This is a genomic window from Patescibacteria group bacterium (genome assembly GCA_038065255.1).
Lineage (GTDB): Bacteria > Patescibacteriota > Patescibacteriia > JACQRZ01 > JACQRZ01 > JBBTRI01.
Map to the genome: position 1 here is coordinate 12,926 of JBBTRI010000004.1, position 57,671 is coordinate 70,596.

A 57,671-nucleotide genomic window follows, 5' to 3' on the forward strand; every position below is an offset into this window, starting at 1 on the left:
CGGGCACTAGCAGTGCTTATTCAAAACAAAAAAACAGCGCAGTACTGTGTTCTTATGCTTTTCGCACTGCCATACCCTTTTCTTAGTATATCAACCCCATGGGGTTTTGCCTATGGTATCACGGCCCTCATTGTACTGTCCAGTAGTATGCTATGGGGAGGGGGGTTGCACGCGCGCTACTTCCTGTCAGCCCTTGTTTTGGCTACTCTGGCAATCCATCCGCTTGCAGGCATACCGGCAGCACTCTATGTAATGTTCACTTTTGCCCTGCCCAGTATTGAACGGCAGCACCTAGGGATAAAAACGGTATCTTTTGCATTGTTAACCATTCTTAGCATACTTGCTGTTCCGGCTGCATTCGTTGTAAACTCGCTCATTTCCTCCCAACTTTCCATATCGTTTACATGGCCACAGATATCACTGCCAACCATTCTGGCATTCCAATCCAGATTTTCTCTTTTTTTGGATCCAGTCTATTTCTACGCACATAATGTGTTCTTCATACTATTTGGTATAAGCGTCGTAGGATTTTTTATCCTTCGCTCGCAAGGAGATCATCACAGACGACTCACATATGTTGGCATGATACTGTTTTTTATTACGCTCGCACATGCATTCATACTTACCAATACCATTAATTTTACTACTCTTATTTCCTATGAACGGGGTGATTATGGTATGCGCCTCGTTTCGCTGGCATTTGTGTTTCTTCTGCCGCATATGGTTGCTGCGATCAGCAGTCTTGCGTCGCGAGCTTTTGCCGCTCCGTGTCCTCCCCTTGTCAGAATGGCATGGATATCGGGGTCGGTACTTGTCCTTCTTGCAAGCCTCTACCTCTCGTATCCGCGAAATGATGCATTTCAAGCATTTCATGGATACAATATTTCTTCTGCTGATATCTCTGCAGTGCAGTGGATCCATAGCAATGCAGGCGCTCAACGCTTTGCTGTGCTTGCCAATCAGGTAGTTTCTTCTGCGGCACTACGAGATTTTGGGTTTAGCGGTTCAACATTTTATTATCCTCTGCCAACTTCTTCACCCCTCTATGAATACTACACACGCATGATGCGTAATCCATCCCAAAACATTATCGAAGATGTTAAAACATTTCTCCCTGTCTCGCGTGTCTATGTCGTTGTCACGTCATACGAGCCTCGGGCCCCACTCATCATTAACCAATTGAGGAAATCTGCTTCGGGCTGGATGTCATTTGAACAAGATGCTGTTACGGTGTTTGTATTTGAATGACATGTTTCACATACGAAGCGCAATCACGGCCGTTCATGCTCCGCGCCGCTGCATGCCTCATCTGATCGTAGTGTTTACTGATGATAGCACGATCCATTGCATGAAAAAGTGATGATGTATCGGCGGGTGTAAACACAAAACCATTTACCCCATCTTCAATATGTTCTGCTGCTCCCCCAATATCTGCTGCAATCACAGGTATTCCACAAGAAAAACTTTCACCGATAATCGTGGGGGAATTCTCATAACAGAGCGAGGGCACAATCGAGTAATGCATATTTTGCAGATTGCTCAACACTTTTTCATGAGACAACCTGCCAAGAAATGCTATTCTAGAATCATTTTTACAGAGACGCTTGATTTCTTCTTCATCAGGCCCTAATCCTGCTATCCAGAGTCGTATATGTTGCTCTGGGAGCTTGTGAAATGCCCGGCACAAAAAAAGTATGCCTTTTGCCTCATTCAACGTTCCGGCTGCAAAAAAATGAATTGCTGATTGGAGATTTTTTTGACACAGAATGTCATGAGTTGCCGAGCCAACACTACGCATGGGATTAGCAAGCACAGTACGTTGTGAATGGGGGAAAAAACCGCGTCGTTCATAAAATGTTTTTAAAAAAAGGGATGGACTTATAACAACGTGGGGGGAGCCAAAGAGTAATCGCGAACACCATGCATGAAAAAGATTTTGCAGTTTGTGCTCTTCGTTTTCTTTTTTCCAAAACAGTAATCCTGTCGGCACGACAAGCTGAACATCATGAAGAGTATGAATATGTTTTATACCTGCATGCCGAATAGCAAGCGGTATGAGGTATCCCATGCCTTTGAGATTATGCGTCATAACGCAATCAGGTTTGTTTTTTTGTAAGTAGTGCAGTATAGAACCATAGGTATGGATATTAAACATATCCATAAGATGCCATAATGCGCGCATCCAATAGGGCTTTGCGTTGACATCAAGGAATGAAAAAAGGTTCAATGGATACAAGCGTTCAACGCAGATGCCATCCTCAAACGATGAGTTGAACATGAGTGATCGCAATCCTTTCCAGTCACAGATTGTTAGAACACGAACAGTATGCTTTTTTTTGAGTTCATCAACAATATCTTCAACAACTACTTCAGCTCCTCCGCGCACGAGAGGGCGAAACAGGCTTGTAATTACAACGTAGTTCATATTTTTTGAAGTTCTGATACGAATTTCTTACCAACAGCATCTGTTGAATAATTCTGAAGTGCACGTTCGCGCGCAGAACTGCTCATGCGCATACGCAGCGCCTCATCCGAAAGTAATGTATAAAGAGCCTCACCTAATTCAATCGGGTTTGAAGGAGAAAAGTGCAAGCCATCAATGCCATGTCTCACAACACTGCGTACACCTGGCAAATCTGACGTAATAACCGGTTTTCCACAGGCCTGTGCTTCAATAATGGCAATACCAAATGCTTCGGATGAATCAATCGATGGCAAAACAAATACATCTGCGATAGCATAATAGAGCGGCAGCTCATCCGACACAACTGAACCGGCAAAGTGAATATTGCCTTCGCAATCAAGAAGTTTGCTTTGACGTTCGTATTCTTCTTTGCAATCTCCGTCACCGACAATGACGAGATGGGTGTTATTCATTGTTGAAAAGTGTTTTGAAAAAACTTGGATAAGCAGCGAAACACCTTTGAAATAGTGGGCGCTATCAAGCCCACCGACGAACACAACAACGCGATCAGTTGCCTTGATGCTATACCGTGAAAGAATACTGCTATCCTTTTGTCGAGGATAAAAAATAGTCGTATCGACTGCACAGGGAAGTTCACTGAATAATTGCTTTCTTTTGCTAAGGTATTTTTTTAAATATGATTGCTGCGCATAATCCCATGATGTTACAAATACTCGGCGAGCAATACGAAGAGTGAGTGGTAAAAACAAAAATGTATACAGTTTGAATATACACCGAAACAGTCCCTTCCCAACCAAATCATGGTGATAGGTCACAACAATTTTTTTCCTCCATACATACCCCGCCAAGAGCACCAACCATTCATTGCCAATGCACGGATAGTGGAGATGAATGACATCAGCCTGCAACAAAGGTCTCAAAAGCCCCCTCATCACCGCTGCATTGCCATAGGATACAGAGGGGTTGAGACGCTTCACTTTTACTCCGCCATCAAATTCCACCGCTGCGACTTTCTTATCTAATGAAGGGTAGAGTGGAGTTGCAATGGTGACATCAAAACCCTCTTTCGCTGCCATACGCGCATTCTGTTGCGCCACGGTGCCGATTCCTCCCCTATAGGGGGGGTATACCGCAACAACTTCGATGAGTTTCATACAAATCTTTTGATGCATTTCCAATACCAACGCGTTATCGGGTTTGCAACATTGCGGATAATGGGACTATCAACATCTTGGAAAGCGATATCACAGGTAAAATGCCTCATGATATCCGCATCTTGTTTGACACGCAGCGGAGCGGACTTCTTACGCTCGCGCGCAATATACGCCCATATCGATGGCTTAAGGAAAAATGCATAGCTTTTGATTTTTTCCTTCACCCTGATTACGGTATTTTTTCTCGAGAGCAGTCCGATAATACTATATGCCACTATACTGCACTCCCAAAACAAAAATAAAGGAGCAAGAAGAACGAGTGTTTTGAGTTGATAGTTTTTGAGCATCATCAGCAGCCTATTACGTTCAATATAATAAAACTTTTGGATGCTCCTGGAAAATTCATAGCGATGAGCAACAACAGATAACGGACTCACTACGGTACGATAGCCTGCCTGCTGCATGCGCCAACAAATGTCGGAGTCTTCATGATACATAAAAAACTTCTCATCTAATAACCCGATCCGCCGCAGCACGTCAATGCGATAGATGACTGCTGCTCCACTGCAATATCCAACATCGCGCACTCCATCACAGAAAAACTCACTATTTTTTTTCAAATACCCCCGCGTATAACCGAATCCTAAAATATGCAGTTCATTCCCGCATGAATTGATGAGTGTGGTATCGGGATACATGAGAATCTTGGGCTGCACTGCTCCTAATGATGCATCACTATCCAGTAAGGATATAAGAGGATCGCGCCAATTGGGCAAAAACCGTAAATCTTGGTTCGCAAGCATCACATACTGTGCTCCATGTTCAATGCCATATCGCATACCGGTATTGCACGCACCGGCAAACCCACTGTTTTTGGCATTTCGCAATACTATTGCTTGGGGACATGATGTGCGTAGAAGATCCGCTGAATTATCCGGAGAACAATCGTCTACCCCAACCAATGTATAACTGCCCTGTTCTGTGCATTGCTTCAAAGATTCACAGAAATCAGGAACATCCTGTGCACCATTATACATCGGGACAACGATCCACAGCTTTTGCATACATAGTGACCTTTCAGCAATATCTAATAATCAAAGTCGATCCTGCCGGAAATCCGATCAAGCACAACTTGTTTTGTGTGATTATTTCGTGTGTTCTTGAGTGTGAGTGTCAGTTTTTTCATTTCTGTTGCCGCATCAATAAGCACAAATGATGTCGGCCGTTGAAAAAATGCTGTTGCTGTAGTTACCGTGATAATACTATCGTCTGCTGCCTTGAGTTCCTCGATTTTTTCCAATACGATCGGAGCTCCGTCCACAATAAGGGATTGGCATCGAATAACCGTGTCGGTATTAGGGGTGTATGCTTTATTACTATCGGTATCTGCAAAAAGTACAATACCTTCATTGATGGTTGTAGAGCCGTCCACGCACGATTTGCTTGCTGCTGTTTGGAATACATATACGCCATATCCTTGCGCATTAGCATACTGCTCAATACTGCCGGACTGGGCGGCAGATTGGCTTGTGCGAAGCGCATCGCTCATGCGCATGGTAGCAAGGCGCAACGCATCATCCTGGCGTCCGGATTGAAACTGCACAACCGAAACAGTGGTCAAAAGGCCAATAATCGTAAGCGCTACAAGCATTTCAACGAGCGTAAAACCCCTTCGAACATCTGTCTGTTGCGTATACGTAATCATAGTACGAGTATCATAGCAAGAGCGTACGATTAACAAAAGCCATAATCGGATCTCCAATGAGAAGCATCGTGGCCGTTGCTGCTGTAAGAAACGTACCAAAAGGTACTTCACTGCCTCGCGATTTTTTGCCAGCGGCAATGAGCGCAATACCGATAATCGAACCGGTACAATAGGCAATAAACAGCGCCACAAGCACCTGGGGCCAGCCGAGCATAAGTCCCATCATGCCTCCCAAGAGGATATCCCCTCCACCAATCCATTTTCCTGATGAAACTACATATTGTGCGCCAAAAAATGCCGTTGGAACAAGCGCTGCAACACCAAGATTTAACCATGCCGGCAGAATATAGTGTGGAGAAAAAAGTGGTGGCATAAGCAGATGAGCCGCTAACGCTAGCGCACAACCTGTCAGAACAACGCTGTCATAGATCGCAAACCAACGAAGATCGGTGACAAATATCACCAGTAATATACCCAAGAAAAATATGTTCTTAACAAACACCAAGACGGGAAAAAGCGTTCCGATTGCAAGGATCATTGATAATGATTGTGCTTGAAATTCTGAGAGTATCGCAAGGTAAGCTACTACAACCAACACTCCCATTGCAAGCTCTACAAACGGGTATTGGGGTGATAGGGGTGCCTTACAATATCTGCACGTGCCTTTCAACACCAAAAAACTTACCAGAGGAATAAGATCCTTGATAGTAAGTGCTGTGTTGCAAGTACCGCAATGCGAACGGCCCCGCTGCCATTGTTCATTCCTGTGTAAGCGAAAAATAATAACATTCAAAAAACTGCCGACACACAAGCCCAAAAGAAATACTACCAGAAGTTCAAATATAAAAAGCATTTCAGGTTATTGGACTCCTGATGGGCGCGCTATATGCTCCCCCGGTGTATACCCTGCTATAGTTGTTTCGAGATTGAATTTCATTTGGTATGCTGTGGGCTTATCATTACCTGGCAGCGTTTCCGGTTTATAGCGGTAGTACATAGGACCACCCGGCTGTGGGTTGCCCGGAACTTTACTCATATACACAGGAAATGCTCCGCATGCAGCAAGCGTAGCTTCAAAACCATACTGCGTTGCAGCACAGAGCACATTGTGGTTTGCATCTCCCAAATTCACAAACCCTTCGCCATCTTTTAAATTATCCTTAGTCTGTGGATAACCATTTGTTTGATTGAAATAAAACTCCAAGCCTGTTTGAAGCTGCTTAATATCCGCTAACCGTTTGGAATCGCGTGCGACCTGGCGCACATTTCCCACTGATAGCACGGTAATGCTTGCCAATAGACCAATGATTGAAATGGTAACAAGAAGTTCCACAAGTGTGAAACCTTTTTTGCAAAGAGTGGTATCTAGTTTCATAGTGATATTTGAAAACAAAGTTAGTTATGCACTTCTTGTATGATTATATCACAATAATGTAAAAACAAAAAACACCCCCGAATCTTGGGGGTGTTTGAAGTTCGCAATAATTATGGAGCAATACCTGTCGGAGTAGCCTTGTAGGTTGCAGCAGCACCAAGCGATGTAGTACCTTCCGTGGTAAATGTCATCGTATAGGTAAGTCTGTTTACATCTGCAGCAATGTCTTTGAGATAGAGATATTCCTTCCCGTCAGTAGGATCATGGGGTACCACATTAAGGTATACAGTTTCATCCGCAGCAGGAGTTTCCTTTATACCGGCTGATGTAATAGCCATAGGATCATTAGCATCATTTGTATTTCTACCAAGTTTAAGATCCGCACCTGATGCAGGATACATACCTCCATGCTCATTATTATACAGTTCAAGAGCATTCTGAATCTGCTTGATATCAGCAATGCGGCGTGTATCACGCGCTTTAATGCGCACAGAATTCACTGATACAATTGCGATACCAGCCAGTAAACCAATAATTGCCACAACTACCAACAATTCGACGAGTGTAAAACCTTTTTGAAGCCCTAGAGCATATTTTCTCATATTCATATTTTTATCTTCCACTAATACCCGTAGGTGTTGCTTTATAGTTTCCAAGCGCGCCGAGTGATGTAACGCCCTCTGTTGCAAAATTAATCTGATAATTCAAGCAAGGTTTTGTTGCATCACCTTCGGTACCGCACGCTAGATATTGATATTGGAATTCACCGTTATTTGTCGGGTCTTTCGGCACGACATTTAAAAACGTAGGGTCACCTGCAGCAAAACCATTTGTAGAAATCACAGTAATGCCCGCATCACCAAGTTCCTTAGTAGCTGTTGCTTGAGGATAGAGTCCTCCTTTTTCATTATTATACAGCTCAAGCGCATTCTGGATTTGCTTAACATCTGCAATGCGACGTGTATCACGCGCTTTAATACGTACCGAATTCACCGATACAATTGCAATACCCGCCAGTAAACCGATGATTGCCACAACCACCAGCAATTCGACGAGTGTAAAGCCTTTTTGAATATTTTTCATAGGCTAATGTGCTTAAAATTAATGATTAAATGAATCTTATTGTAAGTATATTAGGGAACTACAACTACCGGTTTAATTTTCATCCCACCGGAAGTTGCTTGATAGGTACCTTTTTCCATGGTACCCGTTCCAGTTTCGAGAACAAATTCTATAATATAATCCTTTGTGGGGGCAGCAGGTGTGGGATATACATAGGATTGTGTTGAAGCTGGGTCCTTTGGAACTGGGTTTAAATAAACACTATCTCCGACTCCTACAGCAGTCGTAAAACCTAGATTAGAAATAGCAACACCACTACCTTCTCCAATTTTTGCAACCTCAGCTGCGGGATAGGTTCCTGAATCACTATAATATAACTCAAGCGCATTTTGGATCTGTTTGATATCTGCAACTCTTCGAGCATCCCGTGCTTTGGAACGCACACTATTTACCGATACCGTGGCAATGCCTGCCATGAGTCCAATAATTGCAACAACAACGAGCAATTCAACGAGCGTAAAACCTTTTTTCATAATTATTCTTCTCTATATCGCTTAGTTATCCACAATGAGTACCTTTGATAGTATAGCATATCTACATTTTTGACGATAGTGTGTACATTGGCAATAGAATACCTGCAACCATAACACCCACACCCAAGCCGAGCAGTACCATAATAGCCGGTTCAATGAGTGATATAACGTTATCCAGCATTACTCCCACCTCGCGATTATAAAACTGGCTCACTTTTTCCAATACATCATCCAAGCGCCCGGTCTGCTCGCCCACGGAAAGCATGTGGGTAACCATCGGAGGAATCTCATGGCTTTTGGCGAATGCCGTAGAAATAGGATTGCCATCTTCCACTTCTTTAATGGTCTGCGTAATCAAATCCTCATATACCGCATTACCCACAATATCCCTTACCACGCGTAATCCTATAGGAATAGTAATGCCCCCCACGAGAATTGTCCCGAGACTCCGAGAAAAACGCACCAATGATACATACGTAAATAATTTGCCAAATACCGGCAGCTTAAGCATGATGAAATGAATAACATAGCGCCCGGCAGGAGTTCTGATGTATACATTGAATGCTACAATTATCCCAATAAGAATAATGATGATAAGCCACCAAAAATGGGTAAAAAACCAGCTGGTACCGATCAAGATGCGTGTTGCAATCGGAAGCTCTACGCCAGGCCCCATATCGGTAAACATCGTGAGCATTTTAGGCAGCACAAATACAAACATCACAAAACTTGCGACAATCATCATGCAGATAATGAAAATCGGATAGGACAACGCGCCAATCAACTTGCTTTGGAGTTCATATTCTTTTTCTTGTTGGTCAGCAAGGTAATTCATAATTTCATCCAAGCGCCCTGAAGTTTCACCGGATTTAATCATGTTTACAAAGTACGAATTGAACAAATTCGGATACCTGCCCAATGCTTGGGAAAGCTTCATGCCGCCTTCAACTTCATTCACCACATTGGAAAGCGCCTCTTTCAGTGCTCCGCTTGAGGATTGCTGCGAAAGGATTTTGAGAGCCTGAACCAGCGGTACTGCCGCGGAAACCAAGATGGAAAGCTGGCGCAGGAAAATAGCAAGGTCCTTTTTTGAAACACGGGAAAAAAACATTCCAATGACCTTAGTAAAGCTTGTTTCAACCACTTCTTTCAACTCCATCACAGCCAGCTCACGCTCCAGGAGCATTTCTGCAGCATGGGACTGGGATTCCGCCTCGAGCATCCCTTCAATGTCTTCGCTATTCCTGTTTTTTGCTTTATATTTGAATCGCATGGAAATAAGTATACCACACAAAATCTTATCGATAGCGCGTGGGGCGGCGGGAAATGAGGAAAAATTCTGCTAACGTCAACCCCACTACCAAAAATGCAAGATTATACCACGTCAAAAGCCTCAGTGCCTGCAGAATAAGAAAGCCGTCCACAAGCAGTGCAAATGAGAATGCCTGACGGAATGAAAGGTGTACGCGCTGAAATACGATTTCCTTTTTAAATACCCATGTCCTCACAAAAAAACCGATAATTGCAAACGTTCCAATCATGCTAAAGGTCAAGCTTACATAAAAAAGCAAAAGCCCCACCATGCCGGTGTCAAAGGGATTCACTGTAGAAATGACATAGAACCACGCACCCCAGGAAAGAAGGGTACCTGCAAGCATCATGAGGATATAATGAAAAAGTGTCATAGGATATTATTGAATGCCGCTTGGGGTGACAATATGTTCTCCTTTCGGATAGATTACATTTGTTTTTAATAGAAAGCGCACACGGTATGAAGGACAACGCGATTGGCTTTGGCATTCTGTTGAGCTATCGGCAAGGAGCGGCACATAAGCGGCCGCCAAAAAACCGAAGCGCTGCAAAAACGGATCCTGGAGATGGGGATAAGCAGCATACTGCTGGGCGTAGAGCGAGAGTGAATCCTTCATACTAGCAACTTGTGAAACAATCTGCAGGTCGTATGAACGTTCGGACTCATACGCATTCCAATAGTAAAATCCAACACTGCTGAGCGCAATGAGCATACCGGCAATAATCCATCTGAAAATCGGTTTCATAGGGCTATGTAGTAACAATAGTTATTCTATCAGCCACGGATTTATCAAATCCCTCATTCACATACTGTACAATCATTTCTTCATACATGCCGATCGAAGCAGCTGCCGAGGAATCAATACATGCAAACGTAAGAATCCTACCCCTCAGTGAAAGTGGTTTGATAACCTCAAGGATATCGGCCCCAAAAAATTCTTTAACAATTTCTTCTGATCGGCTCACTGCCTTGGCAGCCGTAACGCCTCGATGGATTCCCGCACGATGCACCGCGCGGTTGAGAAGGGTATGCAATGCTGTAAAGGCCATATAGTGTAGTATAGCACTTATTGTTATATTTTCTTATACTCGCAAATGGATTTGAAATCGCAAAAACGACAATGGAATCCCGGTGTAGCTTTGAAATCGCTTCCCTTCATTTCTTGGACGGTTTTTTCTATATTCTTAAGCGTTTTTTCCTTTTCTTTGGCAGTTCCCAAAAACGACACATGGGATCCATCTTCAACATAGTAGTACGTCAATTTAATCGGATTCATTCCCAACAACTCTTCGGCTGCCATTTGATACATAATAAGCTGCTCCTTATCATGAAAACCTAGTGCATCCTCTGCTTTGCTTTTTCCCGTTTTATAATCAATAATTTCCACGCCCCCCTCAATATCATCGATACGATCAATTTTGCCTTTAAGAATAATACTATCCTCGTCTGTGCCGAGCTTCAAAGTAAAATCCCGCTCAATCGTCCTGGGGCTGGGCAGAGTATCGCTAACCTCTCCATGAATTCGCTCGAGTATATCGGAGCCCTTTGCAAAATATTCCTCTTGTTCTTTTTGAGAACGATACCATTCATCTATCCAGCATTCCTTATACATATTCAGTAGCTCATCGAGACTAGGTACAGTGCGCTCTTCCATGATGCGATTTAAAAACTTCTCAAGCGTCGCATGAATACTTTTTCCAAAACTAAATTGATAGCGCCCGAAGGTGGGTATTTTAAGTAAAAATGAGTACTTATACTGCAATGGACAGGTTTGGAAAGCCCTAAGCTGGCTAAAGCTGACCGTGGAAGGCAGTGCTAACGCCTGCCGAGATGAAGTTGCTGTGCGCTCGGGTGGCAAAGATGGAAGGGTGGTGGAAGACAGAGGGGGTTTCTCGGCAGGGATATTCATCCCGCATTCTTCCAGAAAACGTGAAGGCTTTCTACTGCGTACACCGCCATAATCCTTTGCGCCCGTCAAAAAAACGCCTTCCTGTGCACGAGTAAGCGCAACGTACAGCAAACGTCGTTCTTCTTCAAGATGAGCATCTTCTTGAGGGATGGGTTCCTTTAGTAACTCTTGCGGGAGTTCTAGAGCATCTTCGCGTTCTTGAGTGGGGAATCGGCGGTCTACAAGATGCACAACAAATACATAAGAAAACTCAAGCCCCTTGGAGCCATGAATAGTCATAATCTTTACTACATCGGGCCCTGTGTCGATATCGCGCGCAAGCGATCCGGCATCCCCGGCTTCCTGTTCCAAACGAACAAGCTCCAAAAATTCTTGCAGTCGGGCAAGCGGATATTCGGATTGAAAGGTTTTTAATTTTGCAAATAACTGGTTGATATACCCAAGCCCTTCTCGTTTTTCTAGGGTGTCATCACGACTCAGCCATGTCAAAAACCCTGTATCTTGCACAATACGAAAGAATACTTCGACTGCAGGCTTGGATTTTGCAAGTGCAGCATGTTCGCCAATACGGCTGCATAGTGCGCGGAATGCATCGGCATCAGCCTGCGTGATCGCTTCTATTTCACTCATGTGTTCGAGCGCCTGCCAGAGAGAATATCCTTTCCGATGTGCAAAATGACTCAGAGCAACAATACCATCATGGGAAATATTCAAAAAAGGAAAATTAAAAACTCGGTATAACGCAGGACTTTCGTGGTAATTGTGAAGAAGGGTGCAATATGACAGAAGATCAATAACGGCCGGTTTTGAATACAAACCCTTTTGGCCAAAAAACTGGTATGGAATGCCATACTCACTGCACTTTGCAATAAAATTACTGGCGCTATCATTGGAACGGATAAGTATGGCAAAGTCGCTCCATTGGAGTGTTTCAGACTGCTCTTTAAGCTTGCATATTTTTTGAATTACTTGTTCTGTTTCCTCATCATGTGTCGCACAATACATGTATTCAAGCGTACCCAACCCCTCGTTATGTGCATGGAGTTGCTTTATCAATGCAGTGCCCGATTGTTGAAGTTGGCATTCAAGGCGGTTTGGGTTGTTTTTTTGAATAAATGCATAAGCGCAATCTAAAATATTTTGTCGCGAACGATAATTGCGCGTCAGAATAATTTCCGTACTCGATGGATAATCTTTTTTAAATCGCGTGATATTTGCTAATGACGTACCCCGCCAGCGGTAAATACTCTGATCATCATCCCCTACTACCGTGAGGAGCGATCGATTTGCCGCCAAGAGCTTAATGAGCTCATATTGCGCCCAGTTGGTATCTTGAAACTCATCGACTAATACAGCTTTAAATTGCATCTGATAGCGGTTGAGTAGACCCAAACGTTGGCTAAAAAGCTTGAGTGTGTAGACAATGAGATCGCCGAAATCCAACGCGCTTTCATCAAGCAAGAGTTGCTGGTATTTTGTATATGCACGGGCAAGTTCCTGTATACGTGCAGTTTCATCTTGATCATCGGATTGAAGAGATTCCGCATGCGCTACGTACTCCTGCGGGGTTATTCCTTCATCTTTGCATCGAGAAAAATGCTTCAGTAATTCGTGAATGCATTTGGTAGGATTGCCTGCAGGACGGTAATACTCGAGTCCAAGAAGGTCGAGGTTCTTCCGAACAAGCATCCAGGCAGCTGTTTGATCAAGGAGTTTGAAATCTGTGGGTATGCCGATATCCAACCCGTGCTTTCGCAAGATGCGTTCGCAGAACCCATGAAACGTACATACCCATAGATCAACATAGCCATAGGGCAACAAGCGATCGAGGCGCTCCTCCATTTCTTGCGCTGCTTTTTGGGTAAACGTAAGCGCCAGTACTTCATTGACCGTACATAGTCCGCTAAGAACAAGCCATGCAATCCGTCGAGTAATCACTGTTGTTTTGCCGGTGCCGGCTCCGGCAACAATCATCAAAGGGCTGCCCGCATGCGTTGCGGCACGGCGCTGTTCATCGTTGAGGTTTTCCAATAGTTTATCAAGTGAATTCATATTCTCTGAGAGTAGCGGCTTTGGCATTCTTTTTCAAGTTTTTACACATTCACTATGCATACATTATTTGACAGTAGAGGAATACGTGTGTAGTATATTAATGTTACCTTAAAGTGATCTTAAAATACTCCTATGTATCACCAAGAACAACAGTCAGTGTCAGTGAAAGAGTTGCGGCAGAATTTTCCCAAACTTGCAGAAAACCTTGCAAAGGGGAATTCTTTCATTCTCATTCATCGATCAAAGCCGATTGCACGCATCATGCCGTATTCAGGCATTCCGGCAAGCCAGAGCAATGCATTGCAATTTTGGTCGAAACCGTTACGGAAAAACCGCATATCAAAAAAAATGTCGAGTGTTGCATTGGTGAAAAAAGAGCGTTCATAGCATATGATTTTTTTAACCATAGACTCATCGGTATTTCTCTCATCTCTCCTTGAGCGCGATCATTACCATCAAACATCTCTTGCATTTTTTTCCCACATTCATCAACATCCATACATTACAACATTACCCATGATTGTTGTTCTTGAGATAGCAAATATTCTATCAAAATATAACAAAGATCCCCGGCCGGCAATCGAGTCCCTCATGGCACTCACCATTTTACCCCACGACCAGTCCACAATTGAAGAAGCTATCACTATATTCAAAAGACTCCACCTCAAAACATCCGATGCACTTGTGGTATGGTGCGCCTATGTATCTGAAAGCACGCTCATCTCATGGGATAAACAGCTTATCCGCCAAGCCCAGAAACTCATTGAAGCATCTACGCCATCTGATTTTTTGAAAAAGATGATTTAAAAGCAGTTTTATTCTTCCAGAATCGATGCAAACATGAGCGGCGCAACAATCGTTGCGTCTGATTCAATGACAAACTGGGGTGTTGTCTCGTCAATCTTGCCCCATGTTATTTTTTCGTTTGGCACTGCCCCGCTATAGGAACCATAGGATGTCGTACTATCGGAAATTTGGCAAAAATATCCCCAGTAGGGAGCTGCCTCTTTGAGGTCCTGGTTCATAAGCGGCACAACACATATAGGAAAGTCTCCGGCAATTCCTCCACCGATTTGAAAGAATCCTACTGACGAGCTCCGAGAAGCCATGCGATACCAGTCGATAAGAAATGCCATTGTCTCAAGCCCTGATTTTACAACATGGTATCCGCTGAGTTCTTTTTTTATGACATTCGCAACAAACATATTACCAAGGGTCGAATCCTCCCAACCTGGTACGAAAATAGGAAGATTCTTTTCGCATGCGGCGATCAACCAGGAATGTTGTTCATCAATTTGATAGTGCTCCCTCACGAGATTCTCGCGAATTACCTGATACATATACTCATAGGGAAAATACCGCTCCCCCGCTCTATCCGCTCTCTGCCAGACAGAAAGCACTGCGCGTTCAATGCGCCGCATGGCGTTTTCTTCAGGAATACAGGTGTCCGTTACGCGATTCATTGCTCGGTCTCGGAGTGCCACTTCATCAGACTTTGTGAGATATCGATACTGGGGAACGCGCTCATACTCATTGTGAGCAACAAGATTGAATATATCTTCTTCAAGATTAGCTCCCGTACAGCAAATCGCATGAACCTTATCCTTACGGATCATTTCGGCAAGTGAAATGCCAAGTTCAGCCGTGCTCATTGCGCCGGCAAGCGTCAGAAACATTTTTCCGCCATTTTTCAGATGCGATTTATAGCTTTCAGTTGCATCTTTGAGTGTTGCGGCATTGAAGTGGTGGTAGTGCCGTGAAATAAATTCTGTCATGTTCATAGAATGCAAATTATGAATGTACACCATTGTAATGCACTACGCAGACTTTCCCCACATGGCAACGTTTATATCGAGCCTATGAAGGCGGCGCTCAGTGCTGACAATACCCACAAGAGGACGCATGTACTCGCGGAGGGTTGGAAATTCAGCAATAATTGCCTCGCTTATCTCGCGATACATCCAGCGCGCACTTTCTTCTGCCGCTCGCCAGTCATCGTAATAGTCCGTATCCCGATCAAACGACTCGTTGACGAGCAGAACAACTCCATCTTTTTTGCTCACCCGCCCTTCTTCAATATTTTCAAAAATGATATGCGCGCCGGTAAGGCATGTTTTAATAAAATTAGGATCCCAGGATTTTATTTTAATGGCTGAGTTCCATGTGCGGATGTAATCAAACCTATTTCCCACAGCCAATATCCACTCATTATGGTCGAGATCTTCGGATGAAACTTTTTCCGTCCGCTTCTTCATGACAAGCATGCGGTTGAAAAGCATGCGGTCTGTGAGAAATTGAATCATCCCCTGTGGCATTTCGGGATAAAGCTTTGGGAGTCTTTCTTTGAGAAGTGCTTCGCTCTCTTGTTCGGAATGCTGAATAAGCATAGTTGCTTCTAAAGTCTCATCTTTATTTCCATGAAGAATAATAGAACGATCATCCGTATTGATTCCAACAAGAACGGTATACACCTGCCGAGTTCCCCCTTCGATAAAAAGTGTTCGTGTGACACGGTCAAATTGGTCGCGTACCGCAGTCTGGCCGGCAACGGCTTTTGAAGTGTCGTAGTCATACCCCTTGCAACAAAAATCTTTCCCTTGGGAAGAAAAGTGATAGGTAACAGGAATCAGGAGCGCCTTCCTCCTCTCGCCGGCGCTTCGTACGCGCCGCTCAAAATGCGGTTTGAATGCCGGCCAACCAATGTCGATCATACCGCCAATAGTACGCACCGGGTACACCCACGCAAACGGCGCACCGGTAGCTTCAGTAAAATCTGCTCGCCCGTCCATGCATTTGATCGCCATGACGCTGATATTATATTTGGTATCAAAATAACGCCGGTCTCCCTCTGTTTCATGATAGAGGCGTTCGGCTTCATCGCTCATTTTTGAAATGCGATTAATAGGAGTTGGCATAGACTACACGTCATTACCTGAATAGGATAAATTAAAACTTTTGTTTATGAGCGGAAAATCAGGAACCATATTCCCCTTCCCTGCATGTCCTAACACTGTCCAATTAATAAATGATGGGTCGCGCACATCCACTCGACAAATTGATCCGTCTCCATCTGTTGCAACTACGTATATGATATCACCTCGCCAGCCTTCCACAATACCAACAGCATAGGAGTTGGAAGGAAGTTTAAGGCGAGAAAGATCATTGCCAATACAGGGTCCTGAAGAAATATCACTCAATGCTTTTTGGAGGATATCGAACGAGGAATACACCTCATCTATTCTGACACGAAATCGAGCATAGACATCACCTGAATGATATGATGGAATAGGAATCGAAAAGTGATCATATGCGGCATAGGGGTGGTCTTTGCGTGCATCGTATGCAAACCCAAGTGCTTTTGCAGCAACACCAACAACCCCATGATCCTTGGCAATTGTATAATCAAGGCTGCCTGTATGCCGCAAGCGCTCAATAAGCGAGCTATTTCGAAGCGCAACAGCCATAACTTCAGAAAAATCTTTTCGCACAGACAGAAGTGTCTGCCGTACCGATTCAAGGCAACCATTGGAAATATCTTTTTGAACTCCGCCAATCGTATTCACTCCACGCAAGAATCTGCTACCTATTAGAAAATCATTAAGCTGCATCACCACCTCCCTCAAACGCGCACCATGTGATCCGCCGAAATTAAATCCCGTGTCAAGCATGATGGCACCGATATCTCCAAAGTGATTTGCAAGCCGTTCCAGCTCACAGAATATCACACGAATATATCGAGCTCGGATAGGAACAGGTATCGATCCCAATTCTTCGAAAGCTTGGCACAATGCAAGTGAATGACTAAATGAACTGTCTCCGCTCACGCGCTCAGAGAGCCGAAGCTTGTCTTTAAGGGCAAGGTGCTCAAATAACTTCTCACTGCCCTTGTGTGAGTATCCAAGCCGTGCCTCCAGATGAAGAATCTCTTCACCTGCTACGCTAAAACGAAAATGTCCCGGCTCAATAATGCCTGCATGCACCGGTCCAACGGGAATTTCGTAGATACCCTCACCCTGAACATGCCGAAAGGTAAACTCACCCCTTGCCGGAGATGGGCGCTCATTCCATGCAAAATCTTTTCTGAGTGGAAAGAGATTCTGAGGCCATTGTTCGTGAAGTATAAGTGAGCGAAGATTTGGATGCCCTATTGGTACAATTCCAAACAAGCTTGCTATTTTTCGTTCATGAATCGATGCCTGATGAATGATGGGTGTAAGTGAAGGAAATGTCTCTTGCACGCATATGGTAGGTGTTTGAAAAATATGCTCTTCGGGATTGCTAAAAAGATACATAATCTTAAAATTCCCCGTCTGTTCTCGCTCATCAAAAGCAGTGATTGTTTTTAATGGAAAACCTCTCTCGTATAATTCTTTGCATGTTGCAAGAATATCGCCTTCAGGCACATTGTATATATTGAGGTTGTCGCAAGGCCTATTATTTTGTATTGGTAAAGGTTTCGTCATAAGAGTTCTGCTGCTTTTGTTAGAAGTTCGGAAAGACCTGGCGGGAGATACACGCTCAGAATGATAAGTATGAGTGAGAGAAGAATGGAAGGTGTAAGTACATACACATTAGATTCACCCCTTAAAACAGTTGGCGGCGCCTCACTGAACGCCATTGATACGATGTGGCGCAAAAATCCCACAAATACAAGCACCAGCGAAACAAGAAGTATTACTGATGCAAAGCCATAGTGGGCTATGCCTGCAACTAAAATATGTATTTCTGTAATAAACATCCCAAAGGGCGGAACACCCGTGATAGCAAGAAGGCCACAAAACAGAAGAACGGTGCTCACAGGAAGAATTGTGATCATGCCTTTGATATTTGAAATTCTAGAAAGGCCATATTTAAGAAAAAGAGAGCCGGATATGAAAAACAACAATGACTTTGCAATTGAGTGATAGATCATATGGAGTAAAGCTGCCCATATGCCCAATCCGCCAAATCCGCATCCCAGGGCGATAATACCCATATGTTCAATACTGGAATAGGCAAATAGCCGTTTGTATTTCTTTTGTGCCAAGATAATAAACGCAGCAATGACCACTGACACCAGTCCAAAACCGATGAGCATCGTATTGGAAAACGATTGTTCGACCACCGAATCTGTAATGATTTTAAATCGAAAAATAGCGAGGAGTGCAACATTCAACAATGCACCCGAAAGAAGCGCACTAATCGGCGGGGGCGCCTTGCTGTGCGCATCCGGAAGCCACGTATGCATGGGAGCAAAACCAACCTTTGTCCCATATCCTACAAGGATAAAAATAAAGGCAATCTTTAATAGATCAGGGTTAAATTCAGATACATGCTCGGAAAGTGAGTGCCAACCTGGAAATCCAAGCATGTCTACCGATGATTCACCGGCAAAAAAAAGCAGTGTTCCGAAAAAAGCCAATAGTAGTCCAATGGAATTAATCAATAGATATTTCCATGCCGCTTCTGTTGCTGAAGCCTTGTTGTAAAAGCTAATAAGGAGCGTGGTTGAAAGCGTCGTTGTTTCGATTGCAATCCACATGAGGATGGGACTTGCTGAAAGGACACCGGCAAACATAGCAGCAACAAATAGTTGGTAGAGAAGAAAATATTGCTTTACTCTCCGAAAGCCGATAATTCCCTTCTTCACTTCCTCGCGAAGATAGCCAATTGAATAGATTGAAGAAAAAACAGATACAATAATAACGGTAAGGAGTACGATACCGGAAAGGGCATCAAGAAAGAAAAATGGTGCGAATGATAGTTCCTGTGCCGTATGAAGTTGCACAAACACTCCCACGGCGGTAATAATTTCTGCACAGGCACCAATACAATAAAGCGCATCGAACATTCGAATATTTTTTCGAACAAGTACGCCAACAAGACCAATGAGAAGCGGGATGAAAACAAGAAATGTAAGTTCCATAAATCAATCGATTAATCGCTTCATGGCACTTGTATCGAGTGAACCGAACTGCCGGAATATCAGTGAGGCAAGAATGGTTGCCATAATCACCCACACAAGAATACTTACGGTTATGCCAAGTTGTAACGCGGGATTCTGTTCGAGACCTGCAAAGAGAGCAAAAGAAATTATCCCATTCTCCAATGAAAGATATCCCAGCATCTGAGAAAAGATTCCCTTTCTGTTTATTATCAAAAAAAGTGAAATAAGGATGATTGCAAATGGCAGAAGGAGAAATTCTTGTCCGACATTATTCAATACGATAAGTTCTTTAAAAAGAGTTGAACGTGTAAGTGCCGTAAGGCAGGCAATAATAACAAGTGTCAGAGGCATCGAGCAATAACTGCCGGCTAAAAATGTGAGTTGATGTTTTCGGATAAGGAGGTAGAAAAAATATGGCGTGATGACAAGCTTGATTGCTATGGTTGCTGCCAACGCAACATAGAGCAATGGAGATGCTGCGCCAAGATAGGATGCAATGAGTAGTAATGCCAATACTGCGGTTTGGACAACATAAAGAATAACGGCCGTTTTGTTATTTTTAACCAAATGCAGCACAACAACAGTCAAAAAAATAATTGCTTCGAAAAGAAAAAGAAGTTGAGGAGATAGTGTAAACATATTCTTATAGTGTTAATCCGAGAGCAACAATACAGATGACAAAGGAAGTTGCAAGAAGACTCGGCAATCGAAATATGCGAAGCTTTGCAATACTCGATTCAATGAGAGCGATAGCCCCGCAAAGTATACATATCTTTATCGCGAAGTAGACAAGCCCTATGAATAACGCAATGGGATCGAATGTATGCGCAATGCCGTAAGGAAAAAAAATACTTGCTGCCAGTGAAAGAAAAATCATATATTTTTGGGCAGCTGCCCATTCTATGAGAGCAAGCCGCTTGCCGGAATATTCCAATATCATCGCTTCATGAATCATCGTCAACTCCAAATGCGTTGATGGATTGTCAAAAGGATACCGCCCCGTTTCAGCAAGAAGCGCAATAAAAAATCCGCTAAATGCTAGCACGACTGGCGCCAAGTTCGACAAAGAGAGCGACCCTACCCCATTTGAAATACCAAACATGTTTGTAGTGTGCGTGAGAAGTGCGAGTACAAAAAGTGAAAGGACAAGCGTCCCTTCGGCAAGTGAGGAGACCATCATTTCTCGACTTGAACCAAATCCGCCGAAAGCTCCTCCTGTATCAAGCCCAGCTAAAGCAAGAAAAAATGTACCAAATGCCATGCAGTAAACAAGCACAAGAAAATCCCCACTGCCACTCTTTGCAAAAGCTGTCGTAATGAGAGGTATATTGAAACCAACAAAAAGAAAGAGTGAACACAGGATATAGGGAGTAAAGCGAAATATCCACGAAGCATCCACACTCAAAACTTCATCTTTATGGAATAGCTTCCAGAGATCACGATAGGGCTGCAGCACAGAAGCGCCACACCTCTTTTGCAATCGTGCCTTGAGCATTCTGGTAATTCCAATACAGAGCGGGGAGAAAATCGGAATAATGATGAGTTGAATAAGTGAAGCAAAGAAAAATGACATACTGAAAATATTACAGCGCAAGTGTTGCGAGAAGAACAATAAGCGCTCCAAAGATATAGACTATATACATATTCACATTACCGCTCTGTATGGCGCGTGCACGATCCGAAATGGCGTTTATAACCCTTGTAAGACGATCATAGAATACAGCCCTATAAATATCATGGAGTTCCAATGTAATAACATTACGTTGAGGAAAATAGCGCGCATGAGAATCTGAATAATCCGTAACCACGCTTTTAGTTGGAAATAAGATAGCCCTGAAAATGGTAACCAGCGAACGACTAAACCCCGTTGCTGTTATTTCCATTCGAGATGTAAGGTCTGTGCCACAATCCCATGTCCTTCCATATCTCACGCGTTGGCGAGGAAAAAATAATTTCACACCCAAAAGAATACTGACGAACATGATACATAATCCTAATGTAATGATTGGCATTGATACGGCAGAAAATCCGTTCTGCACAACGAGAAGCCCAGCAGCCGTATCGAACACACGCTCCTGTGAAAGTTGTGGAAATTGTCGAACAATGACTTCCAGCGTACTAACAATCGTTGTTGCTCCAAGACCAAACAATAACGTAAGGAGTGCACAGAATGCCATGCTTATTCTCATGCTTATAGCCACTTCTTGGGCAGCAGATGCATGCTCGCTGCGCGGACGGGCTAAAAACATTATGCCAAATGCTTTTACAAAACATGCTGCCGCAAGACCCCCGGTTAAGGCAAGCGCACCGATAGCAGAAATAGTAACTATCTTTGGAATAAGACTTAAAGATATAACCCCCTGAAAGAGAGCTTGAAACGTAAGCCACTCACTTACAAATCCATTAAACGGTGGCAGTGCGGAAATGGCCATCGATCCGATAAGAAATAGGAAGGCTGTCTGAGGCATGCGCTTAATAAGCCCGCCGTATTCCTCTATATTACGTGTATGTGTTGCTGAAATTACTGATCCGGCACCCAAAAAGAGCAGAGCTTTAAACAATGCGTGATTTACCGTGTGGTAGAGAGCGGCAACACTCGCCAATACGGCAAGCCCATACTGATGCGAAGACACAAAAACAAGCGAACTCCCAAGACCCAATAAAATAATGCCGATATTTTCAATACTATGATAGGCAAGTAATTTCTTACTATCATGCTCTGAAAGTGCATAAAGTACTCCCAGTAGCGAAGAAATGATTCCAAGGACGAGCACCACCAAACCCCACCACTGCGGGATGTCGGGAAAAAAATCAAGGCATATGCGAAAAAGCATATATATGCCTGTTTTGATCATAACGCCTGACATCAGCGCAGACACATGGGATGGAGCCGCAGGATGTGCAGCAGGCAACCAAATATGGAGGGGAATAATGCCGCATTTTATGCCGAACCCTATAAGGGCAGCGATAAACACAGCATCACGAACTAAGAATGGAATAAGATTGGAGGATGTTCGAATGGTATCAAAATCAAACGATCCAACGGAATGATAGATGAGTAAAAAGGCCAAAATGATAAACGCCGTACCAACATGAGTCATAATAAAATATAGCGAACCTGCGCGTACATTTTCCTGCACTCTTCGTTCATACATAACAAGAACATACGATGCCAACGCCATAATCTCCCATACTATGAGAAAATAGAGCGCATGATTCGCCGTTACAACAAGAATCATGCTTACGATAAAAACGTTGTAAAAAAATGATAAAATTCCTATGGAATATTTTTGATAAAAATGCTTGACGTAACCAATCGCGTATATCGAACACAACAAAGACAGAAGAGAAATAATTCCCATGAAGAACGCGGATAATAAATCAACTTTAATTGATATGGTAAGGAGTGGGAATGGCGAGGAAATAGTGTATACGGGAATCACTCGGCTTATAATAACGTGTGCGGAAAAAAGAAGCCCCCCGATTGATCCCAGTATGGCAAAGAAAGCCCCTAAAAGATTGGCGAGTTCGTCGTATTCATACAACAAGAGTGACACACACGCACCAATTGCAAAGAGTGAGATAATAGCAAAAAAACCAGTCTGAGAGAGGATACTGTCAATCATACGTTACGAATTTTTTTGATCTGGGGAGATGTCATCAAGAATGGTATGAAGCGACTTCAATATTGTGAGTGGTGATGGCGGATCTCCCGGAATAGCATACTGTACCGGCACTACTGTATGCGCACCATCACACACTGCATATGATCCTTTAAATATTCCACCGTCAATTGCGTCATCCCCAAGCGCAACAACAATATTCGGAGTTGGCATTGCTTCATAGGTCCGCACGAGAGCTTCTCTCATATTGCTACTTACCGGCCCGGTAACAATAAGCATATCGGCATGTCGAGGCGATGCAACAAAACGAATGCCAAACCGCTCGACGTCATAATATGCATTCCCCAATGCTACCAACTCTTGTTCGCATGCGTTCGTCGAACCGGCTGTAACCACTCGAATAGCGAGCGATCTATTAAAAAGTTTTTTTATTTTTTTTTCCAATGCAAGGCCCAAATCAAGAACTTCATTCGAACCTAAACATTCTGCACGAGAAATAACAACCTGCTTCGTTGACAGCGTCTTATACAGCATATTCTACGCGGTATTTTTTCGATGTTTTCTTACGACATGCAAACGAGCAAGTTCTTTTTCCAGTTTCGCTGCGATGATTGCGTATTCAGTTGTATCAAATGCTTGTTGGGTAAGGAGCTCTGCTGCACGCCTGTGCGCTTCTTGAGCGCGTTCTTCGATGATTTCTTCCACGCGCTCGGCAGTATCGGCTAAAATAATGATTTGCGTATTCTGCACTTCGAGCATGCCGGTGGATACAACCATGGGAATTATTTCGCCATCTTTTTTAATCGTAAGTTCACCGGATTTCAATAAACCTACCAACCCGACATGCTGCGGCAGTACGGTAATCTCACCGCTCTGTGTGGGAATGGTTACCTGGTCTACCTCGCCGTCATAGATGATCCGTTCCGGCGTTATTATACGAAGTGCAGTGGGCATACTTGATGTGTTTATGCGCCTACTTCGTCAATAGTGCCCTTCATATAAAAAGTTTGTTCCTGTTTATCGTCATGCTTACCATCGAGAATCTCGCGGAACCCCCGTATTGTTTGGCTGAGCGGCACATATTTACCCGGAATACCGGTAAATACTTCGCCTACGAAAAACGGCTGAGAAAGAAAACGCTGAATCTTACGCGCACGTGCAACGGTCAGCTTATCTTCTGCGCTCAATTCATCCATACCCAGGATAGCAATAATATCTTGCAAATCTTTGTAACGCTGCAAAAGCCTCTGGACTTCGCGCGCAACAGTATAGTGTTCGGCGCCAACAATAGCAGGATCAAGCATGGTTGACGTGGAATCAAGAGGATCGACTGCAGGATACAGGCCAAGTTCAGAGAGTGCACGAGAAAGTACGACAGTTGAATCGAGATGTCCAAATGTCGTGGCGGGGGCAGGATCTGTCAAATCGTCAGCTGGCACATAGACCGCCTGCACGGAAGTGATGGAACCATTATATGTTGATGTAATGCGTTCCTGGAGCTGTCCCATTTCTTGAGCAAGTGTTGGCTGGTAACCGACAGCAGACGGGATACGACCTAATAGCGCAGATACTTCGGAGCCAGCCTGAGTGAAGCGAAAAATATTATCAACAAACAATAATACATCTTGATTTTCAGAATCACGAAAATGTTCCGCCATCGTGAGCGCCGTCAATGCAACGCGCGCGCGCGAACCCGGCGGCTCGTTCATCTGGCCGAACACAAGTGTTGTTTTATCCAATACACCACTAGATTGCATTTCGTGATACAAATCATTTCCTTCGCGTGTACGTTCGCCCACACCTGCAAAAACAGAAACACCTCCATGCTGTGCGGCAATATTTCGAATAAGTTCTGTGATTACAACCGTCTTGCCCACACCTGCACCTCCGAACAAACCGACTTTGCCGCCTTTCAGAAAGGGGCAAATAAGATCTACGACTTTGATGCCTGTTTCAAACACTTCACTCTCGGTTGATTGCGCAATAAAGGGCGGCGCCTCGCGATGGATCGGCACACGCTGCTTTGACTCCAAATCCCCCTTGCCATCGATGGGCTCACCAAGCACATTGAACATACGGCCTAATGTTTCCTTGCCAACAGGCACCGAAATAGGCGCGCCAGTATCGATTGCATCGCAATTGCGCTGTAGACCTTCCGTCGGACCCATGGCAATTGCACGCACAGTATTGTTGCCAAGATGCTGCTGAACTTCACAGACAAGTTTTCCATTGGGACCTTCGATAACAAGCGCATGGGTAAGCGCAGGCAGATGTCCTTCAAATACAACATCAACGACTGGTCCGATGATTTGCGAAATGGTTCCTTTATTCATAGGTGTGTATCATAATTCATAATCGGTAAGATAGTGTTATTCCAAAGCAGCGCGGCCAGATGAAATTTCTGCAATTTCCTGCGTAATGCCCGCTTGGCGGATTTGGTTATACGTGAGGGAAAGATCGGAAAGCAGATCAGAGGCTGATGATGTCGCATTGTGCATCGCGAGCATACGTGCGCTATGTTCGGATGCTTCGCTTTCGAGGACTGCTTGAAAAATCTGCACATCCAGAAGACGAGGTAAGACTGCCTTGATTACTTCTGTATCCGACGGCTCAAAAAGAACCGGTAAAGTTGCTGTTGTGCCTTCCCTGTGGTGTTCCTCAACCTCGAGCGGCAGGAGTGTTTTGGCAACCGAAGACTGTTTAACCGAGGAAACAAAATGCATGGCAACAAGTATGACTTTATCAAGCTCGCCGCGGATATACATATCGCTGATAACATGGGAGATTGGCGCAACATCCATAATAGAACGAGTGATATCATTTTTTGGAAAATCCGCCTTGACAGTGTACCCGGAGCGAGCAGCAAGCTCTCCCCCTTTCTTGCCTAGAGAAAAAAGTAGGGTATGTGTTGCTCCAGATTCTTTCTCGCGAGCTACGGTACGCTGGACCTGTGCAAGAAGTGCATTATTGAATCCTCCGCAAAGCCCTCGATTGGTACTCACAAGAACAATGCCTAATGTTTTCACAGGACGTTTTGCAAGGAGTGGATGAAGCTGCTCATCATGATTTGGATCCAAGCGACTAAGTATATCCCATGCAGTTGTTGCATAGGGACGTGTTGCAAGAGCCGCAGTCACTGCACGCCTCATTTTGGAAGCGGAAACAAGCTCCATTGCCTTTGTCATTTTTTTTGTATTGCCGATTGATCGGATCTGCCGGCGGATTGCAAGCGTACCTTTTGCCATACTTACAGCTGTGCCGTAGCATTAAAATCTGTGATTGCTTTTTTGAGAAGGTGTTCTGTTTCTTCGTTAAGCTCGCCAGTTTCGCGGATCGACTGGAGTACGATTTTCTCGTTTGCACTTTCAATATAATTGATAAAGTGTTCTTCCCATTTTTGGATTTTATCCACTTCAATTGTATCGAGGTGTCCGTTCACGCCTGCATACAGCAGAACAACCTGCTGTTCAACGGGACGTGGTTTGTATTGTCCTTGCTTGAGTAATTCTGTAAGCCGCTTACCCCGATTGATTTGTTTTTGCGTTGTTTCATCCAGATCTGATCCGAATTGAGCGAATGCGGCAAGTTCGCGGTACTGTGCCAAGTCAAGACGGAGACGGCCGGCAACTTTTTTCATCGCTTTTGTTTGTGCAGATGAGCCGACACGAGACACCGACAAACCAACATTCAAAGCGGGGCGTATGCCCTGGTAAAAGAGATCTGTTTCCAGGTAAATTTGTCCATCGGTAATGGAAATAACGTTTGTGGGAATATATGCAGATACATCGCCTGCCTGCGTTTCAATAATAGGCAGAGCGGTCAATGAACCGCCACCATTGTCAGCATTTAGTTTTGCAGCGCGCTCCAACAAACGTGAATGGAGGTAAAAAATATCGCCAGGATATGCCTCGCGCCCCGGCGGTCGACGCAATAAAAGCGAAAGTTGGCGATACGCAACCGCATGCTTGGAAAGATCATCATAGACAATAAGTACGTCCTTACCCTGTTCCATAAAGTATTCTCCCATTGCGCATGCTGCGTAGGGAGCTATAAAACTCATGGCCGCCGGATCGGATGCACCTGCAAGTACCACTACTGTATAATCCATTGCGCCTTCTTCGGAAAGGCGTGAAACAATTTTTGCAATTTTAGATTCCTTCTGTCCTATTGCTACATAGATACAGAATACGGGAGCGCCTTTTGCATATTCACTCTTTTGGCTGATGATGGCATCGAGCGCCACGGCAGTTTTGCCTGTTTGGCGATCGCCGATAATCAGTTCTCGTTGCCCTCTGCCAATTGGTATCATTGCATCTACTGCCGTTATGCCCGTAATGAGCGGCTGCCGTACCGATTGTCGCGTGATAACACCCGGAGCGATTTTTTCAATAGGATAAAAGGTATCCGTAGCAATGGGCCCCTGCCCATCAATAGGTGCTCCAAGAGCATCAACAACACGACCCACAAGACCGGGACCTACCGGAACTTCCAGAATACGTCCCGTAGGTTTTACGCGATCGCCCTCTCTTAAACTCCTGAAATCTCCCAAAATCATTGCGCCAACAGTATCTTCTTCAAGATTCAGTACGACACCCATAACCGTTGAACCATCATGGGAAAGAAATTCAAGCATTTCCGATTGACGCGCATCTGCCAACCCGGAGATTTTTGCAATACCATCCCCTACTTCGATAACATTACCTTCTTTTTGGACCTGTAGATCGCTTTTGAAAGATTCAAGCTGCTTCTGAAGTGATTGTATGAGATATTCTGATGACATAATAACGTATTCAGTTAGGCATGGGCACTTTTTTGTAAATGGCGACGTAATGCATGGAGGCGTCCCGCATCGCTAGCATCGACGACAAGGTCTTGTGCTTTCACTCTGAATCCTCCGATGAGATCCGCATCGACAGTAAAGGAAATATTGCTCTTTTTCCCGTATGATGCATGGATCATTTCCTCGAACATCTTTTTTTCATTGGCAGTGGGTTGGCTTGCGGTTGTAATAGTTACGCGAACAGAGCCCTCGAGGCGACTTGTGACATCACGCAACGATCGTGCTACCGCACCTGCCGTTCGAAGCAATCCTTGCCTAGCTAAAAAAGATACAAATTCATGTATCATGGTATCAATCTGCTGATGTGTTTTGCCTTTTGCCAGAGCAAGGAGGCTTTCCGCATATCGCTGGGGGGCTATCTTCATACGTTTTTTTTGAGCCGATCAACGGCTTTTTTAGCAAGATCTTTTGAAATCTTTTTTTCACCGCTTGTTTGTGCTATCGATGCAGATGCCTGCACAACGAGATCAACAATATCTTTTTTTGCATCTTCGAGCATTTGTTGTTTTTCCTGTTCTATGCGCGTCTTGGCCTGAGTAACAACGCGCTTCACTTCTTCACGAGTTTGCTTCACTGTTTCTTGCCGATGCTGCTCCGCTAATGCCGATGCTTCTTCCAAAATCTTTTCTGCTTCTTTCTTTGCCTTGAGAACGATTTGCTTATAGGTCTGGTCGGTGAGTTTCAGCTTCTCTTCAGCTGCATCGGCATCTGCCAACCCTTTTTCGATCTTTGCAGTGCGCTTTTCAAGCAATGCAAGAAGGGGCTTATACAAGAGCTTGTACAGGGCAAAAAAAAGAATTGCGAAATTGACAAGTTGGGCTACAAGCAACCTCCAATCAACACCGAGTGATGTGAGGATTTCCATAGATGGTGTATGACTAAAAAGTTAAACGAACTTTATAAGGAGCGCTATAACAAGCGCATAAATGGCGATAGCTTCGGTAAACGCAATACCCAAAATCATGACCGTCTGGATCTTGCCTGACGCTTCAGGATTGCGACCGATTGCCTCAAGGGCTTTACCTACCAATAACCCGATACCAATACCAGGACCAATAGCGCCAAGACCCATGGCAAGACCCGGTCCCAATGCTTTAGCCCATTCTACTGAAGCTTTTACAAGCTCTAAATTTTCCGGCATATCTGCTCTGGATTTAATAATAAAAACACGATGCACGAAATAAATCTTCATGGCATGTCGTTATTGTAGCGCACATTTTGAAGGTGTCAACAGGTCTACTGACCTTTCCTAATCATCTTAACTGATAAAATGTATGATTTTGAGTCGGATTCGATATTCTGGAGCCTCAAAAAACCGCAATTGTATCCGTAGATACGATGAGGATTTTTTGAGGCGAAGAACGAGAAGGCGGCAAAAATCATAGGCTTTAGCGTTAAGATGATTAGGAAAGGTCAGTAAGTGCATAAAAAAACCTCGCTGTGAGTAGCGAGGGAGGTGAATACCTATCTTGAAGGATTTGTTGCTTGCTCGTTTTTGAGCTCATCTACTGAACCGGGGTTCTCCCAGGGGAAAAATACTGCCTCGTGACAATCGATATCTCTGAGCTTATCATGAGTTCCTAGCGGAGTATCCGAACCGGGATACATAGACTGAATAATCATCGCGGGAGTATCCCCATCAAAACGGGGTTGCTCTAGACTATAAATGACCGTAAGTGTTTTCGTCAGTGGAGCAGGAACTGTTGGGTCTTTTACGCGCCATGCCCGTGTCCACTTATTCGGATTAAATTCTTCTATATCAAAGGGGATATCGAATAGGTGTACGGCTGAAGCCCAGCCAACATAGGATGGGTACTCGATTTCAACACTCCACGTACCGCAGGGATCGGGCTTATTAGAAAGCACTTCTAGCGCTTCATCAACCAACTCTGAGAGGATAAAGGAGTCGGTAAGAAATTGGTTGTCATATTTCCACCGATAGAAATTTCCTGCAAGCGGCTGCCCACTCTGGCGAAAACATGTCGACCGAAGGCGGTTGCGCTGACGAACCGGCAGAATGATGCGAATGGTTGAACCCTGATGTATCAATGAACAAGTATAGATGGTTTCCATCATCTCGATTGCCATTATACACCAAAATGCCCCTTTTGTCAATAAAAAACCTCGCTAGAGAGCGAGGAGCTAGATGGAATTTGTAATCGGATACCGCTTTCTCAAGAAGTACCGCACGCTTATAGAGTGGGTGCGCATTTCTTTTCAGTTCAAGGTCCTTTCGAGTAGATGATCGTAGCTTCTGCTCTGGTATGAAATTTAATGCAGCAAAAATAGCCATACCTATAAGACCTAACAGTATGAAAGCTACAAAGATCCAACCAAACCATGGCCACGTAATCACTCCTTTACTCGTAGAAGCTGCGAGGGTAAAGAAAGAGGTTATCGCACCAAACACAGCACAACCGACAGAACCATAGAGGGGGTCAGCGTAACGCACCTCTATTTTGTCTACTTCACTAAGGAAAATATATGAAGAAGCTCTATAAAAAAATATCATCGTTCAAAAGTGAGGCTGCGGAACGAAAGTTTTGGGAAACCAACGATTCAACTCAGTATATTGATTGGCGAAAAGCAAAAAAAACAAGATTCCCAAATCTCAAACCTTCAACAGAAACTATTTCTCTCCGTCTGCCACAGGGAATGCTGGAAGAGATTAAGATTCGAGCGCAAAAACGCGATGTTCCCTACCAGTCGCTTATCAAAATCATGCTTGATAGTAAACTGCGCGAGGATAGATAGTCTAGTGGTGCGCTTCTTCGGTTGCCATTTTGATAAACACGATCGTGAGCATGGAAAACACCAATGCCTGGATAAAGCCAACAAACAACTCAAGCGCCATAAACGGCAGAGGTACAATATACGGCACGAGCGTGTACATCACGATCAAAAGCACTTCTCCGGCAAAAATATTGCCAAACAAACGAAAAGAGAATGACACCAATTTTGCCACTTCTGAAATCAGTTCCAAAATCCCAACAAAAAAACTTATGGGGCTTTTGAAATTTAAAAATTTTGAAATATATTTGGAAAACCCAATACTCATGACGCCGACCACCTGAATAGTAATAACACTGATAAGGGATAATGCGATAGTAAAGTTAAGGTCGGCCGCACTCGCACGAATAAACGGTATAATAATTCGCTTTCCTTCATGTTCTTCCCAAAGCCCCACAGATCCCATGCCGGGTAAAAGCTCCGTCCAATTTGTGAGAATGATGAATAAGAAAATAGTTGCAATGAGAGGAAAGAATCTTTTGGTCTGTTCCTTATTGCCCATGACGCCTTCAACAATCCCAAACAAAAAATCGATAACAACCTCTGCAATATTTTGAGCGCCCCTCGGCACGAGCGTAAGCTTGCGCGTTATGACATATCCCGCAACGCACAAAAAAACTATGATGATCCACGAAATCAGTATACTGTTCGTAACAGGAAACGAACCGATATGAAAAAGTGTTTCTGCGCTAATGGAGATATTCATAGTTCTTTTTTATCTGAAGGCGAATTAGATGTATCATCAAGGATTTCTTTTGTTTTGCGATACACAAGCACCGTTGAAATCACAATTGCAAAGAGAATACTTATAAGCAGAATAAGTGGTTTTGTTTTGAATGTAGAATCAAGAAATGCACCAAGAATCGCAAACCCAACAAGCGGCAATGCAATGAAGTACCCCATTTCAAGCGCTATGCCAAGCGCATGAAATTGTTTATTTTGTTCATTCTGTGCCACATTCAAGAGGTTTTTATAAAAACTAACAAGGACATTTGAAATGTCTTCATATAGTATAGTATACCACCTATAGGCATTTTTTGCAATTGATGCCATTGACAATAACTAACTATAATGCAATACTTTGTTTTATGAATTCCTCTATTCCCCAATGTATTCTAGTAGCTGAGGACGATGATATGATATGGGAACTTGGGATTAGGAAATTATTCACTGTTCTTTTTCCAATCAGCAAACTCGTGCGCGCTCGGAATGAAGCAGAAGTATACATTGCCATTGCCAATCAGAAACCCGACCTTATCACAATGGATGGCACTCTTGCTGACGGATCTCAAGGCCTAGCCATCGCGCGCGAACTTCGCACGCTCGATATTCAAGCTCCTATTGTTATGCTTTCAGCCGCAGGGATGTCGGGACAAGAAATACGTGAGGCAGGCGCACAGGCCTACTGCCTTAAAATGGATATGTCAAAAAAACTCCCGGGCATCTTTGCCCAATTGGGATTTGCAACAGAACAAAACCCCGGCCGTTCACATTGAGCGGCATTTTTTATTCCAACCTAAAAAGCCGTTTGGCATTTTCTGTCGTTTGCCGTGCCACTTCTTCAGAAGATACGCCTCGTAATGATGCGACCTTGTCTACAACGAATTCAACATACATAGGAACATTGCGCTTTCCTCGAAATGGCACAGGAGTTAAATAGGGCGCATCTGTTTCTACAAGCAATTTTTCCAAGGGAAGATTTTTGACAATCTCGTCGTACTGCGATGCAAACGTGATAATGCCGGTGAATGAAATAAGAAAACCCAGTTTCAAATACACCTCCGCCTGTTCGAGAGTGCCGGTAAAACAATGCAGCACGCCCCGCTCGCTATCCCCTTCTTTCCACTCACCAAATGAACTGCTAAGTATCTCGATAATTTCTGTGTGAGTATTGCGGCTATGGATAATAAGTGGTTTTGAAAGTGCTTTTGATAGTGCAATATGCCGTTCAAAAAGCTCCTGCTGACGAGTTTTTTCCTGCTGAATATCAATTCCTTCCGGCAATCGATACCAATCAAGTCCTGTCTCCCCTATTGCAACAACTTTGAATGAAGACGCTCCTAGCTGAAAAAATTTTTCATACTCAAAGACCTCCCTAGAGTCGTTAGGATGCTGACCCACGGCAGCCCATGTATGCGCGCCGATTGATTCCGCACATTGGATAGCGGCAGCGCTGCTTTCGTAATCGCAGCCGACAATAATCATGCCAATGTTACTTCTCTGCGCTTGAGCAATAACATCATCACGATCTACATCGTACTGTCGAAACTGAATTTGACAATGCGTATCAATAAGTCTGAGTGGCATACGATTCAGCTATTTTTTCTTTTCAGAAGGCGCTGCCTTTTCCGACTTTGAATTTTTTGAATTCTTTGCTGATTGTTCCTGTTCTTTAAGTATTTCATCCAAAAAGCCTTTAAGCTGTTGGTACTCTTTTGAATTCATGTCAATATTCAACTTGCTGGGATCGATATTTTTTAGCTGATCAAGGTTAATATTTTTCGGATCAATAATACTCGGCAATCCCTGTGGCAGCTTTGAGGCATCAGGCAATAGCGGTGTAAGCATGGTATTCACCGTATTAATTACCGGCAGAAATGGTGACTGCTTTAATTGCTCTGTAAGTTTTGTCGAAAAAGGAAAATGCAGCAGAAGAAAAACGGTTGCACTTACCAATAACACTCCTTCAAGTACGCCAATAATGCCACCCAGCAGCCTATTGGTAAACTTCATGAAGGGCGCAAATGAAAAAATACGAAACATGTAGTCCGCAATGCTTATAACAATGCCAAATGCAAATTGTGTGCCAAAGAATAAAAGGCCATATGCCGCAACTACCGAAAGTTGTTGCGCAATAATCTGCCACTGGGAGAATGATGGTTTGAGATAGACTGCAACGGCAGGGTGGTATGTTGCAGCAATCCATAGAGCAAGGAAAAATCCGGCGATCGATCCGATTTGCTTAATAAATCCGCGGACAAACCCCATGAGGAAAAAAATGGCAAGGATGATGAGGATAATAACGTCGGGGTTGAAAGACATATGCTCTCGTTATGGCAATGGTGGAAAAAGGCTTTCGCTCTTTGTAATATGTTCTATTGGGACACTGCTGATCGTGCGTGATTGTTCACATGTAAGTGATCGCTGTTGTTCTCCGATGCCAAGCTGTTCCCATATTTTTTCAGCTGTTTTGGGCATAAACGGATAGACCATTACACTGATATGGCGCAATACTTCTACAAGCGTTTGTATAACAGCAGTATAGCGGGCTTTATCGCTTTTTGAAAGCGCCCACGGCTTTTGCTGCTCGATATACTTATCGCCAAATGATATGAGATTCCATACTTCACTGAGCGCTTCGTCGGGGTGATACTCTTCCATTGCATGCGTCCATTCATTCCAACACTCTCCAATTGCATCCTTTGCCTCGCTATCTAGAGACACCGGCGAAGCAGAATTATATTCTCGCGATGCCATTGTTGCTACGCGACTCGTAAAATTACCCAAACCTTTCGCAAGATCCGCCGTGTAGCGCTCTTTAAGACGACTAAAGGAAAAATCACCATCTGAACCGAAGGGAATCTCACGCGCCAGAAAGTAGCGAAGCACATCATTGCCATAACTTTGCGCCAATGCAACAGGATCGATTGCATTGCCCATTGATTTGCCCATTTTGTGTCCATCGATAGTAAAAAACCCGTGCGCAAATACTCTTTTGGGAAGCGGCAGGCCGGCAGCCATCAACATTGCAGGCCAGAGAGCGCAATGAAACTTGATAATATCCTTGCCAACCACATGCATATCCGCAGGCCAATGTTTACCAAACAGTTCATCATTCCATCCATACCCCACACCCGTGAGGTAGTTGATAAGCGCGTCGAACCAGACATAGATGACCTGGGACTCATCAATAGGAATCGGGATTCCCCACTTCGCACTCTGTCGCGAGATACTAATGTCTTCCATGTGATGTTCGATGTAATTGCGGATTTCATTACGGCGGCTTACCGGCTGGATGAAATCAGGATGCGCATCAATATGCTCAAGAAGGCGGTCGCGATAGCTTGTCAGTTTGAAAAAATAATTCTCCTCCTTGATTTCTTGGGGCGGGCACGGATGATTGGGACAGTTGCCATTCACCAAATCACTCTCACGCACGAACGCCTCGCATCCCGTACAGTAGAGACCTGTGTATGTTCCTTTGTAGATGTCGCCTTTTTCATGGACGGCGAGAAAAAACTTTTTTACCCCTTGTTTGTGCCGTTCTTCAGTGGTGCGAATAAAATCCGTATAAAGGATATCTAAACTGTCCCACGTACTTCGCCACAACGCTGATTGCGCATCAATAAACCGCTGAATGTCTGTTTCTCCACTTTTAAGAGCTGCATCAAGGCTCCCCTGGCTATTCTCATCCGTACCGGTTAGGAAAAATGCGTCTTCACCCTTCATGCGATGGTACCGTGTAAAAATATCCGCAATGATCGTGGTATATGCATGCCCGATATGGGGTTTGTCATTGATATAATAAATCGGCGTGGTGATGGTGTAGGATTTTTGCGGCATAGTATGGATCAGACTGTATACGATAGAGGCGATTTTAGCAATATGCTACGGCGTCAATTTCATGTTTGGCGCCATAAATTGCGGCTGCATTTTTTCCATGTCTTCAGCTTCGATTTCTATCGTATCGCTCGTTGAGATTTTGAGTTTCATTGTCCGTTCGGGTTTTAAGTGATTATGGTAATAATACTTCCCGGGTTTGGTAAACGTATATTCAAAATACGATCCCGGCGCGATGCTTTTTAAGGAGTTAAATTCAGGAACTGAAGTATGCGTCGGATGTGGATCTGCCGCAATCCATAGATCGTGTGATGATGCGTTATAAAAATAGACTTTCTTTCCCACTTTGCCGTAATTCCAGAAGTCATGCGCCTCATCTTTATAACAAATCACATCAAGTGTTTGATAGCTCGATGCCCGCGACTGCTCGCATGCGCGTCCACTCGTGAGATCATCAAACCCTTTTGACGTATTCTGTTTTGAATTGAGATTTTTGGTCGATTGTATCAATGATTGAAGTGTTTTGCCTGTATTTTTTATGTCTTTTACGATGCGTTCATAGACTCCGCGAATGCTTCCCGGGGGAACACTCGGGAATTCATCAATATCATCATCAAGATTGGTGATTGTTTCTTTTATATCAGCAAGTGCGTCTTGGAGATCTTGTTTTTCCTCATCTCCATCCTGCCACTTGAGGGATGGTTCCAATTGGAGTGCCAAATCCTCATAGGTTTCCAGTGTACTCTTTAGTTGAGTGCTGGCTTTCTGGAGTTCAAATACTGGTATGCGCTTACTCAAAATCCCGAGAGCAATAAGCTCTCGCACAGCCAATTCGATTGCGGATCTCTCTTTTGCCTGTTCAATTCTATTTCCAATTGCACGAACTTTTTCCAGATCGGCTGTAAGCGGCTGAATAAGATTTTCCAGTCCTAAATAACGAGCGCTTTTCATCGCATCATCAAGTCTGCGAGTGCGCAACACTACCTCTGCCTTTCCCGCCGCAACCACTTTTTTGATGCCGTATTTTTTTGATGGTTTGGGAAGCTTAGGCATTCTCTCTGACAATGCTTTCGGTAAAGGTCCCGATTGAAGCTGGGGCACCTTTGTTCTAAAGATATCCTGTTCCTTCTTCTTTACAACAAGCACGTCGGACTCATGGTCGGGCCGCAAATGATTATGGTACTCCCAACTCCCCCTTTTCTTGAACGTATATGACCATGACTGGCCAGGAAGAATCATTCCTGAATCAAGATCAGACAAGAGATCGTGGGTTGGATGGCTACCTGACGCCACATTAAGGTTTTCTTTAGAATCATTTCTAAAAAGTATCTTCGTACCCTGCTCAATGACGGCAGATCCGGAAAAGAATCCCTCTTCGTCATAGCATTGTACTTCGGTTTTCGGTTCTGAAGACCCGTTGCAAAAACGCGCCGCATCCGCTTCTTGGATAGAAAAAAGAAAAAGGGCGCTCATAAATCCAATAAAAAAGAATAGTCTATGCATAAGAACACATGGTTAATAATAGGTACTTATAGAGTATCACAATGGGGGTGTATCACGCCAGAGAATATAAAAAAAGACGCGGAATTAGCGCGTCGAGCGGTCCATGGGGACCCACTTCATAAGCAATTCGGCAACATGCCAAATATACTTGTCATGGTTCTTTTCAGCAACTGGACATTCTGTATAAATACCGCTCCCGTCATTAAACTGTACGGCAAGTCCATAATGCTGTGGGCCATTGGGCGTCTTCAGCCACATAAGGTTTCCATGCAGAGTAATGGACCCCGTCGGTACTTGTGTGCGGTGATCATTCAGGATCTTATTAACTTGCGCACCCAGCTCTTTGGCATTGGGACCCAGAAATACAATCTCTTTCACGGGGAGATTGTTGTACTTTGTTGATTCCCCTCTATTTGAGAATAAAGATAATCCACAAAACACCACAGCCATAACAACCACTATCATAGGTAGCCAAAGAAATGGCGGTAGTCTAAAAGTAAAGGTGTATTCGCGTTCGAATAGTGTATCTAGTGTATCTTTTGAAGGAACTACAATCTTACTCTCTTCTCTCATCTCTCTTTTTGACATCCCTATCTAAGCACATTTTTGCCTTTTTGTCAAGACCCCCACATTCTGCAATCTAAAATACGGGATGCGACTCCCTAGACAATTCTCATGATTTGTGCTATACTTTCGAAAGTACAAAAAAGATGAAAATTCAGGATCCTCTTGATGTGAAGATAAAGACAAACGTCTGTGTACGCTCGCTCCTTGAATTCGGTTTTCCCAAAGAGTATATTGCCGCAGAGCTTCATGTTCCATTAGATCGCGTCACTGAAGCGGAAAGCATGTTTGGAGGCCCCGATTCCTTCCCTCCGCCTGTCACTGACTCCATGCAATATGTCGTGCGATTCAATACGTTTCTGAATAATCCGGGTACGCCAATCGAAGACGCACAGCTTCTCTCCTCGATTGACAAAGCGCGTGCGCGCATACTTGCCAGCATTATGGCTCAATGGTTTGATTGGTGCCCCCATGCAATGGCTGGCATGGTCAAAAGCACAATTGAAGCGACAGAAAGAGCGCGCAGAGTAGGTGGCACGTATGCGATAGGAATTGCCTTTGTTGAATACCAAGATCATCCACCCAACAACCAGCACTAACCGCTGGTTTTATTTTTTTTTGAAATAAAAAAACCGGCGATTCCATGGCCGGTTATTGCGTGTGCTGTTGCGCCCTACTTTCCGCTTCGCGCTTGTCAACAACATCTTTCGCATTTCCGATTGCTTCAAGTAATTCATTAAGATTGTCTTGTGCTCTCTTCCCTGCTTCAAGCAAGTACTCGCACTCCCATACTTTTCGTCCCTCGAGCATTCGGACAAGTGTAGCGCTCTTAATATCGAGAAGAATTCCTGAGCGCTCATCTATGTCACGGATGAGATTCCTCATAATATCATAATTATCCTTTGGCCCGCGTTCTGCAGCTGCCTTGGTGGCGTGACCCTGTACGCTTTCCAGATATTTCATGATATCGTGCCGTGCAGCGAATTGGCGCTTACCAACAATTCTTGTCGCAAGAAAACTCTGTGCCGTATGATCGAGAGTTGTAAGAAGGATCGCATTCGAAAGCGTCAGGCGCTTGTCTTCCGGGGTTGACGGTTCAAGAAGGTGTTGAACATCAGGATGAAGATTGTTCAAGCTTAGATGCTGATCGACCCATCCAACTGACTTTCCGAACATTTGAGCAATCATCTTTCTGGGTCTGCTTTTGCCGTCCACAAGCCGAGAGCTCATCCGCAATACCATGCGAGCATGCTCCATGGGAGTGTGCCCATCCCGGCAGAAATTGGCAATCGCAGAACTCTCAAAGCGTTCGTCATCGTCGATGTCTTCTATGAATCCCCGAACCTCGCAGCGAAGCCATTCAATATTAACTTCTTCAAGAAATGATCCCTGCCAACGGCATTCGCCATCAATAAGGCCGAGACGATAATCGGGATTATTCTGAACGATTAGTGTAATCAAGCTCGATTCTTGGCCATGCACTTTCATACTCAATCCCTTTTCGCGAACTTTCATGGGATCAAAATAGATGCGCGGTTGGCCTGCGAAACGTTCAATGCGGTCACGATGGGCCATAACAACCATTCCGGGGCGTAGTTCTATTTCATGTGCGAAGGGATAGACAATCGAAGCATTCGTCATACTCATGATGAAATGTACAGTAAGTCAATAATAAGTAACCTTAAAAAAAATACAAGTGCACACTTGACATACTGCGGGTATTTTCTAATATCACATTGATGAAACGAACAGTATTGTTCCTTACAATTCGACCATGACATACGAACTTGTAGATATTGCCAGAGGTATTGCGCAGCACTTCACAAATCAGCCAAGTACGGTGCTTGGTACTCATGCTCTTTGGGATCGGGATGGCATGCGCCTAGCATTAGTTAAACTCATTATCCGCTATACCAACTATTGCAACCGCTATGATTTGGAGATGTTAGATATCGATTTACTTGATTTCATCGCATGCAATGAAGACTTCAATGCCCGCTATGGCATGCGCGCTCCACGACTCTATATCGGTATGATCATCGGCATTGCTGCACATCTGAATCTCTTTGAATATATGCCTTCGTACCAGCAGTCATCCCAAGATATGCGAATGGGCACAGATGGCAATCATGAAAATGGCGATGTTCCTGAAGAACTTAAACGCATCAGCATATTCGATCTTCTAAGAATTGAGCCTATTCACTATGCAGATTCGCTTGTAGCTGCTCTGCCGTGCATGGCGCACTCGCATGCATTTCTTTCATCGCTTATCTCTCGTAGTTTTAAGTATGAGGTATTCCGAAAACTCAAGGGCTATGACCATCTCTTTGGTTGGAGTGAGTACGTTCATGCACTTGCCGCTAAAACGCTCCTCCTTCCCGGAATCAAACAAACACCGAGAGGAATATGCATTGACCGCGATATACTCTTAGCTCACCATGCTGGCAAATAATCAATTACGCGAACTTCTTGTCGCTTATCATCAGAAGCCGAATACTTCACAACTCGCCGCCCTTGCCACCGAACTCTATCCGCTCATAAATAAGGTCTATACGAGCCTGCATATTGATTATTCATGGAATAGGGACCAACTCACCAGCATAGGACACGGGAAACTTCTACATCTTCTCACAAACAAAGAAATTCTTCGCGCACAATCCGTTCGCGCATTTGTAATTCAGAGCCTAAAGAATGCTATGCTTGATGCCCTAAAACACCAACATGAAAGTGTTGGCATCGAAGATGATGTGCGAAACGAAATGGCAGAGATAGCCATTCCCGGTCCGGATGAACTATTGGCAGATGATGTTGCGAATGAAACACGCCTTCTTGCCGCAATGGATGCTCTTGAATCACTTCCGCTCGATCGAAAAACAATGCTCTATTTGTACTACTTTGCAGGCTGGACGTTCCAAGAAATTGCGGATTCATTCGGCTGGGGACGAGGCCTCAAGGGACATACATCGGTGCATGTCAAGCGTTCCACGCAGGAACTGGCAGAGTATCCCGGCCTATGGTCGCTGTATCACTTATGAACGGTACATCGGCCGTTTTTTTATTGATCTGCGCTTACGCTGAAAGGTAATGGCAAAGCGGTGCGCTTCGTCGCGCAAGCGCATGAGAAGCTGTAATGCCGCACTGCGGTTCGAAATACGCAGGGGTTTTGGCGCCCATGCGACATACACTTCCTCAAGTTTTTTTGCGAGTCCTATGGTTGGCAATTCCAATTCGGCTTCCCGAAGTGCTTTTTTGGCGCTATTCAACTGCCCCCTTCCTCCGTCAATGACAAGAAGGTCGGGTTGCTGTTCCTTCCCTTCCTTAATGCGTTTTGCAAAACGGGAAATCACCTCATGGATCATGGCAAAATCATTCATGCCTTCAACATTTTTTATTATAAATTTACGGTACCCTGATTTCACCGAATTGCCATTGACAAACTGCACGAGCGAACCAACGCTTTGGACACCTGATAACGTGGATATGTCAACACAATCAATGGTCATTGGCAAACGTTCGAGGCGCAACAATCTCTGCAATTCAACCAATTGGTCGCCATGCTCAGTGAGTTTCAGGGTAAGATTCTTTTTCACCATGTCCAGAAGCTTTTTCTTTATTCCTCTCTGCGGAACAATGCATTTGACTCCATGTCCGGTACGTACACTCAAATACTTTTCTAATTCCTTTCTGTTAACTGGTTCGCCCGGAATCACGATCTCATGCGGTATGGAACTTCCGATATAATACTGTTCAAGAAATGATTGGAAAATTTCACGTTCGGAAAGCGGATACTCGCCCAGTGAAAAACGAAATTCTTTTTTGCCCGATATTACACCTTTCTGAAAATGGAATACTTGTATCAACAACACATCGCCCGAAACAATATAATTGCATACATCTTGATTCAACTGTGATGGCCGGGCAACTTTTTGCTGTTCAATACTTCGCAATGCCGCAATTTGATCACGATAGATTTTTGCTTTTTCAAAAAGCTGCTTATCTGCGGCATCTTCCATGCGACGCTGGAGTTGTGCGACAAGCTGCTTGAAGTCGCCACGCAAAAACGTTCGTGCACTTTCAATGCTCTGCCTGTATTCTTCGGGTTGTATCGCGCGTATGCATGCGCCGCTGCATATTCCCAAATGATAGCGAAAGCATGGTTTTCCCGTGTTTGGCTTTTTGCACAATAGAAATAACGAATATATAAGTCGCAGAGCTTCATTGCGCGCTGACGCAGAAACATAGGGACCAAAAAAATTCCCATCACGCGTCACTTTGCGCGCAATGACAAATCTTGGATACGATTCATGTGTTTCTTTGATATACGCATACCGCGTTCCCCCGCTTTGCAAATCGATGTTATATCGCGGATGATATTTCTGAATCAGCTGCGCTTCGAGTAAAAAACTTTCTGTTTCCGTATCCGTTGCTATAAAATCAATATCAGAAATTGCAGCTACAAGCGAAGTTGTTTTTTCATCACGCGCATGCATGTAGGAAGCAACTCGTTTTCTCAAGTCTTTTGCTTTGCCAACATAGATAATATGGCCTCCAGCATCTATCATGAGATAGCACCCGGGAGAATGGGGAATATGTTTACTTCTTATTAACAATACAAGTGACATGGATTATTTTTTTAACGCGTGTTTCAAATACGTCCCAGTCCAGCTTTTTTCGACTCGCGCAATTTCTTCAGGTTTTCCTTTTGCAACAATTTCCCCTCCGCCCTTCCCGCCTTCGGGGCCTAAATCAATGATATAATCCGCCGTTTTGATAACATCGAGATTGTGTTCGATGACAATAACGGTATTCCCCTTCTCAACCAAGCGATTGAGTACATCAAGAAGCTTGCGAATATCTTCAAAGTGCAAACCTGTCGTTGGCTCGTCAAGAACATAAACGGTACGCCCCGTGTCACGACGAGAAAGTTCTGTTGCCAACTTGATGCGCTGTGCTTCGCCTCCTGACAGCGTTGTGGCGTTTTGTCCAAGCTGGATATAGCTCAAGCCGACATCATAGAGTGTTTGAAGTTTATTATGAATGCGGGGTATCGGCTTAAAAAATACCAATGCTTCTTCCACGCTCATTGCAAGAACATCGGCAATCGTTTTTTCTTTATACGTAACGGAGAGCGTTTCATCGTCGTACCGCTTGCCATTGCACACATCGCAAGTAACATACACATCAGGTAAAAAATGCATCTCTATTTTTATAACGCCATCGCCTTCGCAATTGCCACACCGCCCTTCTGCAACATTAAAACTAAACCGTCCCGGCTGGTAGCCGCGCATTTTTGATTCTTTTGTCTCGGTAAACAAATCACGGATATACGTAAAAACACCTGTGTACGTAGCGGGATTTGATCGTGGTGTGCGGCCGATAGGATCCTGATCTATGATAATTGCTTTATCTATTTGATTAAGGCCTTCAATACGGTTGCATGGCGCGATTGCTTCGGGCGAGAAACCAAAATGTTTTGAAATGCCATTATAGAGCGTATCGTTTACCAGGGTACTCTTTCCACTCCCCGACACTCCCGTTACACATGCAAAAACAGAAAGTGGAAAAGCCGCATCAATGGTTTTAAGATTATTACCGCTTGCACCTTTAACCGTAATATATCCGCGTGGAATGCGCCGACTAGTAGGCAAAGGTATACTGCTTTTCCCTGATAAGTAGCTGCCGGTAAGCGATTTTTTTGATCGTATGATTTCTTTTATACTCCCTTGCCCAACAATACTGCCGCCGTGCATACCAGCTCCCGGTCCAATATCTATGATGTGGTCGCTAGCTCGCATGGTTTCTTCGTCGTGTTCCACAACTATTACCGTGTTCCCAATATCCCGCAATCCCTTGAGTGTAGCAATAAGTTTTGCATTATCACGCTGATGTAAGCCAATTGACGGCTCATCAAGAATATAAAGAACACCTCGCAATTCAGAACCGATTTGTGTAGCAAGATGAATACGCTGCGCCTCTCCACCGGAAAGCGTGCCTGCCATACGGCCAAGTGTAAGATATTCCAGTCCGACATTCAGAAGGAAGGTCAAACGATTTTGAATTTCTTTAAGCACCTGATGCGCTATTTTTTTCTGTGCCTCCGTTAATTCAAGTGAGAAAAGAAAATCGCTGCATTCTTTGATCGGCAAATCCGTAACATCAATAATCGACTTTGCATCAATCTTTACCGAAAGGCTTTCACTTCGCAAACGCTTGCCCTTACATGAAGGACATTCAGTGTGTTTCAGGTAGCGCCCTATTCCTTCACGGCGTTCATCGGAGTCTGTTTTTGCATACATCCGCTTAAGTTGGGGTATGACACCTTCATACCCGCTTTCGTCATCCCCCCATAGAATCACGCGAATAGCATCTCTTGGGATGGACTTTATCGGCATGGTGATATCAATATGGTAATGCTTTGAGATTGCGCGCAGAGTCGAGCGCGGCACCCAGAGCGTTGACGATTTCCATGGGGCTACACCTCCATCAAGAATCGATTTTGAAGTATCCGGTATGATCAGTTCTTCATCAAATTCTTGAATGGCACCGAGCCCATGGCATTCCTGGCATGCTCCTTGGGGGGCATTAAATGAAAACATGCGTGGACTCATTTCGGGAAAATTAATACCGCAATCAACGCATGCCTTATGTTTGCTCAGCATCCGTTCTTCGATTTTTTTCTCTCCTTCTTTTTTTGTGATAAGAAGCAAGACAAATCCTCCACCTTCTTTGAGCCCTGCTTCAAGCGCCTCGGCAATGCGTTGTTGCTCATCTTTATGGATATCAATGCGGTCTATGACTACCTCAATCGTATGTTGTGCGTAACGTCTCAGTAAAATGGACTCTGTGTGAAGATTGTATACCACACCATCAACACGTACGCGTGTATAGCCTTGTTTTTTTAACTGTTCAAACAAATAATCATAACTTCCCTTTTTACCGCGAATGATCGGTGCACAAATTTGTATACGCGTCCCTGCATATTCTTTAATAATATGTTTCACCATCGACTGCACATCCTGCGGGCGGATAACCTTGGCGCAATTTGGGCAGAAAGGCGTTCCAACATGCGCAAAGAGCAAGCGAAGGTAGTCATAGATTTCCGTGACGGTGCCGACTGTTGATCGCGGATTATTTGAAAGTTTTTTCTGTTGGATTGCAATTGCAGGACTCAATCCCCTGATACTATCGACATCGGGTTTACCCATCACACCCAAAAACTGCCGCGCATAGGCAGAGAGGCTCTCAACATACCGCCGCTGCCCTTCCGCATAAAGCGTATCAAAAGCAAGGCTGCTCTTGCCGCTGCCGGAAAGTCCCGTGATAACCGTTAGGGATTGGAGTGGGATATCAAGATTAATGTTTTTGAGATTGTGCTGGCGAGCACCGCGAATTTCAATTTGTTCCGATTTTTGCATAGGTATTCTTTATTCACTCATTGCTTGTTTCCAGAGATAACGAGATACAAGCGTGGAAGTATAGTACCAGCATTTTAGGAAATAAAAAAGACCCTCATGGGGCCTTATCACATAGCATCACTTTTTTTCAATCGTACTAGCGTCTTAAGAGTATTTTCCCATCCGGTTTCCCAATATCTACTCATGAAGTAGAGCATAGTATCTTTTTTTGAAAATGCAACTTGCGGAGCAAGAGCATTATCTACGCTCAAACTCCGAAATGGACCCGTCTTAAATGAAAACGTTTTTGTTGTCCATACTCGTTCTTTGGGTTTGGGAGCAAAAGCATAATAATGGATCCGTAGGATATAGTCAGGCTGCTCACTTTCAAGAAACAAGAGTCCGTCAGGAGAATATGTTAATGCATTTTGGGCAGTAATCAATCCGCGAGGTGTCGGTGAAGAAACCCAGCTGCTTGGATGAACCCTAACTGGAGGGTATGGTATACCCGGTGTGCTACCTGATATACCAACAGTTCCATTTACATCTTCGGGCATGTCCTTCATCTGATAGACCCAAAATATACTTCTAGCTGAATCCAATCCTGATACAAGACCACTTCTATATGTTTGGTAATCAAACCATGAGGGATCAATACTTGTCTGGTACAGCTTATTCAACCCCCACCATAAGTATTCAGACCAAGAGACGGGCAGGCTGGCATTCAAATCTTTGATGAAGTGCCAATAATCATTTTCCGCATCATACTCAAAGTATCCGGGAATTTCCCGACATCGGAGGTTTTGAGTGTCAAAGCATTTCAAGTTGTTCTGATTGTAGTAGTATTCATTTTTGTAATTCCTCCATGCTGCGATCATATTTCCGCTCTGCTGCTCTACACTCACCTGAACTGGGTACACAGCACCATACATACCGTCATACGGTTTAATACCCGGCGGTCCCCTTCTCTCGCTAAAAGCGGGTACGCGATATTCTTCAAATCTTGGATCATCCGGTGATTTGACGAATGTTGCAAGGGGAGTTGCGGCAGGAGTCGGAGTCCGAGTGGGCAGTGCTGATGGAGTTGGCGATGGAGACGCTGTGAGTATGGGGGTTGGAGTAGGTGGGGGTGTAACTATTGGCGAGGATGAAGACGTAGAGAGTGGTTGTGATATTGGCATGGGTGTAGCTATGGAAACTTCTGGTGGCAAATCAGCGGATGCTGTTGATTCAAATGGTGCGGAACTCGAAGCAGCGAATGGAGTAAAAAAAGTCTGCTGTTGGTCTGGTTGAGATACCGGGAATAGCTCTGGACGAGAAGTCTGGATTGGCGATGCAATTGGTACAGAAGGGATTGATTCACGAATACTGCAAGATGCGGAAAGTGCAAGTGATGTTATCAATGAACAATACCTGAATCGTTGAACACTATTCATGGTTTCATATGAAGTATATACCAAATACTACATTCGGAAAACGTAATAAACCCTAACAATACTTACGCCTTACTCCTCTTTGCTATTTCATCTCGAAGCTCGATAGCTTTTTCAAAGTCAAGCTGCTCAACGCTTTGTTGCATCTCCTGCTGAAGAATAGCAAGGGATTTGAGTGCGTGGACGTCTTTCTTTTTGAAATCCTGTCCGGGAGCAATATCTCCTTCAATCGCACGTTTAATACTGCGAGGAGTAATGCTGTGTTTTTTATTATATTTTTCTTGCAGAGTACGGCGACGATCCGTTTCTGCACATGCCTGCTTGATTGAATTCGTCAGCACATCGGCATAGAGTATGACGTACGAGTCCACATTGCGTGCTGCCCTGCCAATCGTCTGAATAAGGCTTGTGGTATTCCGCAAAAAACCCTCCTTATCTGCATCGAGAATTGCTACCAACCCAACTTCAGGGATATCCAATCCTTCTCGCAACAGATTGATGCCAACCAATACATCAAAAACACCTTGACGCAATTGTTTAATAAGCGCTGTGCGATCGAGTGTATCCACCTCGCTATGCATATAGCGCGCTTTAATGTCATGCTCCACAAGATATTCAGTGAGCTCTTCGGCTGAGCGCTTGGTGAGTGTTGTCACAAGTATGCGATGCCCCATCTTCGTCACTTTTGTGATCTCACCCATAACATCCTGGATTGAACCCTTCATGGGACGAATTTCAACAGGGGGGTCTACAAGCCCCGTAGGGCGCACAATAAGCTCAACTGTCTGTCCTGCATGAATCGCCTCATATTCCGCCGGAGTTGCACTCACAAATATTCCGTGTTCAAGGTACTTCTCGAATTCCTGAAATTTCAATGGACGATTATCCAGAGCGCTCGGCAGGCGAAATCCGTAATCTACAAGATTTTTCTTTCGAGAATAATCACCCCCATACATGCCGCGTATTTGAGGAATTGTCACATGACTTTCATCAATCATAATTAAAAATTCTTTTGAAAAAGGGCTGTGTTTAAAAAAATCCAACAAGCACGACGGCGGCTCACCTGATGCCCTCCCATCAAAATGGCGGGAATAATTCTCAATACCTTTACAATAGCCAAGCTGCTCCATCATCTCAAGATCATAGTTGGTGCGTTGTTCAAGCCGGTGCGCTTCTAACATGCCGAGTTTGGGAAGCTGTTCTACGAGTTCTTGGTGAATTGATTGAATAGCACGCTTGCGCTTCTCTTCCGGTGCAATAAACGGCTTGGCGGGAAACAAAAGCGCATGAGAAAGAGATTCAAGTAGAGTACCGTGAAGTGCATGCACCAAAGAAATTGATTCAATGACATCACCATCAAGGGTGAAGCGAAAAAGATCGCCACCTGCTCCTTGCATAACATCAACGGTATCTCCCCGCACACGAAATCGTCCAGGAACAAGCTCAAGATCGTTCCGTTCATAAAGCAAATCCACCAGGCGTTGCATGAATGCACGCCGTGATATACTCTCTCCCGTAGTGACATCATAGGTACTCTGATGAAAATCAATTGGATCGCCAAATCCATAGATACATGAAACAGAGGCGACAACAATGACGTCCTTGCGGGACATAAGCGCAACAGCTGCCTCCATACGCAATCGTTCGATCGTTTCATTAATCTGCGTTTCTTTTTCAATATACGTATCCGTTTGCGGCATATAACTCTCCGGCTGATAGTAGTCATAGTACGACACAAAGTAACACACGCTGTTTTGGGGGAAAAATGCCTTGAATTCAGTATACAATTGCGCAGCAAGTGTTTTGTTGTGGGCTATCACGAGCGTAGGAATCTGTAAACGTTCAATGACATTTGCAATTGCGAATGTTTTACCCGAACCCGTGACACCAAGAAGCGTTTGAGTGGGATACGATGAAAAACCATCCGAGAGTTGCTGGATGGCTTTGGGCTGATCGCCCGAAGGCTTGAAATCTGATACAAGACTGAATTTCATCTGGGAACGGTTATTTCTTTCTGTTCTTTTTAACGCGAATGCGTATTTCCGGCAAGAGCGAGGGAGGCATACCCTCGTAATTCTTATTCACCTGAGCGCGTTTAGCCTGTGCAGCCCATGATCCCCCCGTTGGGCCCTGCTGCTCCTTTTTCCGCATTTTTTCGCGCTTTTCACCTTTTGTATCTGGATTAAATTCATCCGGTCGTTTCATATATAGGCAGTATATCACTCTCCCTTGACAATTCCATCATGCCATGAAAAACTAGCATCATGTCCCTTGAAGAAAGCTCTTCAGAATGGATGCGAATCAAAAAGTTTCTTGCCCACACCGCACGAGAGACCGGGCAGCGTCTCGGATGGAGCGAAGTAGCATTGCACACAGAGAATCAAGACCTCAGAATCCAATTCGCAAACCTTCCTGATAACGGCGTTGCGGATCATCAAAAAGGCACCTACTATTCGAAACTCTTCCATACTGATGGCTGGTATAGGAACGACGAACAGGGAGCGCATCTTGTAAGCTATGGCAATGGAGCAAATTACCTACCTCATGGATACCCATCCATCGCCGGCGTCCTCTTCTTTGCGTTCGGAGATGCTCGGAGTATTATAGTCCCCGGCGCCAAAGTCAAGCGTACAGCGCGCAAGAAACGCCAAAATGAACCGACTGATATTTTGACGCAAAGCCGCTATCAACATGGAATCGTGCTCTACGGACTTGCAGATGGAGTTCTGACACTTTCCGATGAACATCCGTTTTATCCGGCAACACTTCTCTTTCTGCAAACGCATTTGAACACGTATCGCCGCGTGATCGACCATGCGCTTCCCGGCGTTGTATTCCCTGAAGACCAGAAAGTTGCTCGTGTTCAAGAGTTTCAATATCACCAGGAGTTTGTGCCACTCCTCGCAGAGCATCTTGTTACCCAAGTTATTTGTTCCACCGAAGGAACACTAATACGACAGGAACCTGTCCTACGACTTGTCACCTCGACCCAATAAAGATTGGGTCATTTTTTATGCCGTACTCTTGACATTTCTGTCAAAAATGCATATACTGCCGCGTATGGCACAACCAAGCCGTGTAACACCAATAGATCCTTCAAAACGAGAATTAAAAACAAACGATACGCCTCTAGTAGCACCTCGGGAATACCATAACCCACTTGAAGGCCTTTCTCATCCGGTTGTAGTCGGCACTCTGCTTGCATCTGGAGAAGTCATGGCATTTTTGGGAATATTCTTTGGACTTCGCCTTACCCTTGCAGGGCTCTACGTGATCAGCATTATCCTCCTTGCAACACGCATATGGAGTGAGTCGAAAAACACACATCAGCTACTTGATGGCGAATATGCATGGATTGTCCGTCTTCTGGTTGTTATAGTGGGCTTTACATTCGTAGAGATCGGGATGACTATGAGTTTATCGTGGCAGGGATATGCCACGCAAGTCTTCGGCTTTTCGATCCCATTAGCCTATACTACACTTCTACTCTATCTCAAAAAGAAAGCGGAAGTGAGCTAAGCCCCTTACCGGGCTTCTTTTTTTGCAATCAAACAGATATTCTCGGCATTCCACCAGTGAGCTCGTTTCCCTTTCAGAGAATAATAGCAATCAAGCACAGTAAAACCGCTTTTTAAGCACAGTGCGACAAGCTCGTTGCAGCGAAAGCTATAATAGTACAATGGAGCCGATAGAATGCCGGACTTCCATGTCGTCAATAAATCCCTCCACGAAAGATCCCTATAGTCGACACCAAATGCTCGTTGGTATGATCCAGGATCCAGAAGCGAGCGTTCAAGCGCATATTTCCAAACGCTTTTTTTCTGGAGAGTTGCCCTCCATAAATTCCATGCGGTAAGAAAAAGTGTTCCCTCACTTTTCAAAAAAAGATGCATCTGAGACAGAGCCTGCATGCGCAATTGCTCCGAGGGCGCATGATGGAGAACCGCAATGGAGAAAATAACATCAAAATGCCTACCTTCAAGTTCTTTTATTGTATTGAGTGTAAGCATGTCACCGCAATAAAATTCCTTAGTATGATCATTACTAAATCGCTTGCGTGCATCATGTATAAATGATTCATTCAAATCTATGCCTGTATACTGAATACTATGGGTAGTAAACAATTCTGCCGTTCTCCCATTCCCACACCCAACATCAAGCACACTCATACCATCCTTTACAATCGTGCGCAATGGAGTACAATCATCCCACGAAAAGCGGCGCGTAGCACTAAATGGCTTGGCAATAGTGTGGTAACCTTCTTTGGTAAGCACATAGAGATTTTGCGCCGTCTTATCATTCATATGAATAGCGAACAACAACAACTAGCTACTGCAATCATACAAGATTGTGTAGCATGCAGCAATTTAACACCTGAAAAACTTGGTGCGATCAAACGCAAATCTTTGCGACAATCGCCCCAAAAAATGATAGATAACCATTCATTGTTGCAATGGTATCGACATCTTGTGAAAACAGGCGTTGTGCAAAAAGCAGAGCATGTTGAATCGGCTCTCCAAATTCATCCTATTCGATCACAATCCGGCATTGCTGTCATTACTCTTCTCACCATGCCGGCAGGATGCCCCGGCAGATGCTCGTATTGCCCCACCGAAAGCAGAATGCCAAAAAGCTATGTTGCAACCGAACCGGCTGCAGCCCGCGCACTTACCTTGCAATTTGACCCATACATCCAAACTGAAAATCGCATCACGACTCTGCGGCACAATGCGCACTCTACAGATAAAATCGAACTTATCATCAAGGGAGGGACGTGGTCTGCATATCCGAAGGATTACCGCGAATGGTTTATTCAACAGTGCTTTCAGGCCATGAATGAAACGGGGGTCATGCATCGAGATATCGTCAACGCAAATCCATCTTCTCAATTCAATAGATTTTGGGGAGATGAAAAAGATACCTGGTCAATGCAAAAACTTACTGCAGAACAACACATCAACGAAACAGCGCTTAATCGCTGCATTGGTCTGACGATTGAAACGCGCCCCGATTGGGTGACCGTTGAAGAGATTGTTCATTTGCGCCAACTTGGATGCACGCGTGTTGAGCTTGGACTTCAAACAACCGATGATGAAATATTAAAAAATATTAAGCGTGGACATACGGCTGAGCAAACGGCACAGGCGACGAAACTTCTCAAAGATGCCGGTTTTAAAGTGGATCATCACCTTATGCCGGGCCTTCCGGGAGCAACGCCCGAGAAAGACTTGGCTGTTGCGAAAGAAGTGTTCGCCTCTGATCACTACCAGCCGGACACCATCAAGCTCTATCCCTGTGTTATTTTGCCATCTACGGAAATCTACACATGGTACAAGGAGGGTCGTTTTATCCCCTACTCTACGGAAATACTTATACGTCTCCTCGCAGAAATAAAAGCACTTGTTCCTCCCTATATGCGCGTTGCTCGCGTAATCCGAGATTTTCCTTCTCCGGAAATTGCCGGAGGTAACCTCGTAACAAATCTTCGAGAAACAATTCAAAAAACCATGAAAGAGCAGGGACTTCAGTGCACGTGCCTTCGCTGCCGTGAAGTAGGGCATGTCCTTTCGAGATCAGATCTCGCAACTCACGAATGGAAACCTGTTTTAAAAATACGGTCATACGCGGCATCTGGGGGAATGGAATATTTCTTAAGCTACGAAAGTGACGATGAAAAAATCGTCTATGCTTTTTTGCGTATGCGATTCCCTTCACCGGATGCGCATATTCTCTATGAAGCTTTGCCCGAAATTGCACATGCTGCACTGATCCGTGAACTTCATACCTATGGATCGCTTGTACCGATTGATACCGCTAACCTCAATGCATCTCAACACAGGGGCTTGGGTAAAGCACTCCTCGCTGAAGCTGAAAAAATTGCACGCGAACATAGCTTCAAAAAAATCGCGGTTATCTCCGGTGTTGGTGTACGAGATTATTACAAAAAACAGGGGTACACACTTGAAGGAACGTATATGGTGAAAATTTTAAAATAACGGTAAGAAGAAGTTGATATTAAAAAACGCTCCTTGCGAGAGCGTTAGGTGAGAAAAATCGGTTTGAAGAGACTTGCAAGAAGCTCTTTGACTTGTGCAATCTGTGCCGCACTCAACGTTGTATTACCTTCTTCATCTTTGTCTGGAGGAGCGTCAATAGTATAGATGCGTTCAGGGAGACTCTCCTGCGCCTGCATTTGTGGAGGGATAGAAGGACGCATGCCAATTGCTTTTTCGACATTATCGGGAAATTTGCCAGGATCGGCAGTTTCATAGAGAAGCGCGAGATGGTGAGTGGTATTGAATCGGAATCGCTCAAACGCATCCCAGGCAACAGCGCCATGCGGATCGAGAATGAGATTATCTGTTCTATAGGCATTCTTCATCGCCTGATAGCACCAGCTGTTCGTTATCCGATAAGCGACAATATCTTTTCCCATTGATTGCAGATCTGGCAACCGAGTAATGATGCCCTTCTCCACCGGCAGGCCGCTTTCTTCATCCCACCTGTCATACACATGACCGCCATACCAGTCAAACAATCGCGCGAGACCGCTTGGATTGGGTACGATCATCGCTGACGACGGACAATCAACTTTTGGCTTCACGATATATTTTCCTGTCCGTAAAAATTCTTCAAACGCGCTGTTTTCATTGAGACCGCAGATAATTGCTTCTATCGGCAACCCCGTATCTTTTGCCATGACTGTTCCCATGAGGTCGCCCATATTCCCCGTAGGAATAACGGAGATCATCGGCTCTCCATTAGCACCCATGCGTGAGTATCCATAGAATGGATAGACGGTTTGCGAAAGTTGGCGTCCCAAGCTGATGGAATTTGCAGAAGTGAAGATGTCTTCATCTTTTGAAATATCATAGGCACATTTCTTATCACCCATGAGGTATTTCACAAGTTCTTGGCAGATATCGAAGTCTCCATTCACGGCAACTGCAAAAATGTTTTCATGCAACGTCGTCATCTGTCGGCGCTGGCCTTCACTGATCGATCCTTGCGGATAGAAGACTACGACGAATGCATTGGACATGCCTTTGAGCGAATCAGCCACGGCACCGCCAGTATCCCCACTCGTAGCAACCAGGACAATGCGTGTGAGTCCACGTTTGCGCAAGAAATAATTGAGGATGCGTGCATAGAACCGCGCCGCGTAATCTTTGAACGAGCATGTCGGTCCCTTTGTAAGCCACATGATGTAGAGGCGCTCGCGCACATTTTGTACGGGTGTCGGAATGATAGTCTCATCGTAAGCGTCCCGAAGAAGCGACCCCAGCTCGTCATCAGATATATGCCACTGCAAATAAGGTTGGAGAACCTCAAAAGCAATTTCTGCATACGTCTGATCCGTCATCTTTTTGATCTTCTTTTTGGACAACTTGGGAACATCCTGCCGTCCAAGCATATAGAGTCCATGATTGGACGCCATGCCATTGAGAAGCGCTTCAGGGAAATGCACCCGCTCTGCGTAGTTGTTGGTGCTATAGTATTCAATTGGTTTTGCCTTGCTATTTGTCTTCAAACCTGAAAAGGACATGGCACTATCTCATCAAAGAATACCGCGCCAGTCAAGCAAGTAAAAATGTCAGAAAAGTTTCTGACACTGAGGGGCTTGATTTTTCTAAAAAAATCTATAAACTATGCCTATGGGGAAGGGTCTTATGGAGAGACGACTCTGCGGAATAATCTTTCCGCTGGCGCCATGCTGCACACCGTTTTTTCTTGGTTTGCCGTGCCGCCACCCCTTTATTTTTTTTACCAACTGCTACTCGACCCTCCTCCTCCCGATGAACCGCCACCAAATCCGCCGAAGCCACCGCCGCCGCCCCATCGATCCCAGCCTCCCCAGGTGCCTCCCGCCCACCACGCAGGATGGTTCCCATGATGACTTTGGAAATTTTTTGAAACTGCATAATCAAACAATAGGCCAAAAACAACTACAGCCGGCAACCATAACCATGCGCTCGTAAGTAATGCCGTGATTCCTCCCGCTACACCTCCGATTACGCCTCCAAGCCACCACGATTTGGTGCGTCCCAAAATACTCGCGATCCACGATAGAAAAAAAATAAGGATAAAGAGTACCTCTCCGCCGTATCTCTGAATAATGCCAAACCATGATGAAGTTTTTCGCGATGATGGCGACGGCAAAACCTCTCCCTCTATCGCCTGCATGATGCCCTCCGCTCCTTTTTGAATCCCTTCTTCATAATTGCCTTGTCGAAACAGTGGACGGACGATATCATCTTGAATATGCTTTGATTCAAGATCTGTCAGAGCGCCTTCAAGTCCATAACCAACCTCTATACGCATTTTTCTGTCATCGGCAGCAATCAAAAATAAAACACCGTTATTATATTCTTTCTTTCCTATTCCCCATTCGCGAAAAAGCGTATTCGCATAGTCTTCAATTGCATCACTGCCAAGTGACTGAATAGTAACAACCGCTATTTCATGATTTTTTTCTTTAGCAAAAGTTACGAGCTGTTGCTCAAGATTCTGTTGAGCTTGCGATGAAAGAAGGTTTGCAAAATCAGATACACTACCCTGCGGTGTACCGGGTGACGTGTATGCATGGGCTAGCGGCGCAAGAAAACTCCATGCTACTGCAAGTATAATGGCACAGTATCTCATTCTATTTTATATTATCCTGCATCCTTAATATATTTTCGACATCTGCCGCCAGTTGGCTCAATTTCTGGCCATTCTGTGCAGGCGCCATAGACGACTTTTGCACATTGCTTTCTGCAGGCACGCAATCGGGTTGGCTATAGGAAGGAACATTGGGATTGCAGATTGTCTTTTGCGTCGGAGCAACTGATTCAGCCGGTCGCTGGACGCATCCCTCCTGCCACACCTTCGGCAGATCCGGATTGCAATACTTCACCTCTTGTTTTGGCTGGATAGGAATAATACTTGGTGCGCTTGGCACTACTTCATATCGATCCTTTGGCGTTTCTGAAATAGGATATAATTGCCGGCACTGGTTGTACATGTATGTTCCTTTTTCCATGGAGGCACAGGGATCGGAAAATACGGTGCCGTTTGTATCTTCGACCTGCTTTTTTGTATCAGGCGGCTGAATGAAAATTATATCTTTATCCCCTTTTGCATCATCTCCAACCCGAGAAATGCAATCCTTTTGCCATACCTTCGGCAATTCCGGATCACAATATGATATAATCAACGATTCTTGTTTTTTACCACTTGAATCATCCGAAGGCGGTGCTGTTTTTTCAGTATCCTGTTTAATACCATATGCCTCTTGGCATTGGCGAAGCATATATCCTTCAAGACCTGAGCATTGAGTTGAAGTTTTTGGAACTTCTTGTTTCTTTCCTTCATCGGGAGGTTGTAAATTATTGGCTTTTTGGCACTGGCGCAGCATATACCCTTCCAGTCCGCTGCAAGGATTCTGCAATACGCCCTCATCTTTTTTCTGATCATCTTCTTTTTTTTCCTCACCAAGCCCATATGCATTGCGGCATGTCCGCAAAAGGTATCCCTCAAGCCCCTTGCAGGGATTCAGGAGCGCATCTTCTTTGGGTGGTATGTTCTTTTTCGGCGGGAGAGAACCATTTCCCTTCTTTGCTATAATATAGACTGTCATAGCAAAATGATTGTCCTGTGTGAGTCGAAGCGTATAGATTCCCGCCGGGATATCAGAGGGTGTGTTAAAATCAATAATTGCATTGCCTTCACTGTCTTTTTCGTTCAGATCCACATATGGGCGCTTGAGTATGATAGGATTTTCTTTTCCAAGAAGTTCTTTATTCTCTAGCGTCAACACGGCCTGCACCCCTCCTTGGAATCCTCTCCATATAAGCGTATCGGTACTTTTCAGTGAAATAAAATATTTTGAAATTACTTTAATATTTGCTGCTACAGTCCTGTTTTTTCTATCTGTAATAACCATCCGTATATACTCCACATCAGAATCAATATCCTCTCGTGCACCCCATCCGCTTCCAAACCCAAGTTGCTTTACTTCGCCACGGTAATCAGTTACCGGCGAAGGCATAGACGTAAAAAAGTTTCCTGATTTTTTCTTATCAATGAGTCTCCCGCCTGTTTTAATCCCTTCAAATTGAATAGTTAGTTTATCGCGACATGTAAATCCTTGCGCATCAAAAGAAATCGTATACGGACCGGTTTGGTCAATAATCGGAGGGGAAGTAAATGCGATAGACGGACTCAAGGAAAGATCGCACAATAACGGAATGGATGTTTTTTCAGATGTGAAAAACTCCTTACCTTGCACATCTGTTGCCGTGACGCCAACTGAAATTTTTCCGGTTGCAGATGGAGTCCATAAAAAATCGTCAATTGTTTTATCCTTATCATCAATGACATATTTGATAAGCGCATCGGCGCGGGCGGGTGTTGTCACTTTCAAGGAAAAAGTTCCATCTTTTTTCACGGTAAGGGATTGTGGAAGAGAGATGGGATCAGTATCTGCGCTAAAACGTACGCTGGTAATTTTTGACCCGCTTGGAAAATGCATCCCTTTTATTTCAAATTGTACTTTCTGCTTGAGTTGTGCAGGCACTATGATCTTTGGTTTCAATGGTTTGATCTGTTCAATCACAATAGCTCCCTCAAGATCATAATACTGAGGTGATGATTTCGCTTCGTTATTTTCAAGCCGGATTGTATAGTTGCCATCAGGAAGCGGCTTGCCATCCACAAGATATGGTATTGTCAAAGGAAGAACGTAGTATTGGGCTCCTGAATTTGAACGTTTCAATGGTATGCCATTTTCATAAGCGCCAATGTTACCAAGCAAGAGATATGCTTTTTCTTTGAACGCACCGCCACTCCCAATCCCGATAGATACCCGCACCTGGTGAGCTGATGGAAATTTTGCTCCCTTCGTCCATATGACTCCTTGACTAAAATGCGCACCGCCAAAAAATGCGTTTTCATATTTTCGCGGGACATGCGGACTGAGATACTCTTGCTGTTGAAGAAAATCAGCATCAAGCCACCCTGATATCTGGATTGGATCTTCCTGAACCGGTATGACTGGCTGTACCGGTGGCGAAGGTTGTGGTGAAGGCGTTCGCACCGGAGCAACGACCTTGATAGTAGGTCCTACTTTTTCCCAATCCGTAGGACTCATACGCACGCCGGCAATAACGCTCCGCAAAACGACTTCATAATTCCCCGGTTCACCATTAATGCCACCTGTCGTACTTGCCCCGTGATCAAGCCGTGATTGTAAATATGCATAATTTTTATATACTCCATTCTTGCGCAAATAGAGAAAGAGTGACTGATAATTTTGCGTCGGAAGAGGCCATGTCCGAAACCAAAATGTGGAACCCCTCTGACATGATGCCAGAGACGCTCCTCCGGTCTCGCCTTTCTCGCACAATAATTCGAGTTCCTTTCCTTGAGCAGTCGGAAGCACTTTCAGTGTTGCGCTCGCAATATCAACAATACATGGCACTCCTTTGCTATAGTTGCACGAACGCTGTGTTACTTTAAATGAAAGTTCAT

The 57,671-nt window shown here is 44.4% G+C and carries 58 protein-coding genes (1 of these 58 cut by a window edge); 11 read left to right on the forward strand and 47 right to left on the reverse strand.

Features of this window, described 5'->3' with window-relative positions:
• Window positions 1-1,248, forward strand: a 1,248-nt coding sequence (locus tag AAB400_01310) for a hypothetical protein (protein MEK7648533.1), incomplete at its 5' end; no start/stop codon positions are given.
• Here AAB400_01310 and AAB400_01315 read toward each other — a convergent pair.
• The 14 genes from AAB400_01315 to AAB400_01380 all read right to left on the reverse strand — a co-directional run bounded on the left by AAB400_01315 (window position 1,226) and on the right by AAB400_01380 (window position 13,527).
• Window positions 1,226-2,425, reverse strand: a complete 1,200-nt coding sequence (locus AAB400_01315) for a glycosyltransferase (GenBank protein MEK7648534.1) — start codon at window positions 2,423-2,425, stop codon at window positions 1,226-1,228. The genes AAB400_01310 and AAB400_01315 overlap by 23 nt on opposite strands.
• On the reverse strand, window positions 2,422-3,579 hold the full coding sequence (locus AAB400_01320) for a glycosyltransferase family 4 protein (GenBank protein ID MEK7648535.1): 1,158 nt from the start codon (window positions 3,577-3,579) through the stop codon (window positions 2,422-2,424). The genes AAB400_01315 and AAB400_01320 overlap by 4 nt, the downstream gene beginning before the upstream one ends.
• Window positions 3,576-4,643: a glycosyltransferase family 2 protein gene (locus tag AAB400_01325; GenBank protein MEK7648536.1), complete on the reverse strand. Its 1,068-nt coding sequence runs from the start codon at window positions 4,641-4,643 to the stop codon at window positions 3,576-3,578. Before AAB400_01325 ends, AAB400_01320 begins: the two co-directional genes overlap by 4 nt.
• A gap of 23 nt (window positions 4,644-4,666) precedes the next feature.
• Complete coding sequence (locus AAB400_01330) at window positions 4,667-5,284, reverse strand: type II secretion system protein (protein MEK7648537.1); 618 nt, start codon at window positions 5,282-5,284, stop codon at window positions 4,667-4,669.
• A gap of 10 nt (window positions 5,285-5,294) precedes the next feature.
• Window positions 5,295-6,137: a prepilin peptidase gene (locus AAB400_01335; GenBank protein ID MEK7648538.1), complete on the reverse strand. Its 843-nt coding sequence runs from the start codon at window positions 6,135-6,137 to the stop codon at window positions 5,295-5,297.
• 6 nt (window positions 6,138-6,143) lie between these two features.
• On the reverse strand, window positions 6,144-6,659 hold the full coding sequence (locus AAB400_01340; protein MEK7648539.1) for a type II secretion system protein: 516 nt from the start codon (window positions 6,657-6,659) through the stop codon (window positions 6,144-6,146).
• 110 nt (window positions 6,660-6,769) lie between these two features.
• Window positions 6,770-7,267, reverse strand: a complete 498-nt coding sequence (locus tag AAB400_01345; protein ID MEK7648540.1) for a type II secretion system protein — start codon at window positions 7,265-7,267, stop codon at window positions 6,770-6,772.
• Window positions 7,268-7,271: 4 nt separating this feature from the next.
• Window positions 7,272-7,742 carry a prepilin-type N-terminal cleavage/methylation domain-containing protein gene (locus AAB400_01350; GenBank protein ID MEK7648541.1) on the reverse strand — a complete coding sequence of 157 codons (471 nt, stop codon included), beginning with the start codon at window positions 7,740-7,742 and terminating at the stop codon, window positions 7,272-7,274.
• Window positions 7,743-7,792: 50 nt separating this feature from the next.
• Window positions 7,793-8,254 (reverse strand): prepilin-type N-terminal cleavage/methylation domain-containing protein, encoded by a 462-nt coding sequence (locus tag AAB400_01355; protein MEK7648542.1) that lies wholly within the window; start codon window positions 8,252-8,254, stop codon window positions 7,793-7,795.
• Window positions 8,255-8,315: 61 nt separating this feature from the next.
• Window positions 8,316-9,527 carry a type II secretion system F family protein gene (locus AAB400_01360; protein MEK7648543.1) on the reverse strand — a complete coding sequence of 404 codons (1,212 nt, stop codon included), beginning with the start codon at window positions 9,525-9,527 and terminating at the stop codon, window positions 8,316-8,318.
• 25 nt (window positions 9,528-9,552) lie between these two features.
• Window positions 9,553-9,939, reverse strand: coding sequence for a hypothetical protein (locus tag AAB400_01365; GenBank protein ID MEK7648544.1), 387 nt, complete (start codon window positions 9,937-9,939; stop codon window positions 9,553-9,555).
• 6 nt (window positions 9,940-9,945) lie between these two features.
• Window positions 9,946-10,311 carry a hypothetical protein gene (locus AAB400_01370; GenBank protein MEK7648545.1) on the reverse strand — a complete coding sequence of 122 codons (366 nt, stop codon included), beginning with the start codon at window positions 10,309-10,311 and terminating at the stop codon, window positions 9,946-9,948.
• A gap of 4 nt (window positions 10,312-10,315) precedes the next feature.
• On the reverse strand, window positions 10,316-10,615 hold the full coding sequence (locus AAB400_01375; protein MEK7648546.1) for a DciA family protein: 300 nt from the start codon (window positions 10,613-10,615) through the stop codon (window positions 10,316-10,318).
• 23 nt (window positions 10,616-10,638) lie between these two features.
• Window positions 10,639-13,527, reverse strand: coding sequence for a UvrD-helicase domain-containing protein (locus AAB400_01380; protein ID MEK7648547.1), 2,889 nt, complete (start codon window positions 13,525-13,527; stop codon window positions 10,639-10,641).
• Between the two features lie 132 nt (window positions 13,528-13,659).
• On the opposite strand from AAB400_01380, the gene AAB400_01385 reads away from it, so the two are divergent.
• Both AAB400_01385 and AAB400_01390 read left to right on the forward strand, forming a co-directional pair.
• A complete protein-coding gene (locus tag AAB400_01385) occupies window positions 13,660-13,914 on the forward strand; it encodes a hypothetical protein (protein MEK7648548.1) in 255 nt (84 codons plus the stop codon).
• A 3-nt stretch (window positions 13,915-13,917) separates the two neighbouring features.
• Window positions 13,918-14,334, forward strand: a complete 417-nt coding sequence (locus AAB400_01390; protein MEK7648549.1) for a PIN domain-containing protein — start codon at window positions 13,918-13,920, stop codon at window positions 14,332-14,334.
• 8 nt (window positions 14,335-14,342) lie between these two features.
• On the opposite strand, the gene AAB400_01395 is transcribed toward AAB400_01390, so the two are convergent.
• From AAB400_01395 to AAB400_01470, 16 genes are all read right to left on the reverse strand, one after another.
• Window positions 14,343-15,308: a deoxyhypusine synthase family protein gene (locus AAB400_01395; GenBank protein MEK7648550.1), complete on the reverse strand. Its 966-nt coding sequence runs from the start codon at window positions 15,306-15,308 to the stop codon at window positions 14,343-14,345.
• Window positions 15,309-15,344: 36 nt separating this feature from the next.
• Complete coding sequence (locus AAB400_01400; protein ID MEK7648551.1) at window positions 15,345-16,442, reverse strand: hypothetical protein; 1,098 nt, start codon at window positions 16,440-16,442, stop codon at window positions 15,345-15,347.
• Between the two features lie 3 nt (window positions 16,443-16,445).
• Window positions 16,446-17,930, reverse strand: a complete 1,485-nt coding sequence (locus AAB400_01405) for an NADH-quinone oxidoreductase subunit C (GenBank protein ID MEK7648552.1) — start codon at window positions 17,928-17,930, stop codon at window positions 16,446-16,448.
• Between the two features lie 56 nt (window positions 17,931-17,986).
• Window positions 17,987-19,432: a proton-conducting transporter membrane subunit gene (locus tag AAB400_01410; protein MEK7648553.1), complete on the reverse strand. Its 1,446-nt coding sequence runs from the start codon at window positions 19,430-19,432 to the stop codon at window positions 17,987-17,989.
• Between the two features lie 3 nt (window positions 19,433-19,435).
• Entirely contained in the window at window positions 19,436-20,092 is a 657-nt protein-coding gene (locus tag AAB400_01415) for a hypothetical protein (protein MEK7648554.1), read from the reverse strand.
• A 4-nt stretch (window positions 20,093-20,096) separates the two neighbouring features.
• Window positions 20,097-21,026, reverse strand: a complete 930-nt coding sequence (locus AAB400_01420) for an NADH-quinone oxidoreductase subunit H (protein MEK7648555.1) — start codon at window positions 21,024-21,026, stop codon at window positions 20,097-20,099.
• Between the two features lie 10 nt (window positions 21,027-21,036).
• Window positions 21,037-23,079, reverse strand: a complete 2,043-nt coding sequence (hyfB, locus tag AAB400_01425; GenBank protein ID MEK7648556.1) for a hydrogenase 4 subunit B — start codon at window positions 23,077-23,079, stop codon at window positions 21,037-21,039.
• 3 nt (window positions 23,080-23,082) lie between these two features.
• On the reverse strand, window positions 23,083-23,610 hold the full coding sequence (locus AAB400_01430; GenBank protein MEK7648557.1) for a hydrogenase: 528 nt from the start codon (window positions 23,608-23,610) through the stop codon (window positions 23,083-23,085).
• 3 nt (window positions 23,611-23,613) lie between these two features.
• A complete protein-coding gene (gene atpC / locus AAB400_01435) occupies window positions 23,614-24,030 on the reverse strand; it encodes an ATP synthase F1 subunit epsilon (GenBank protein ID MEK7648558.1) in 417 nt (138 codons plus the stop codon).
• Window positions 24,031-24,041: 11 nt separating this feature from the next.
• Entirely contained in the window at window positions 24,042-25,409 is a 1,368-nt protein-coding gene (atpD, locus tag AAB400_01440) for a F0F1 ATP synthase subunit beta (GenBank protein MEK7648559.1), read from the reverse strand.
• A 36-nt stretch (window positions 25,410-25,445) separates the two neighbouring features.
• Entirely contained in the window at window positions 25,446-26,321 is an 876-nt protein-coding gene (gene atpG, locus AAB400_01445; protein MEK7648560.1) for an ATP synthase F1 subunit gamma, read from the reverse strand.
• Window positions 26,322-26,323: 2 nt separating this feature from the next.
• A complete protein-coding gene (gene atpA, locus AAB400_01450; GenBank protein ID MEK7648561.1) occupies window positions 26,324-27,856 on the reverse strand; it encodes a F0F1 ATP synthase subunit alpha in 1,533 nt (510 codons plus the stop codon).
• A 14-nt stretch (window positions 27,857-27,870) separates the two neighbouring features.
• Window positions 27,871-28,281, reverse strand: a complete 411-nt coding sequence (locus AAB400_01455; protein MEK7648562.1) for a F0F1 ATP synthase subunit delta — start codon at window positions 28,279-28,281, stop codon at window positions 27,871-27,873.
• Window positions 28,278-28,781: a F0F1 ATP synthase subunit B gene (gene atpF, locus AAB400_01460; GenBank protein ID MEK7648563.1), complete on the reverse strand. Its 504-nt coding sequence runs from the start codon at window positions 28,779-28,781 to the stop codon at window positions 28,278-28,280. Before atpF ends, AAB400_01455 begins: the two co-directional genes overlap by 4 nt.
• 21 nt (window positions 28,782-28,802) lie before the next feature.
• Window positions 28,803-29,057, reverse strand: a complete 255-nt coding sequence (atpE, locus tag AAB400_01465) for an ATP synthase F0 subunit C (protein MEK7648564.1) — start codon at window positions 29,055-29,057, stop codon at window positions 28,803-28,805.
• Between the two features lie 323 nt (window positions 29,058-29,380).
• On the reverse strand, window positions 29,381-30,004 hold the full coding sequence (locus AAB400_01470; protein MEK7648565.1) for a hypothetical protein: 624 nt from the start codon (window positions 30,002-30,004) through the stop codon (window positions 29,381-29,383).
• Between the two features lie 396 nt (window positions 30,005-30,400).
• On the opposite strand from AAB400_01470, the gene AAB400_01475 reads away from it, so the two are divergent.
• Window positions 30,401-30,670: a BrnA antitoxin family protein gene (locus AAB400_01475; protein ID MEK7648566.1), complete on the forward strand. Its 270-nt coding sequence runs from the start codon at window positions 30,401-30,403 to the stop codon at window positions 30,668-30,670.
• A 1-nt stretch (window position 30,671) separates the two neighbouring features.
• On the opposite strand, the gene atpB is transcribed toward AAB400_01475, so the two are convergent.
• Window positions 30,672-31,412 (reverse strand): F0F1 ATP synthase subunit A, encoded by a 741-nt coding sequence (atpB, locus tag AAB400_01480; protein MEK7648567.1) that lies wholly within the window; start codon window positions 31,410-31,412, stop codon window positions 30,672-30,674.
• Window positions 31,409-31,759, reverse strand: a complete 351-nt coding sequence (locus AAB400_01485; protein MEK7648568.1) for an AtpZ/AtpI family protein — start codon at window positions 31,757-31,759, stop codon at window positions 31,409-31,411. Before AAB400_01485 ends, atpB begins: the two co-directional genes overlap by 4 nt.
• 35 nt (window positions 31,760-31,794) lie before the next feature.
• Between AAB400_01485 and AAB400_01490 the strand changes: the two genes are divergently transcribed.
• Window positions 31,795-32,202: a response regulator gene (locus AAB400_01490; protein MEK7648569.1), complete on the forward strand. Its 408-nt coding sequence runs from the start codon at window positions 31,795-31,797 to the stop codon at window positions 32,200-32,202.
• 10 nt (window positions 32,203-32,212) lie between these two features.
• Here the strand turns inward: AAB400_01490 and AAB400_01495 are convergent, their stop codons facing one another.
• From AAB400_01495 to AAB400_01515, 5 genes are all read right to left on the reverse strand, one after another.
• Complete coding sequence (locus AAB400_01495) at window positions 32,213-33,013, reverse strand: TatD family hydrolase (protein MEK7648570.1); 801 nt, start codon at window positions 33,011-33,013, stop codon at window positions 32,213-32,215.
• A 9-nt stretch (window positions 33,014-33,022) separates the two neighbouring features.
• On the reverse strand, window positions 33,023-33,748 hold the full coding sequence (locus AAB400_01500) for a CvpA family protein (protein MEK7648571.1): 726 nt from the start codon (window positions 33,746-33,748) through the stop codon (window positions 33,023-33,025).
• A 9-nt stretch (window positions 33,749-33,757) separates the two neighbouring features.
• A complete protein-coding gene (gene metG, locus AAB400_01505; GenBank protein MEK7648572.1) occupies window positions 33,758-35,269 on the reverse strand; it encodes a methionine--tRNA ligase in 1,512 nt (503 codons plus the stop codon).
• Between the two features lie 45 nt (window positions 35,270-35,314).
• Window positions 35,315-36,769, reverse strand: coding sequence for a hypothetical protein (locus AAB400_01510; GenBank protein MEK7648573.1), 1,455 nt, complete (start codon window positions 36,767-36,769; stop codon window positions 35,315-35,317).
• 84 nt (window positions 36,770-36,853) lie between these two features.
• Entirely contained in the window at window positions 36,854-37,234 is a 381-nt protein-coding gene (locus tag AAB400_01515) for a hypothetical protein (GenBank protein ID MEK7648574.1), read from the reverse strand.
• Between the two features lie 245 nt (window positions 37,235-37,479).
• Between AAB400_01515 and AAB400_01520 the strand changes: the two genes are divergently transcribed.
• Window positions 37,480-37,932, forward strand: a complete 453-nt coding sequence (locus tag AAB400_01520) for a hypothetical protein (protein ID MEK7648575.1) — start codon at window positions 37,480-37,482, stop codon at window positions 37,930-37,932.
• Between the two features lie 52 nt (window positions 37,933-37,984).
• On the opposite strand, the gene AAB400_01525 is transcribed toward AAB400_01520, so the two are convergent.
• Window positions 37,985-38,980 carry a hypothetical protein gene (locus AAB400_01525; GenBank protein MEK7648576.1) on the reverse strand — a complete coding sequence of 332 codons (996 nt, stop codon included), beginning with the start codon at window positions 38,978-38,980 and terminating at the stop codon, window positions 37,985-37,987.
• 127 nt (window positions 38,981-39,107) lie between these two features.
• On the opposite strand from AAB400_01525, the gene AAB400_01530 reads away from it, so the two are divergent.
• Window positions 39,108-39,785, forward strand: a complete 678-nt coding sequence (locus tag AAB400_01530) for a hypothetical protein (GenBank protein ID MEK7648577.1) — start codon at window positions 39,108-39,110, stop codon at window positions 39,783-39,785.
• The gene (locus AAB400_01535; protein ID MEK7648578.1) at window positions 39,772-40,368 is read left to right on the forward strand and encodes a sigma-70 family RNA polymerase sigma factor; all 597 of its coding nucleotides are present in this window, start codon (window positions 39,772-39,774) and stop codon (window positions 40,366-40,368) included. The genes AAB400_01530 and AAB400_01535 overlap by 14 nt, the downstream gene beginning before the upstream one ends.
• On the opposite strand, the gene uvrC is transcribed toward AAB400_01535, so the two are convergent.
• From uvrC to AAB400_01560, 5 genes are all read right to left on the reverse strand, one after another.
• Entirely contained in the window at window positions 40,363-41,955 is a 1,593-nt protein-coding gene (uvrC, locus tag AAB400_01540; GenBank protein ID MEK7648579.1) for an excinuclease ABC subunit UvrC, read from the reverse strand. The two genes, AAB400_01535 and uvrC, sit on opposite strands and share 6 nt — an antisense overlap.
• A gap of 3 nt (window positions 41,956-41,958) precedes the next feature.
• Window positions 41,959-44,748, reverse strand: a complete 2,790-nt coding sequence (gene uvrA / locus AAB400_01545) for an excinuclease ABC subunit UvrA (protein ID MEK7648580.1) — start codon at window positions 44,746-44,748, stop codon at window positions 41,959-41,961.
• A 107-nt stretch (window positions 44,749-44,855) separates the two neighbouring features.
• Window positions 44,856-46,163: a hypothetical protein gene (locus AAB400_01550; protein MEK7648581.1), complete on the reverse strand. Its 1,308-nt coding sequence runs from the start codon at window positions 46,161-46,163 to the stop codon at window positions 44,856-44,858.
• Between the two features lie 62 nt (window positions 46,164-46,225).
• Window positions 46,226-48,154: an excinuclease ABC subunit UvrB gene (gene uvrB, locus AAB400_01555; protein ID MEK7648582.1), complete on the reverse strand. Its 1,929-nt coding sequence runs from the start codon at window positions 48,152-48,154 to the stop codon at window positions 46,226-46,228.
• Window positions 48,155-48,164: 10 nt separating this feature from the next.
• Window positions 48,165-48,365: a hypothetical protein gene (locus AAB400_01560; GenBank protein MEK7648583.1), complete on the reverse strand. Its 201-nt coding sequence runs from the start codon at window positions 48,363-48,365 to the stop codon at window positions 48,165-48,167.
• A gap of 59 nt (window positions 48,366-48,424) precedes the next feature.
• Here AAB400_01560 and AAB400_01565 point away from each other — a divergent pair, with 59 nt between their 5' ends.
• Entirely contained in the window at window positions 48,425-49,156 is a 732-nt protein-coding gene (locus AAB400_01565; GenBank protein ID MEK7648584.1) for a hypothetical protein, read from the forward strand.
• A 64-nt stretch (window positions 49,157-49,220) separates the two neighbouring features.
• Window positions 49,221-49,679, forward strand: coding sequence for a hypothetical protein (locus tag AAB400_01570; GenBank protein ID MEK7648585.1), 459 nt, complete (start codon window positions 49,221-49,223; stop codon window positions 49,677-49,679).
• Between the two features lie 5 nt (window positions 49,680-49,684).
• On the opposite strand, the gene AAB400_01575 is transcribed toward AAB400_01570, so the two are convergent.
• Window positions 49,685-50,464: a class I SAM-dependent methyltransferase gene (locus AAB400_01575; GenBank protein ID MEK7648586.1), complete on the reverse strand. Its 780-nt coding sequence runs from the start codon at window positions 50,462-50,464 to the stop codon at window positions 49,685-49,687.
• Here AAB400_01575 and AAB400_01580 point away from each other — a divergent pair, their 5' ends adjacent.
• Entirely contained in the window at window positions 50,465-52,156 is a 1,692-nt protein-coding gene (locus tag AAB400_01580) for a tRNA uridine(34) 5-carboxymethylaminomethyl modification radical SAM/GNAT enzyme Elp3 (GenBank protein ID MEK7648587.1), read from the forward strand.
• A 44-nt stretch (window positions 52,157-52,200) separates the two neighbouring features.
• Here AAB400_01580 and thrC read toward each other — a convergent pair whose 3' ends face one another.
• The 3 genes from thrC to AAB400_01595 form a co-directional block, all read right to left on the reverse strand.
• Window positions 52,201-53,706, reverse strand: a complete 1,506-nt coding sequence (thrC, locus tag AAB400_01585) for a threonine synthase (protein MEK7648588.1) — start codon at window positions 53,704-53,706, stop codon at window positions 52,201-52,203.
• A 218-nt stretch (window positions 53,707-53,924) separates the two neighbouring features.
• Window positions 53,925-54,803: a TPM domain-containing protein gene (locus AAB400_01590; protein MEK7648589.1), complete on the reverse strand. Its 879-nt coding sequence runs from the start codon at window positions 54,801-54,803 to the stop codon at window positions 53,925-53,927.
• 1 nt (window position 54,804) lies between these two features.
• Window positions 54,805-57,671: the 3' portion of a hypothetical protein gene (locus AAB400_01595; protein ID MEK7648590.1), read on the reverse strand. 397 nt of this gene lie beyond the right edge of the window; only the last 2,867 of its 3,264 coding nucleotides appear in the window; the start codon falls outside the window, past its right edge — the gene reads right to left on this strand; its stop codon occupies window positions 54,805-54,807.

Coding starts and splice junctions, on each gene's coding strand:
- atpB (MEK7648567.1), bottom strand. CDS start 31,412: ATGAATATCTCCATTAGCGCAGAAACACTTTTTCATATCGGTTCGTTT.
- AAB400_01590 (MEK7648589.1), bottom strand. CDS start 54,803: ATGAGATACTGTGCCATTATACTTGCAGTAGCATGGAGTTTTCTTGCG.
- AAB400_01345 (MEK7648540.1), bottom strand. CDS start 7,267: ATGAATATGAGAAAATATGCTCTAGGGCTTCAAAAAGGTTTTACACTC.
- AAB400_01550 (MEK7648581.1), bottom strand. CDS start 46,163: ATGAATAGTGTTCAACGATTCAGGTATTGTTCATTGATAACATCACTT.
- AAB400_01365 (MEK7648544.1), bottom strand. CDS start 9,939: ATGACACTTTTTCATTATATCCTCATGATGCTTGCAGGTACCCTTCTT.
- atpD (MEK7648559.1), bottom strand. CDS start 25,409: ATGAATAAAGGAACCATTTCGCAAATCATCGGACCAGTCGTTGATGTT.
- AAB400_01325 (MEK7648536.1), bottom strand. CDS start 4,643: ATGCAAAAGCTGTGGATCGTTGTCCCGATGTATAATGGTGCACAGGAT.
- atpC (MEK7648558.1), bottom strand. CDS start 24,030: ATGCCCACTGCACTTCGTATAATAACGCCGGAACGGATCATCTATGAC.
- AAB400_01535 (MEK7648578.1), top strand. CDS start 39,772: ATGCTGGCAAATAATCAATTACGCGAACTTCTTGTCGCTTATCATCAG.
- AAB400_01330 (MEK7648537.1), bottom strand. CDS start 5,284: ATGATTACGTATACGCAACAGACAGATGTTCGAAGGGGTTTTACGCTC.
- metG (MEK7648572.1), bottom strand. CDS start 35,269: ATGCCGCAAAAATCCTACACCATCACCACGCCGATTTATTATATCAAT.
- AAB400_01400 (MEK7648551.1), bottom strand. CDS start 16,442: ATGCCAACTCCTATTAATCGCATTTCAAAAATGAGCGATGAAGCCGAA.
- AAB400_01340 (MEK7648539.1), bottom strand. CDS start 6,659: ATGAAACTAGATACCACTCTTTGCAAAAAAGGTTTCACACTTGTGGAA.
- AAB400_01495 (MEK7648570.1), bottom strand. CDS start 33,013: ATGCCACTCAGACTTATTGATACGCATTGTCAAATTCAGTTTCGACAG.
- AAB400_01580 (MEK7648587.1), top strand. CDS start 50,465: ATGAATAGCGAACAACAACAACTAGCTACTGCAATCATACAAGATTGT.
- AAB400_01490 (MEK7648569.1), top strand. CDS start 31,795: ATGAATTCCTCTATTCCCCAATGTATTCTAGTAGCTGAGGACGATGAT.
- AAB400_01420 (MEK7648555.1), bottom strand. CDS start 21,026: ATGTCATTTTTCTTTGCTTCACTTATTCAACTCATCATTATTCCGATT.
- AAB400_01565 (MEK7648584.1), top strand. CDS start 48,425: ATGTCCCTTGAAGAAAGCTCTTCAGAATGGATGCGAATCAAAAAGTTT.
- AAB400_01375 (MEK7648546.1), bottom strand. CDS start 10,615: ATGGCCTTTACAGCATTGCATACCCTTCTCAACCGCGCGGTGCATCGT.
- uvrC (MEK7648579.1), bottom strand. CDS start 41,955: ATGTCACTTGTATTGTTAATAAGAAGTAAACATATTCCCCATTCTCCC.
- AAB400_01360 (MEK7648543.1), bottom strand. CDS start 9,527: ATGCGATTCAAATATAAAGCAAAAAACAGGAATAGCGAAGACATTGAA.
- atpA (MEK7648561.1), bottom strand. CDS start 27,856: ATGTCATCAGAATATCTCATACAATCACTTCAGAAGCAGCTTGAATCT.
- AAB400_01385 (MEK7648548.1), top strand. CDS start 13,660: ATGTATCACCAAGAACAACAGTCAGTGTCAGTGAAAGAGTTGCGGCAG.
- AAB400_01315 (MEK7648534.1), bottom strand. CDS start 2,425: ATGAACTACGTTGTAATTACAAGCCTGTTTCGCCCTCTCGTGCGCGGA.
- AAB400_01335 (MEK7648538.1), bottom strand. CDS start 6,137: ATGCTTTTTATATTTGAACTTCTGGTAGTATTTCTTTTGGGCTTGTGT.
- AAB400_01320 (MEK7648535.1), bottom strand. CDS start 3,579: ATGAAACTCATCGAAGTTGTTGCGGTATACCCCCCCTATAGGGGAGGA.
- AAB400_01470 (MEK7648565.1), bottom strand. CDS start 30,004: ATGGCAATCGAGATGATGGAAACCATCTATACTTGTTCATTGATACAT.
- AAB400_01570 (MEK7648585.1), top strand. CDS start 49,221: ATGGCACAACCAAGCCGTGTAACACCAATAGATCCTTCAAAACGAGAA.
- thrC (MEK7648588.1), bottom strand. CDS start 53,706: ATGTCCTTTTCAGGTTTGAAGACAAATAGCAAGGCAAAACCAATTGAA.
- AAB400_01510 (MEK7648573.1), bottom strand. CDS start 36,769: ATGCATAGACTATTCTTTTTTATTGGATTTATGAGCGCCCTTTTTCTT.
- AAB400_01500 (MEK7648571.1), bottom strand. CDS start 33,748: ATGTCTTTCAACCCCGACGTTATTATCCTCATCATCCTTGCCATTTTT.
- atpE (MEK7648564.1), bottom strand. CDS start 29,057: ATGCCGGAAAATTTAGAGCTTGTAAAAGCTTCAGTAGAATGGGCTAAA.
- AAB400_01430 (MEK7648557.1), bottom strand. CDS start 23,610: ATGCTGTATAAGACGCTGTCAACGAAGCAGGTTGTTATTTCTCGTGCA.
- AAB400_01455 (MEK7648562.1), bottom strand. CDS start 28,281: ATGAAGATAGCCCCCCAGCGATATGCGGAAAGCCTCCTTGCTCTGGCA.
- AAB400_01410 (MEK7648553.1), bottom strand. CDS start 19,432: ATGGAACTTACATTTCTTGTTTTCATCCCGCTTCTCATTGGTCTTGTT.
- AAB400_01370 (MEK7648545.1), bottom strand. CDS start 10,311: ATGAAACCGATTTTCAGATGGATTATTGCCGGTATGCTCATTGCGCTC.
- AAB400_01350 (MEK7648541.1), bottom strand. CDS start 7,742: ATGAAAAATATTCAAAAAGGCTTTACACTCGTCGAATTGCTGGTGGTT.
- AAB400_01575 (MEK7648586.1), bottom strand. CDS start 50,464: ATGAATGATAAGACGGCGCAAAATCTCTATGTGCTTACCAAAGAAGGT.
- uvrA (MEK7648580.1), bottom strand. CDS start 44,748: ATGCAAAAATCGGAACAAATTGAAATTCGCGGTGCTCGCCAGCACAAT.
- uvrB (MEK7648582.1), bottom strand. CDS start 48,154: ATGAAATTCAGTCTTGTATCAGATTTCAAGCCTTCGGGCGATCAGCCC.
- atpF (MEK7648563.1), bottom strand. CDS start 28,781: ATGGAAATCCTCACATCACTCGGTGTTGATTGGAGGTTGCTTGTAGCC.
- AAB400_01395 (MEK7648550.1), bottom strand. CDS start 15,308: ATGAACATGACAGAATTTATTTCACGGCACTACCACCACTTCAATGCC.
- AAB400_01390 (MEK7648549.1), top strand. CDS start 13,918: ATGATTTTTTTAACCATAGACTCATCGGTATTTCTCTCATCTCTCCTT.
- AAB400_01415 (MEK7648554.1), bottom strand. CDS start 20,092: ATGTTTACACTATCTCCTCAACTTCTTTTTCTTTTCGAAGCAATTATT.
- AAB400_01525 (MEK7648576.1), bottom strand. CDS start 38,980: ATGAGTATGACGAATGCTTCGATTGTCTATCCCTTCGCACATGAAATA.
- AAB400_01530 (MEK7648577.1), top strand. CDS start 39,108: ATGACATACGAACTTGTAGATATTGCCAGAGGTATTGCGCAGCACTTC.
- AAB400_01515 (MEK7648574.1), bottom strand. CDS start 37,234: ATGATAGTGGTTGTTATGGCTGTGGTGTTTTGTGGATTATCTTTATTC.
- AAB400_01380 (MEK7648547.1), bottom strand. CDS start 13,527: ATGAATTCACTTGATAAACTATTGGAAAACCTCAACGATGAACAGCGC.
- AAB400_01520 (MEK7648575.1), top strand. CDS start 37,480: ATGAAAATTCAGGATCCTCTTGATGTGAAGATAAAGACAAACGTCTGT.
- atpG (MEK7648560.1), bottom strand. CDS start 26,321: ATGGCAAAAGGTACGCTTGCAATCCGCCGGCAGATCCGATCAATCGGC.
- hyfB (MEK7648556.1), bottom strand. CDS start 23,079: ATGATTGACAGTATCCTCTCTCAGACTGGTTTTTTTGCTATTATCTCA.
- AAB400_01355 (MEK7648542.1), bottom strand. CDS start 8,254: ATGAAAAAAGGTTTTACGCTCGTTGAATTGCTCGTTGTTGTTGCAATT.
- AAB400_01485 (MEK7648568.1), bottom strand. CDS start 31,759: ATGGCATCAATTGCAAAAAATGCCTATAGGTGGTATACTATACTATAT.
- AAB400_01560 (MEK7648583.1), bottom strand. CDS start 48,365: ATGAAACGACCGGATGAATTTAATCCAGATACAAAAGGTGAAAAGCGC.
- AAB400_01475 (MEK7648566.1), top strand. CDS start 30,401: ATGAAGAAGCTCTATAAAAAAATATCATCGTTCAAAAGTGAGGCTGCG.